The 57,671-nt window shown below is 72.7% G+C and carries 44 protein-coding genes and 4 pseudogenes (1 of these 48 running past the window's edge); 32 read left to right on the top strand and 16 right to left on the bottom strand.

Annotation, left to right across the window (positions count from 1 at the left end; genetic code table 11):
- A protein-coding gene (locus QNO07_RS23845; protein WP_283994387.1) for a DEAD/DEAH box helicase crosses the window boundary here: on the top strand, nucleotides 1-1,077 show its final stretch. 1,083 nt of this gene lie to the left of the window's left edge; the window shows 1,077 of its 2,160 coding nt (coding positions 1,084-2,160); its start codon lies beyond the left edge, outside the window; its stop codon occupies nucleotides 1,075-1,077.
- Nucleotides 1,078-1,208: 131 nt separating this feature from the next.
- On the opposite strand, the pseudogene QNO07_RS23840 reads toward QNO07_RS23845, so the two are convergent.
- The 4 genes and pseudogenes from QNO07_RS23840 to QNO07_RS23825 all read right to left on the bottom strand — a co-directional run.
- Nucleotides 1,209-1,473, bottom strand: a pseudogene (locus tag QNO07_RS23840) (rhodanese-like domain-containing protein); the annotation flags it as partial.
- Between the two features lie 144 nt (nucleotides 1,474-1,617).
- Nucleotides 1,618-2,361, bottom strand: coding sequence for a sulfite exporter TauE/SafE family protein (locus QNO07_RS23835; protein WP_283994386.1), 744 nt, complete (start codon nucleotides 2,359-2,361; stop codon nucleotides 1,618-1,620).
- Entirely contained in the window at nucleotides 2,358-2,723 is a 366-nt protein-coding gene (locus QNO07_RS23830; RefSeq protein WP_283994385.1) for a rhodanese-like domain-containing protein, read from the bottom strand. The genes QNO07_RS23835 and QNO07_RS23830 overlap by 4 nt, the downstream gene beginning before the upstream one ends.
- A 66-nt stretch (nucleotides 2,724-2,789) precedes the next feature.
- A complete protein-coding gene (locus QNO07_RS23825) occupies nucleotides 2,790-4,154 on the bottom strand; it encodes an MBL fold metallo-hydrolase (RefSeq protein ID WP_283994384.1) in 1,365 nt (454 codons plus the stop codon).
- Between the two features lie 341 nt (nucleotides 4,155-4,495).
- Between QNO07_RS23825 and QNO07_RS23820 the strand changes: the two genes are divergently transcribed.
- The 3 genes from QNO07_RS23820 to QNO07_RS23810 all read left to right on the top strand — a co-directional run bounded on the left by QNO07_RS23820 (nucleotide 4,496) and on the right by QNO07_RS23810 (nucleotide 7,192).
- Nucleotides 4,496-5,122 (top strand): DUF1349 domain-containing protein, encoded by a 627-nt coding sequence (locus tag QNO07_RS23820; protein ID WP_283994382.1) that lies wholly within the window; start codon nucleotides 4,496-4,498, stop codon nucleotides 5,120-5,122.
- Nucleotides 5,123-5,201: 79 nt separating this feature from the next.
- Nucleotides 5,202-5,660, top strand: coding sequence for a hypothetical protein (locus QNO07_RS23815; RefSeq protein WP_283994381.1), 459 nt, complete (start codon nucleotides 5,202-5,204; stop codon nucleotides 5,658-5,660).
- A 257-nt stretch (nucleotides 5,661-5,917) separates the two neighbouring features.
- Complete coding sequence (locus QNO07_RS23810; RefSeq protein WP_283994397.1) at nucleotides 5,918-7,192, top strand: PP2C family protein-serine/threonine phosphatase; 1,275 nt, start codon at nucleotides 5,918-5,920, stop codon at nucleotides 7,190-7,192.
- A 129-nt stretch (nucleotides 7,193-7,321) separates the two neighbouring features.
- Here the strand turns inward: QNO07_RS23810 and QNO07_RS23805 are convergent.
- Nucleotides 7,322-7,519 (bottom strand): annotated as a pseudogene (locus QNO07_RS23805) (Atu4866 domain-containing protein); the annotation flags it as partial.
- A 473-nt stretch (nucleotides 7,520-7,992) separates the two neighbouring features.
- Between QNO07_RS23805 and QNO07_RS23800 the strand changes: the two are divergent.
- Nucleotides 7,993-8,748, top strand: coding sequence for an Atu4866 domain-containing protein (locus QNO07_RS23800; protein ID WP_283994380.1), 756 nt, complete (start codon nucleotides 7,993-7,995; stop codon nucleotides 8,746-8,748).
- 372 nt (nucleotides 8,749-9,120) lie between these two features.
- On the opposite strand, the gene QNO07_RS23795 is transcribed toward QNO07_RS23800, so the two are convergent.
- A complete protein-coding gene (locus QNO07_RS23795; RefSeq protein ID WP_283994378.1) occupies nucleotides 9,121-9,978 on the bottom strand; it encodes a helix-turn-helix transcriptional regulator in 858 nt (285 codons plus the stop codon).
- Between the two features lie 1,184 nt (nucleotides 9,979-11,162).
- On the opposite strand from QNO07_RS23795, the gene QNO07_RS23790 reads away from it, so the two are divergent.
- From QNO07_RS23790 to QNO07_RS23690, 21 genes are all read left to right on the top strand, one after another.
- Entirely contained in the window at nucleotides 11,163-12,641 is a 1,479-nt protein-coding gene (locus QNO07_RS23790) for a sugar transferase (protein ID WP_283994377.1), read from the top strand.
- Nucleotides 12,642-12,714: 73 nt separating this feature from the next.
- Nucleotides 12,715-14,031: a nucleotide sugar dehydrogenase gene (locus QNO07_RS23785; protein WP_283994376.1), complete on the top strand. Its 1,317-nt coding sequence runs from the start codon at nucleotides 12,715-12,717 to the stop codon at nucleotides 14,029-14,031.
- Nucleotides 14,021-15,286, top strand: a complete 1,266-nt coding sequence (locus QNO07_RS23780) for a glycosyltransferase family 4 protein (RefSeq protein WP_283994375.1) — start codon at nucleotides 14,021-14,023, stop codon at nucleotides 15,284-15,286. Before QNO07_RS23785 ends, QNO07_RS23780 begins: the two co-directional genes overlap by 11 nt.
- The gene (locus QNO07_RS23775; protein ID WP_283994374.1) at nucleotides 15,276-16,691 is read left to right on the top strand and encodes a Wzz/FepE/Etk N-terminal domain-containing protein; all 1,416 of its coding nucleotides are present in this window, start codon (nucleotides 15,276-15,278) and stop codon (nucleotides 16,689-16,691) included. Before QNO07_RS23780 ends, QNO07_RS23775 begins: the two co-directional genes overlap by 11 nt.
- Nucleotides 16,688-18,217 (top strand): Wzz/FepE/Etk N-terminal domain-containing protein, encoded by a 1,530-nt coding sequence (locus QNO07_RS23770; RefSeq protein ID WP_283994373.1) that lies wholly within the window; start codon nucleotides 16,688-16,690, stop codon nucleotides 18,215-18,217. The genes QNO07_RS23775 and QNO07_RS23770 overlap by 4 nt, the downstream gene beginning before the upstream one ends.
- Nucleotides 18,218-18,219: 2 nt before the next feature.
- Complete coding sequence (gene asnB / locus QNO07_RS23765; protein WP_283994372.1) at nucleotides 18,220-20,145, top strand: asparagine synthase (glutamine-hydrolyzing); 1,926 nt, start codon at nucleotides 18,220-18,222, stop codon at nucleotides 20,143-20,145.
- 25 nt (nucleotides 20,146-20,170) lie between these two features.
- The gene (locus tag QNO07_RS23760) at nucleotides 20,171-22,387 is read left to right on the top strand and encodes a bi-domain-containing oxidoreductase (protein WP_283994371.1); all 2,217 of its coding nucleotides are present in this window, start codon (nucleotides 20,171-20,173) and stop codon (nucleotides 22,385-22,387) included.
- Entirely contained in the window at nucleotides 22,384-24,336 is a 1,953-nt protein-coding gene (locus QNO07_RS23755; protein ID WP_283994370.1) for an alginate lyase family protein, read from the top strand. Before QNO07_RS23760 ends, QNO07_RS23755 begins: the two co-directional genes overlap by 4 nt.
- A gap of 114 nt (nucleotides 24,337-24,450) precedes the next feature.
- Nucleotides 24,451-25,923: a right-handed parallel beta-helix repeat-containing protein gene (locus tag QNO07_RS23750; RefSeq protein ID WP_283994395.1), complete on the top strand. Its 1,473-nt coding sequence runs from the start codon at nucleotides 24,451-24,453 to the stop codon at nucleotides 25,921-25,923.
- A 1-nt stretch (nucleotide 25,924) separates the two neighbouring features.
- Nucleotides 25,925-27,157, top strand: a complete 1,233-nt coding sequence (locus QNO07_RS23745; RefSeq protein WP_283994369.1) for an O-antigen ligase domain-containing protein — start codon at nucleotides 25,925-25,927, stop codon at nucleotides 27,155-27,157.
- 2 nt (nucleotides 27,158-27,159) lie between these two features.
- Nucleotides 27,160-28,431 (top strand): glycosyltransferase, encoded by a 1,272-nt coding sequence (locus QNO07_RS23740; protein WP_283994394.1) that lies wholly within the window; start codon nucleotides 27,160-27,162, stop codon nucleotides 28,429-28,431.
- Complete coding sequence (locus QNO07_RS23735) at nucleotides 28,431-29,675, top strand: class I SAM-dependent methyltransferase (RefSeq protein ID WP_283994368.1); 1,245 nt, start codon at nucleotides 28,431-28,433, stop codon at nucleotides 29,673-29,675. The genes QNO07_RS23740 and QNO07_RS23735 overlap by 1 nt, the downstream gene beginning before the upstream one ends.
- Nucleotides 29,672-30,499, top strand: a complete 828-nt coding sequence (locus QNO07_RS23730; RefSeq protein WP_283994367.1) for a sugar phosphate nucleotidyltransferase — start codon at nucleotides 29,672-29,674, stop codon at nucleotides 30,497-30,499. Before QNO07_RS23735 ends, QNO07_RS23730 begins: the two co-directional genes overlap by 4 nt.
- Nucleotides 30,496-31,143, top strand: a complete 648-nt coding sequence (locus QNO07_RS23725; protein WP_283994366.1) for a PIG-L deacetylase family protein — start codon at nucleotides 30,496-30,498, stop codon at nucleotides 31,141-31,143. Before QNO07_RS23730 ends, QNO07_RS23725 begins: the two co-directional genes overlap by 4 nt.
- A gap of 3 nt (nucleotides 31,144-31,146) precedes the next feature.
- Entirely contained in the window at nucleotides 31,147-32,172 is a 1,026-nt protein-coding gene (locus tag QNO07_RS23720; protein ID WP_283994365.1) for an NAD-dependent epimerase/dehydratase family protein, read from the top strand.
- 35 nt (nucleotides 32,173-32,207) lie between these two features.
- Entirely contained in the window at nucleotides 32,208-33,461 is a 1,254-nt protein-coding gene (locus tag QNO07_RS23715) for a DUF4910 domain-containing protein (RefSeq protein ID WP_283994393.1), read from the top strand.
- Nucleotides 33,458-34,783 carry an MATE family efflux transporter gene (locus QNO07_RS23710; protein WP_283994364.1) on the top strand — a complete coding sequence of 442 codons (1,326 nt, stop codon included), beginning with the start codon at nucleotides 33,458-33,460 and terminating at the stop codon, nucleotides 34,781-34,783. The genes QNO07_RS23715 and QNO07_RS23710 overlap by 4 nt, the downstream gene beginning before the upstream one ends.
- Nucleotides 34,780-35,727, top strand: coding sequence for a glycosyltransferase family 2 protein (locus QNO07_RS23705; protein WP_283994363.1), 948 nt, complete (start codon nucleotides 34,780-34,782; stop codon nucleotides 35,725-35,727). Before QNO07_RS23710 ends, QNO07_RS23705 begins: the two co-directional genes overlap by 4 nt.
- Nucleotides 35,724-36,983 (top strand): polysaccharide pyruvyl transferase family protein, encoded by a 1,260-nt coding sequence (locus QNO07_RS23700; RefSeq protein WP_283994362.1) that lies wholly within the window; start codon nucleotides 35,724-35,726, stop codon nucleotides 36,981-36,983. The genes QNO07_RS23705 and QNO07_RS23700 overlap by 4 nt, the downstream gene beginning before the upstream one ends.
- 26 nt (nucleotides 36,984-37,009) lie before the next feature.
- Complete coding sequence (gene rfbC / locus QNO07_RS23695; protein ID WP_283994392.1) at nucleotides 37,010-37,561, top strand: dTDP-4-dehydrorhamnose 3,5-epimerase; 552 nt, start codon at nucleotides 37,010-37,012, stop codon at nucleotides 37,559-37,561.
- A gap of 45 nt (nucleotides 37,562-37,606) precedes the next feature.
- Complete coding sequence (locus QNO07_RS23690) at nucleotides 37,607-38,917, top strand: glutamate-1-semialdehyde 2,1-aminomutase (protein ID WP_283994361.1); 1,311 nt, start codon at nucleotides 37,607-37,609, stop codon at nucleotides 38,915-38,917.
- Between the two features lie 16 nt (nucleotides 38,918-38,933).
- Here the strand turns inward: QNO07_RS23690 and QNO07_RS23685 are convergent, their stop codons facing one another.
- From QNO07_RS23685 to QNO07_RS23660, 7 genes and pseudogenes are all read right to left on the bottom strand, one after another.
- Entirely contained in the window at nucleotides 38,934-39,608 is a 675-nt protein-coding gene (locus QNO07_RS23685) for a phosphatase PAP2 family protein (protein ID WP_283994360.1), read from the bottom strand.
- Between the two features lie 52 nt (nucleotides 39,609-39,660).
- Nucleotides 39,661-40,833: a TIGR02679 family protein gene (locus tag QNO07_RS23680; RefSeq protein ID WP_502961919.1), complete on the bottom strand. Its 1,173-nt coding sequence runs from the start codon at nucleotides 40,831-40,833 to the stop codon at nucleotides 39,661-39,663.
- A gap of 173 nt (nucleotides 40,834-41,006) precedes the next feature.
- Complete coding sequence (locus tag QNO07_RS23675) at nucleotides 41,007-45,104, bottom strand: TIGR02680 family protein (RefSeq protein WP_283994358.1); 4,098 nt, start codon at nucleotides 45,102-45,104, stop codon at nucleotides 41,007-41,009.
- Nucleotides 45,101-46,363 (bottom strand): TIGR02678 family protein, encoded by a 1,263-nt coding sequence (locus tag QNO07_RS23670; RefSeq protein WP_283994356.1) that lies wholly within the window; start codon nucleotides 46,361-46,363, stop codon nucleotides 45,101-45,103. Before QNO07_RS23670 ends, QNO07_RS23675 begins: the two co-directional genes overlap by 4 nt.
- Nucleotides 46,360-48,111: a TIGR02677 family protein gene (locus tag QNO07_RS23665; protein WP_283994355.1), complete on the bottom strand. Its 1,752-nt coding sequence runs from the start codon at nucleotides 48,109-48,111 to the stop codon at nucleotides 46,360-46,362. The genes QNO07_RS23670 and QNO07_RS23665 overlap by 4 nt, the downstream gene beginning before the upstream one ends.
- Before the next feature lie 439 nt (nucleotides 48,112-48,550).
- Nucleotides 48,551-48,832: pseudogene (locus QNO07_RS27760) on the bottom strand (BREX-2 system phosphatase PglZ); the annotation flags it as partial.
- A complete protein-coding gene (locus QNO07_RS23660; RefSeq protein WP_283994353.1) occupies nucleotides 48,829-49,389 on the bottom strand; it encodes a hypothetical protein in 561 nt (186 codons plus the stop codon). The gene QNO07_RS23660 and the pseudogene QNO07_RS27760, both read right to left, overlap by 4 nt.
- 143 nt (nucleotides 49,390-49,532) lie before the next feature.
- On the opposite strand from QNO07_RS23660, the gene QNO07_RS23655 reads away from it, so the two are divergent.
- Entirely contained in the window at nucleotides 49,533-50,102 is a 570-nt protein-coding gene (locus QNO07_RS23655) for a WD40 repeat domain-containing protein (RefSeq protein WP_283994351.1), read from the top strand.
- Nucleotides 50,030-50,716, top strand: a pseudogene (locus QNO07_RS23650) (WD40 repeat domain-containing protein); the annotation flags it as partial. The gene QNO07_RS23655 and the pseudogene QNO07_RS23650, both read left to right, overlap by 73 nt.
- A 138-nt stretch (nucleotides 50,717-50,854) precedes the next feature.
- Here QNO07_RS23650 and QNO07_RS23645 read toward each other — a convergent pair.
- Together QNO07_RS23645 and QNO07_RS23640 are read right to left on the bottom strand one after the other, a co-directional pair.
- Nucleotides 50,855-51,154, bottom strand: coding sequence for an NIPSNAP family protein (locus QNO07_RS23645; protein ID WP_283994350.1), 300 nt, complete (start codon nucleotides 51,152-51,154; stop codon nucleotides 50,855-50,857).
- Between the two features lie 271 nt (nucleotides 51,155-51,425).
- Nucleotides 51,426-51,896 (bottom strand): ATP-binding protein, encoded by a 471-nt coding sequence (locus QNO07_RS23640; RefSeq protein ID WP_283994349.1) that lies wholly within the window; start codon nucleotides 51,894-51,896, stop codon nucleotides 51,426-51,428.
- A 209-nt stretch (nucleotides 51,897-52,105) separates the two neighbouring features.
- On the opposite strand from QNO07_RS23640, the gene QNO07_RS23635 reads away from it, so the two are divergent.
- On the top strand, nucleotides 52,106-52,978 hold the full coding sequence (locus tag QNO07_RS23635; RefSeq protein ID WP_283994347.1) for a helix-turn-helix domain-containing protein: 873 nt from the start codon (nucleotides 52,106-52,108) through the stop codon (nucleotides 52,976-52,978).
- Nucleotides 52,975-53,166, top strand: coding sequence for a DUF397 domain-containing protein (locus tag QNO07_RS23630; RefSeq protein ID WP_283994346.1), 192 nt, complete (start codon nucleotides 52,975-52,977; stop codon nucleotides 53,164-53,166). Before QNO07_RS23635 ends, QNO07_RS23630 begins: the two co-directional genes overlap by 4 nt.
- Nucleotides 53,167-53,354: 188 nt before the next feature.
- Here QNO07_RS23630 and QNO07_RS23625 read toward each other — a convergent pair whose 3' ends face one another.
- Nucleotides 53,355-54,191, bottom strand: a complete 837-nt coding sequence (locus QNO07_RS23625) for a metallophosphoesterase family protein (RefSeq protein ID WP_283994344.1) — start codon at nucleotides 54,189-54,191, stop codon at nucleotides 53,355-53,357.
- 433 nt (nucleotides 54,192-54,624) lie between these two features.
- Here QNO07_RS23625 and QNO07_RS23620 point away from each other — a divergent pair, with 433 nt between their 5' ends.
- Complete coding sequence (locus QNO07_RS23620) at nucleotides 54,625-56,280, top strand: glycoside hydrolase family 13 protein (protein WP_283994343.1); 1,656 nt, start codon at nucleotides 54,625-54,627, stop codon at nucleotides 56,278-56,280.
- A gap of 398 nt (nucleotides 56,281-56,678) precedes the next feature.
- Complete coding sequence (locus QNO07_RS23615; RefSeq protein WP_283994342.1) at nucleotides 56,679-57,392, top strand: L,D-transpeptidase family protein; 714 nt, start codon at nucleotides 56,679-56,681, stop codon at nucleotides 57,390-57,392.
- Nucleotides 57,393-57,671: the final 279 nt, after the last annotated feature.

Below are 57,671 nucleotides of genomic sequence, written 5' to 3'. Positions count from 1 at the left end.
CCCGGCACCAACCGCAACTGCCTCTTTCTGACCACCGACAAGGGCACTCTGCTCCAGGCGTCGGCTCTGCTGCTGCTGTGGGAACGCGGCTGGGTGGAGCCCGTCGTCCCGCCGCCCGAGCCGCGCCACCTGGTGGCCCAGCAGCTCCTCTCCGTGACCCTCCAGGAACACCGCCTGGGCGACCGGCTGTGGGCCGACCAGTGGAACGGCCTCGCCCCCTTCGACCGCTCCGCCGCGCCGATTCTGCGCCATCTGACCGACGAGGGCTTTCTCGACACCGACGGCGGCATGCTGTTCATCGGCCAGGAGGCGGAACGCCGCTTCGGCCGTCGGCACTTCATCGAGCTGACCGCCTCGTTCACCGCGCCGCCGCAGTTCACCGTGCTCTCCGGGCGCGCCGAGATCGGCCGGATGGACCCGGCCGTGCTCACGGAGGAACGGCCCGGCCCTCGGCGGCTGCTGCTAGCCGGACGCAGTTGGCAGGTGAACCACATCGACTGGGGACGCAAGCGCGTCTTCGTCGAACCGGTCGACAGCGGCGTCGCCAAGTGGTCGGGCGGCACGCCCTCCGGCCTGTCCCACGCGCTGACGCGGGCGATGCGAGAGGTGCTGCTGCGCGCCGGCCCGGCCGTCGCCCTCACCCGCAGGGCCGAGAGTCACCTCCGGGAGTGGCGCGAGGAGCAGGGCCCGCAACTCGTCCACCCCGACGGCACTCTCGTGACGCGGCAGGGGAACGACGTGCGATGGTGGACGTGGGCGGGGTACCGCGCCAACGCGACGCTCGGCGCGACCCTGCCATCCGTCACCGATCCGGTGCAGCGCCCGACGGACTGCTGGGTGCGTCTCCGGGAGGACCTCACTCCGGAGATGTGGCGTGCGGCGCTGGCGACGGCGGAAGCCGGTCCGGCCCTCGTCCTACCCGACGTCGACGAACGCGCGGTACGCGGCCTGAAGTTCTCCGCCGCGCTGCCCCTGCGCCTGGCCGTCGCCACGGTGGCGGCACGACTCGCCGACTTCGACGGCGCACGCGCCGCCCTCACGGAACCGACACGGCTCCACACCGCCGAAAGCCGCTGATCACGACGAGCCACGCGCGGCGATCCGACGGGCTGCGGCCGCCGGGCGTTTCGCGCGCCAATGTCGGCATCGGTTTCGGATACCGAGGCATGCCCGACCCCGGCGGGAAACAGCCTGTCAGGCCGTGTGACCAGCGTGGCGGTGGTGATGCCCTGCTCGGCGAGGATCCGGCAGGCGTTCTCCGACCGGGCGCCGGAGGCGCAGGCGACCAGGACGTCACTGCGGTCTGCGGCGTGGCGGATGTCCGGCAGGGCTCGCCGGACCTGGTCCAGGGGGACGTTGAGCGCACCGGGCAGGTGGCCGCCGGCGTACTCGCCGGGGGTGCGGACGTCGACGACCGTCAGTTCGTGCAGCCGGGTGCGCCTCGTCGGTGGCGAGAGTGGTGGGGATGGTCATGCTGGGTTCATCCTTGTCTGTTGGCTGGTGGGCCGGAGCACCGCGCCGGGAGTGGAGGGGCGGGTTCGCGACGATCGCGACCGGTTTCGTCGCCCCGGCCTGATTGCGCTTGGTGGAACCTGATGTGCCCGACGGCATACGCGCTCAGAAGAAGACGTCGGCGAGCATCAGGATCGCCACCGCGAGCAGGACACTGGCGAAGATCCTCTGCAACGTGACGCCGGTGATCCTCGTGGCCAGCCGCTTGCCGTCCCACGCGCCGAGGATCGCGGCTGCGGTGAAGGGGGCGATCACCTCCCAGCGCAGATCGCCGCCGGTTCCCATCCGCGCTACGAGCGCGGCGAGGGAGTTGATCGTGATGACCAGCAAGCTGGTGCCGACCGCCTGCCTCATGCGCAGGCTGAGCACGCCCACCAGGGCGGGGACGGCGAGAAACCCGCCGCCCACGCCCAGGAAGCCGGTCACCGCTCCCAGCCCGGCCCCGGCCCCGGCCGCCTTGACGGGCCGGACGCGCTTCGCCGACCCGGCGCGGGAAGGCCTCAGCATCCGCAGCGCCGCGAGGGCCGCCACTGCCGCGAACGCCCCGGTGAGCACGGCTGCCGGTACTCGTCCGGCAGCGGCACCCGCGAGGAAGGCGGGGCCGATGCCCGCCGCGGCGAACAGGGCACCTGTCCGCCACGCCACGTTGCCGTCACGGCCGTGGGGATAGAGGGCGGTTGCCGAGGTCGCCGCGACGATGAGGAGGCTCGCCGTGGTGGCTGCCACAGGAGAGAAGCCGAGCAGGTAGATCAGTGCGGGGACGGCCAGGACGCTGCCGCCGCCGCCGAGAGCGCCCAGCGCAAGACCGACGACGGCCCCGGCGGCGAGGGCGAGAACAAGCTCACTCACGTGATCGAGCCGCTGTTCCCACACTCGTCGACCACCGGGTGCCCGGCGGCGATCCACGCGCGCATGCCTCCCTCGACGTCCACGGCGTCCGCGCCGCGCTCGACGAGAAGCTGTGCCGCGCGCTGTGACCGGTGCCCGCTGCGGCAGACCACCACCAGCGGACGTCCCTGCGCCTGGCGCGGGAGCGACGCGCCCGCGGCCAGCCCGGTCAGCGGGGCGTGCACCGCGCCGGGCGCGTGGCCGGCCCGCCATTCGGAATTCTCCCGGACGTCCAGCAGGACGGCGTCGGCCTGGCCGCCACCGGTGCGCCGACGGGCCTCCTCAACCGGGAGTCGCTCGGTGTTCCTTCGGGACAGGAACATGGGGTTGTCGCCTCCTTGTCCACAGGGGTACGGGGTCTACAGGTGCGGGGCCCACGGGTGTGCGGGTCAGGAGTCGACGACGGTGAGGCCGGCGTCCGCCGCGGGGTCGAAGCCGTCGTCGACGGCGACCACCTCCCGTCCCGCCGCGTCCAGGAGCGACGCGGCGATCCCGGCACGCATGCCTCCGGCGCAGTGCACCCACACCGTGCCCGGTGGGACCTCGCCGACGCGTCGGTGCAGCTCGTGGATGGGGATGTGCGTCGATCCCTCGATCCAGCCCTCTGACCGCTCGGAGTGGCGGCGCACGTCCAGCACGACGACGGCACCCGCTTCGGGGTCCTGCTCCGCCAGCCCTGCGAACGTCGAGCGCGGGAACGAGGCCGGCTGCTCCCCGCCGCGCAGCCAGTCGCCGGGTCCGCCGGTGGCGGCGGAGGCCGGGCGGTCGATGCCGACCCGGACCAACTCGCGCTGGGCGGCGGCCAACTGGTCGGCGGACTCGGCGAGCAGGGTGACCGGCTTGCCCCACGGGATCAACCACGCCAGGTAGGTGGCGAGCTGACCGTCCGCCTCGAAGTTGAACGAGCCCGCCACATGCCCTTCGGCGAAGGAGACCCGGTTGCGCAGGTCCACCACCCACTCCCCCGCCGCGAGCCGTGCCGCGATCTGCGCCGGGTCCGCGACGGCGGGAGGCGTCAGGTCGACGGGCGCGGGGCCGGCCGCGTTGGACGGGCCCACGTGGGCGTAGTAGGCGGGCACGTCGTCCAGTCCGGCCAGCAGATCGGCGACGAAGGTCTCCACGTCCGCGGTGAGGGCCGTGTTCGCGGCCTTCTCCTTGCCGATGGTGGTGGAGTCGCCGTCCGCCTGCACGGACGAGCAGAAGCTGCCGAAGCCGTGCGTGGGCAGCACCGCCGTCCCGTCCGGCAGGCCGGACGCCAGGCGATGCGCCGAGGCGTGCTGGGCTCGGGCCAGCTGTTCGGTGAGCCGCGGTTCGACCAGGTCGGGCCGGCCCACGGTGCCGATCAGCAGCGAGCCGCCGGTGAACGCGGCCACGGGGTGGCCGCCGTCCCGCAGGACGTACGAGGTGTGGTGCGGGGTGTGGCCGGGGGTCGCCATGGCGGCCAGCGTGAGACCGGCGTCGACGTCGACGGTGTCACCGTCGGCGACCGGAACCCGGGCGAAGGAGACCCGGGCAGCGGCCGGGACCAGGTAGGCGGCTCCGGTGATGCGCGCCAGTTCCAGACCGCCGGTCACGTAGTCGTTGTGGAGGTGCGTCTCCACCACGTGGGTCACTCGCACTCCCCGGCGGGCGGCGGCACTCAGGACGGTGTCGATGTCGCGGGGCGGGTCGACGGCGACCGCCGTCCGCTCACCCCCGGCCAGGTAACTGCGGTTGCCCAGCCCTTCCAGCTCGATCGTGTCGACGAAGAACACGCGGATACTCCTCTCATTCGAGAATCTCATCCGATCAATTACCCCTGGGGGTATACGTCGACACTAGCACTTTTACCCCCGGGGGTATACCGGATCGATGCGTCCGCCGCGGTCACCACGGACGGGACGGAGCCGGGCGGGATCGGACTCCGGGGCGACCTCCGCTCTGCACGAGGGAGTTTCGGCGCCTCGACCGGCAGGATGGGGCCCGGTCGTCCTCGCCCCGGCCGTCCTCGCCCCGGCCGCCGAACCGCTCGGCCCGGACTGGGGTGTACCTCCGCCCGACACGGGGACGCCAGTCCCGTGTTCAGATATCCCATGCCCAGAACGGAAGGAACCCAATGACCGACTCCTGCCGCGTGCCAGGGCTGCCCTTCGTGCTCTCGCCGTCGACCAAAGAGGCGTGGACCGTGGACGAGGCGTCCGGCACGGTGACGGTCACGGCTGCCGCCCGCAGCGACATCTTCATCGACCCGGGAGCGGACCCCCGGAGCGACGCCGAGCCCGTGCTGAACGCGGCGACCCTGCTCGGTGTCCCCCCGGAGGGGGACTTCCGGTTCAGCGCACGCGTCGCCGTCGACTTCGCCTCCGCGTTCGACGCGGGCGTGCTGCTGCTGTGGTTCGACGACCACCACTGGGGCAAGCTCTGCTTCGAGTACTCGCCCGACGGCGAGCCCATGGTCGTCTCCGTGGTCGCCCGCGGCGTCGCGGACGACGCCAACGCCTTCGTCGTCGACGGCCGGGAGGTGTGGCTGCGTGTGTCCCGCATCGGCCACGCCTTCGCCTTCCATGCCTCTCTCGACGGAACGACGTGGCGGATGATCCGCTACTTCGCCCTCGGCGACAGTTCCACGCCCGTCTCCCTCGGCTTCGAGGCCCAGTCGCCGACCGGCGACGGCTGCGGCGTCGCCTTCGACGACATCCACTTCACCGGCGAGCGTCTGAGCGACCTGCGGGACGGCTCGTGACGGGACCGTAGGAGAGAGCGAACAGCGCACTTCCGCCCGACGTCCGGAACCGGCCCCCGAAGGTAGAGAGAATCCGACCATGGCCCACCCCCACCTGCCGACCACCGAGGCGGCAGTGACCGCGATACGCGAGATCGCGGTCGACTTCGGCCTCTCGGTGAGCGTCACCGACGACATCGGAGCCGACCAGACTTCGCGTCGCACGTCCGCTGCCCTCTTCACCACCCTCGATCCAGACGGCTCGCTGCCGCACGAGGCCTTCGTCGAACTGTCCGGCGTCCCCGCCGTGAGCGTCCGCCTCTTCCCCGAGGACGACGCGAAGATCACCGTGGACGACGTCGAGTTCCACGACGTGCCCCGCGACTCCGTCCCCGCCTTCCTTCGATCCGTCCACGGCGGGCAGGCCTACACGAAGGGGCGGTTCTTCCCGCCGGGCCAGTGGCTCGTCGTGCCGCTGCCCGGCGGCGAGACCTACAAGGAGCTGATCCTCAGCCTCACACTGACGCCCTGGCTCACACGCAGCGCCCGCCGCGCCTGAAGCCCCGCCGCGGCCGGTGCCGGCCCCCCGGCGGGCCGTCGGCAGGCGCAGCGGCTGGTCGGCCGGCAGGCGCATCCGATCAGGGGCCCTGTGGTGGAATGGCAGCTACCGGGCACACGGCACGGCCCGACCCCTCGCGCACCGGGAGGGGGCCTGAGCACCAGCGAGGAGAAGGAGTCACCGTGTCCGTAGGCGAGCCTGACGAGGGCGGCGGGCCGACCACTGGGGCTCAGAACGGCGGCAGCGGGGCCAGGGAAATGACCTTGGCGAAGACGCTGGCAGCGGCGGAGTCCGCGGCGCCGGTGGAGTCGCTCGACGTGGTGGCGCGCATGCTCAGGGAGCACCTCGGGGCCGCGTCGGTGTCCTTCCTGATCACCGACTTCACCGGCGGCTCGGTCGTACGCCTCGGGATGTCCGGCAGCCTCGACACCAACGGCCCCGCCCGGCACATCGCGCTGCGGGGCACCCTGTACGACGACGTGATCCGCACCCAGCGGCCGAGTGTGGAGGACAAGGCCGGGGGCGAGGGTGCGCTGGTGCGGATCGTCGCCCCGGTGACCAACCGGGGTGACGCCATCGGACTCCTCGAACTCTTCCTGCCCGAGGTGCCGGACACGAAGGTGATGCGGGAGATCGGGGAGACCGCGCACGCCCTGGCGTACATCGTCATCGCGAACCGGTCCTTCACCGACGTGTACCAGTGGGGCCGCCGCACCACCCCGCTGAGCCTGGCCGCGGAGATCCAGCACCGGCTGCTCCCGGCGTCGCTGGCGTGCGAGGCCGCCCAGTTCGCTGTGGCCGGGGCGCTGGAGCCCGCCGACCACGTCGGGGGCGACACCTTCGACTACGTGATCGACCGGGACACCGTCCAGCTCTCCGTCACCGACGCCATGGGTCACGATGTCGACGCCGCGCTGCTGGCCACCCTCGCGGTGGGCGCGCTGCGCCGGGCCCGCCGCGCCGGCGCCGACCTCGCCGAGCAGGCCCGCCAGGCCGACCGGGCCATGCGGGACAACGGTCGTCAGGGCTACGTCACCGGCCAGCTGCTGCGCATCAGCCTGCTCGACGGCCGAACCGAGTTCCTCAACGCCGGCCACCCCTGGCCCATGCGCATGCGGGACGGGCAGGTGCAGGAGATCGTTCCGGAGGTGGATCTGCCGTTCGGCTTCCAGGTCCCCCACACCTACCGGGTCCAGACACTGGACCTGCGGCCGGGCGACCGGCTGGTGATGCTCACCGACGGCATGCTGGAGCGCCACGCCGTCAACCTCGACCTGTCCGACCTGATCGTCAGCACCCGCGAGTTGCATCCGCGTGAGGCCGCCCGCACCCTCATCGCGGCGATCGTGGACGCCAACGAAGGCCGGCTGCAGGACGACGCGACCGTCATGTGCCTGGACTGGCACGGCCTCGGCCAGTCGCAGCGGGACGCCGACACCGGCGCCGACCTCACCGGCGCCTCCGCGCCCGCCGCGGACAGTTCGGACAGCTCGGACAGCTCGGACAGTTCAGGCAGCGCACCCCAGCTCTGAGCGATTGCCCGGGGGCTGCTCCGGCACCCCGCCTCGGCTGCCCCCGGCCGAGCCGTCCTCGACGCCGTGCCCCGACGGTTCCCTGCCGGGCGCGCGGGTCGCCCTCGCGGTTGAGCACCAAGTGCTCGTCACCAGGTGCTCGTGGAGGAGAACGCCGTCGCGGACGTCGGCGGTGGCGTTGAAGCCGGTGTCGTCGACGTAGTCAAGGTAGCTGCCGGTGACGGTGAGGCGGCCGGTGCAGGCGCTCCGGCGGTTGCCCCGGGCCTCGTCGTAGCGGCCGTCAGACAGCAGTTCCTGGCGGATGAAGCCGTCCGCGGTCACCCACATCCCGACGTACGGGTGGGCATCGCGAGGCGTGTCGTTGCTGGTCGTGGCCCTAGCCTCCCCCCTGCGGCGGGCCCCGGCCAGGCCGCCGCCCTCCCGGGTGAGAACGTCCTGGGTGCCGCACACCCATCATGGCGTGCGGCAGGGCCGCACAGCCGCGGCACGGGCGGACGGACGCGGCAGGCGGCCGTAGCGGCGCGCCGGGGGCATCGCCTGGTCCGGACGGCGCATCCGCCGCCCGCGCATGGGCCGTTCGGGACCGCTCCTCGCTCACCGCTCCCAACTCGGCGCTGCGAGCGGCACTCACCGTGGGTGCGGTGAGCCTGGGCACAGGGCGGCCTGGTTCCGATGGCGCTACGCGCCGAGGCTGAGGGAGCAGAAGCCGCCGGGCGCCGTCCAGCGTCCGCTCGGCTTGTGGCAGCGCACTTCGCGCATCGCACACACCGATGACCCCGACCTCCCCCGAGGAGCAAGCAATGAGCGCCACTGGCACGGACATCGCGGGCTGGAACTCCAAGGCCCTCGACGAGATCCTCTCGAACGACGCGGGACGTCCCGTCCTGTTCACCAACGCCCGCATCCTGACGATGGACCCGCTGATAGGGACCATGACCGGTGCCGACATCCTGTTCGTCGGCTCCCTGATCGTGGCGGTCGGCCCGTCCCTGTTCACCGCGGCGGAGGACGACAACGCCATCGTCGTCGACTCCACGGGCATGACCATCGTCCCCGCCGTCGTGGACGCCGTCGCGCTGGCCGGCGGTCGCGGCGAGCGCTCAGAGCACCTTGCGACGCTGACCCCGGGCAACACCAGCGACCTGCTGGTGGTGCCCGACGCGCTCGCCGCCGACGTGCAGAGCGGCCTGGCCGCGCTCATGTCACGGCCGGAGGAGGTCCGTGCGCTGGTCGCGGCCGGCCGGCCGGTGCTGTGGGCCGGCAGCGACGCGCCCGGCCGGCCCACCGCACCCGAAGCGGGCGTCCCGGCCTCTCCGGACCTGACCGGCAGCCCGCGGGTCGGCGTCTGGATCGACCAGGAGGACTTCCTCCACCAGGAACTCACCGCTGACGGCCGCTACGACGAGACGCGGGGCGGCCGGCCGCACGCCTACCAGGGCCGGTACTGGATCGACGGCGACCGGATCGACTACCTGGACGATCTCGGTTTCTGGGCTGTGGGGTACTTCCGCGGGGACGAACTGCACCACGTCGGCTACGTCATGCGCCTGGGCTGACCGCTCGCGACGCGGCCCCGGAGCCGTGCGCCGGGATGCGTTCCGCACCTGGGCGCGCGGCACCGGGCGCAGTTGCGGGCGCGGCCGGTCGCAGCGGGCAGGAAAGGACCTGCGGCGTAGGGGTGCGGCGCGGCGTCCGTGGTCTCCGCCGGGTGCGTCCGCGATGTCGGCGGCGGTGTCAGCGGCGGTGTCAGCGGCGGTGTCAGCGGCGGTGTCGCGGTCGACGGGGACTGCGGCCGGCTGCTCTGTGCGGCTTCCTCGGGACCCGGGGGTCTCCCGCCGTCCGGCACCGCGGCGCACGCGGTGGGACCTCCCGCGAGGAGGACGGCGACGCAGGTGACGCCCACCGCGGGGTGGTGGCGGGCCCTCACATCACGTGGCCCGCCCCGGCGAGTCGTCCTGGTGTCCGGGACGGGTGGTCGCTGCCAGCGATCCGAGCAGACGGAGCGCGTCCGCGGTCCCGGTGCCCTCCTCGGCGTGGTAGACGATCAGCTGCTGCCCCGGGGCGGAGCGTACGTCGAAGGTCTGCATGCGCAGGGTGAGCTCGCCGACGTCCGGGTGCAGCAGGACCTTCGCGGCGTCGCTCTTGCCCCGTGCGTCTCGCCTCTGCCAGAGGTCGGCGAACTCACGGCTGTTCTCCGAGACCGTGTGCAGGACCTCGTGGATGCGCGGGTCGTTGGGCCGGGCGCCCTCCAGGAAGCGGAATCCCGCGACCGCGTTGGCCGCGGCCTTCTCCCAGTCCGCGTGGAAGGAGCGGACCGACGGGTCGAGGAACATCGTGAGCAGCACGTTCGCACCCGGCTGCAGGTGGGGGAAGACGGCCCGCCCCAACGTGTTGACGGCCAGGACGTCGTAGGCCCGGCCCAGCAGCAGGGCCGGAGTGCGGTCCCACAGTTCGGCCAGTGCCAGCAACTGGGGGTCCGCCCGTTCGGTGCTGCCCTCGTGGCGCGGGAGCGGGGTCATCCCCGCGACCCGGTACAGGTGCAGCCGGCCGTCGTCGTCCATCAGCAGCGCGTCGCTCAGGGCGTCGAGGACCTGTGTCGACGGGCGCCGCTCGCGGCCCTGCTCCAGACGCAGGTAGTAGTCGACGCTGATACGGGCCAGCAGCGCGACTTCTTCGCGGCGCAGGCCGGGGACGCGTCGCCGCCCGTCCTGAGGCAGACCCACGTCGGGCGGCGTCACCTGCGCGCGCCGACTCCGCAGGTAGTCGCCGAGCTTCGAGGTTGTCATACCGGCCAGGCTAGGCTCCCGGGCCGCTGGGAGCCTGGCCCCCGTGCCCCCAGGACGGACGCGGTGCTCCGCCGCCCCCACCCCGTCGAGGATGGGGCACGCGCACCTCACCGATGCGCCCGAAGCGGCAACCCAGGTGCCCACGCCGACGGCTCCGCCATCACGACCGGCCGGAACGGCTCCGGCATCACGACCGTCCGGAAGTGGTGCGTCACCGGAAACGGCGTGCGGCTGGTCTCGGCAGGTGAATCCCTGGCAGCCCTGCTTTCGGAGCTTCCACCCGGGTTGCACGAGTCGATTATCGCCCGTTGCGCGTCACGAGTTTCAGCCAGACTCCCCCTCCTCCGACGCTTCGAACACCGGCTGTTCTTGTCCGCAACCATTTCCCGTGCCACCCGGCCCGGGAGCCCGGATCACTCGGCCTTGAGGCGGTCGCGCTCCTCCTCGGACATGTCGCCGAATTGCAGAACGATCAAGTAATGCGTCTCGCTTTCCGGAGTCGGCCTGTCCGCCTCGTGCACCGGCTGCGGCCCGCCGCAGGGCCCGAGCAACGGACGGCAGCACTGAACCAGCCTCAGCAGAGGGCCCGTTGCGGCTCACCCGTCACTTCCGCGCAGGCACCCCCCGAGGCCCGGGGTGAGCTGGCGATGTGCGGCGGTGGCGTCGGGGCACCGGCAGGCGATCACCGGGCGGTAGATCAGATCCGGCCTGAAAGCTTGGGCGCGAAATTACATACGTCCCCTCTACATAACGGCTCCCATGGTCTAGATTGACCGTGCTTCGGCTGTTCGAACACGAGGCGGCCTCTGATGATCCACGAGTAATGATCTACAGCTCAGGCGCTACGGAAAGCCAGCAGTCGCGTCCCCGGCACACGATGTGGGGATGATCAGTTCTCGGGTCCCGAAAGGGGCCTCGGGTGCGGGGAGCACCCGAGGTTCTGCCGGGTTCCCACGCACCTCCAGAGCCCGGCGGATCATGCGAGTCTGCCTGCCGCCAGGGTGAGTTGTTCAAGCAGCGGTGAGTTGTTCAAGCAGCGGTGAGTTGTTCAAGCAGCGCGGAAACAGCCGGAATGCCGTCCGGGGGCGGGACCTACCGAGGGGGAGCAGTGAGGGGGGCGGGGGACCTCCCGGGAGGAACAGTGAGAGGCGGGCACGTCGTACCACTGGGGACCGGGGGGTTCTGTGCGGCAAGGGGGATTAGTACGCCCGTTACCGTCAGCACGCGGGCGGCTGGCGAACGGGGCGATGAGCCGGCCCGCGGCCGACTGGGAGCAGCGGTACCGCCGTACCGTGATCACCAGCGACACCGTGGCCACCGCCTTGGTGGTGGCGTCGATCGGCGGTTTCTTCGGGGCTCGGGACGCGGCCGACTGGCATGAGAAGTGGGGAATCCTCGCGTTCGGCACCGAGCTGCTGGTGCTGGGGGCGCTTGCGGTGAGCAGGGCGTGGGCTCCGGCGGTGCTCGGCCAGGGGGCCGAGGAGTTCCGCCGGCTCGGACGCTCGCTGTTCACGGCCACCGTCGTACTGGCGCTCAGCGGGATCGCCCTCTCCTCGCGCAACATCAAGTTATGGATCTTCGTCGCGATCCCCGCGATCGCGCTGGTCACCATGACCGCCCGGTATCTGCTGCGCCTCCGGCTGCACAGGCAGCGGAAGGAAGGGCAGTGCCTGCGGCCGGTGCTCGCTGCCGGGAGTCCGGCCACCGTGCGCGACCTGATCACCCGGACCCGCAAGTTCCCGCACCTCGGCTGGCGGGTGGACGCGGTGTGCACGACGGACGGCCGCGGGCTGGACGGTGACCAGCTGGACGGAGTGCCGGTCGTCGGCCGGCTGGCGGACGTGGCCAACCACGTGCACCGCGACGGCTACCGGGTCGTCGCGGTCACCCCTGACCCGCACTGGTCACCGGACCGGCTGCAGCGGCTGGCCTGGAACCTGGAGGGCAGCGACGCCGAGATGGTCGTGGCCCCCGTGCTGATGGAGGTGGCCGGCCCGCGGCTGCACATCGACGCGGTGCTGGGGATTCCGCTGCTGCGGGTCAGCATGCCGACGTTCACCGGGGGCCGCCGGGCGGTGAAGGGAGTCGTCGACCGGTTGGGTGCGGCGCTCCTGCTGATGCTGTTCGCGCCGCTGATGGTGGGCGTCGGGCTGCTCGTGCTGGCGGACAGCCGGGGCGGGGTGCTGTACCGCCAGCGCAGGGTCGGCAAGGGCGGCCGCGAGTTCACCATTCTCAAGTTCCGCACCATGGTCCCCGGGGCCGACCGGGCGCGCGCCGAGCTGGCCGACCGCAACGAGGGCGCCGGCCTGCTGTTCAAGCTCCGCCGGGATCCGCGGGTGACCCGGGTGGGAGCGGTGCTGCGCCGGTACTCGATCGACGAACTCCCGCAGCTCTTCAACGTGCTCACCGGGTCGATGTCGCTCGTCGGTCCGCGGCCCCCGCTGCCGGAGGAGTCCGCTGCGTACGGCCCGGACATCCGGCGGCGGCTGCTGGTCAAGCCCGGGCTCACCGGCCTGTGGCAGATCAGCGGACGCAGCGACCTGTCGTGGGAGGAGGCGGTGCGGCTGGACCTGCGGTACGTGGAGGACTGGTCGCTCGCCCTGGACGCGGTGATCTTGTGGAAGACGCTGCGCGCGGTCCTCCACGGGCAGGGGGCCTACTGATGCGCGGGGGCCGTCTTCCGGCCGGCGTGCGGACCGCAGACCGCGAGGTCTGCCCAAGGGGGAGGAACGGGTCATGAAGGTCAGCGTTTTCGGACTCGGCTACGTGGGCTGCGTGTCGGCCGCGTGCCTGGCCAGCATGGGGCACGAGGTCATCGGGGTGGACGTGAACCAGGTGAAGGTCGACCTGGTCAACAAGGGCAGGGCCCCGGTGGTCGAGGAGCGGATCGGCGAACTCATCGCCGATGGTCTGCGGACCGGGGCGTTACGCGCCACCGGCGACGTCACCGAGGCGATCACGGGCAGCGAGGTCTCGCTGGTCTGCGTGGGCACGCCGTCGGAGCCCAACGGCAGCCTGTGCACCACGTACCTGGAGCGGGTCACCGAGCAGATCGGTGCCGCGCTTGCCGAGCGGGGCGGGCGGCACACCGTCGTGTTCCGCAGCACCATGCTCCCGGGCACCTGCCTGAACCTGCTGCTGCCGATCCTGGAGAAGTACGTCGGCGGCACCGCCGGAGTGGACGTCGGGGTCGCGGTCAACCCGGAGTTCCTGCGCGAGGGCTCCAGCGTGCGGGACTTCTTCGACCCACCCAAGACCGTCATCGGCGAACTCGACCCGGCGAGCGGCGACGCGGTGGCCGCGCTGTACGAGGGCCTGCCCGGCGAGGTGTTCCGGGTCCCGGTCCCGACGGCCGAGGCGATCAAGTACGCGGACAACGCGTTCCACGGCCTCAAGATCGGCTTCGCCAACGAGCTGGGCGCGGTGTGCCGGGCGCTCGGGGTGGACTCGCACCAGGTGGTGGACGTGTTCCTGGCCGACCGCAAGCTGAACATCAGCCCCGCCTACCTGCGGCCCGGCTTCGCCTTCGGTGGCTCCTGCCTGCCGAAGGACCTGCGCAGCCTGGTCCACGCCGCGCAGCGGGCAGACGTCTCGGTGCCCATCCTCGCCCACGTGCTGCCCTCCAACTCCGACCATCTGCAGCGCGCGGTGGATCTGGTCGAGCGCACCGGCAAGCGCCGGGTGGGCCTGTTCGGGCTGTCCTTCAAGCCCGGCACCGACGACCTCCGCGAGAGCCCGCTCGTCGAACTGGCGGAGCGGCTCTTCGGCAAGGGGTACGACCTGCGAATCCACGACGCCAACGTGAGCCTGTCCCGGCTGCTCGGCGCGAACCGCGAGTACATCGAGAACCGGCTGCCGCACCTCGCGGAGTTACTCGCCGACTCCGTCGAGGAGGTGCTCGACCACGCGGAGGTGTGCCTGGTCGGGACCAGGGATCCGGCCGTGCTGTCGGCGCTGCCCCACGGCGGCGGAACAGTGATCGTCGACCTCGTCCACCTGCCCGACGCCGAGGCGCGCCAGGCCGACCCGGGGTACGTGGGCCTTGCCTGGTGACGCGACCAGCCGCGACCGGCCGGACCGGTCCGCGCTGGTTCTGGTGGAGAACCTGTCGGTGCCGTTCGACCGGCGGGTGTGGCAGGAGTGCACGACCCTGCGCGACGCGGGCTGGAACGTGCACGTCATCTGTCCCCGGGGAGGCAAGCGGGACACGGAAGCGGAGGTGGAGATCGACGGGGTGCGGATCCACCGCTACCCGCTGCGCGCGGCCACCGGAGGCCCGGCCGGCTACCTGCGGGAGTACGGATCGGCGCTGTGGCACACGTTCCGGCTGGCCCGGAGGATCGGCCCGGTCGACGTGGTCCACGCCTGCAACCCGCCCGACCTGCTGTTCCTGCCGGCGCTGTGGCTCAAACGGCGCGGCGCGCGGTTCGTCTTCGACCAGCACGACCTGGTGCCCGAGCTGTACCTCTCCCGGTTCGACCGCGGCGAGGACCTGCTCTACCGCGCGGTGTGCGCGCTGGAGCGGCTGACCTACCGGGCTGCGGACGTCGTGCTCGCCACCAACGAGAGCTACCGGGACGTCGCGGTGCGGCGCGGCGGGCGGCGGCCGGCGGACGTGTTCGTGGTGCGCAGCGCGCCCGACACCGACCGGTTCCACCCCGTGCCGTCCGAGCCCGAGTTGAAGCGGGGCAAGCCCCATCTGCTGTGCTACCTGGGCGTCATGGGCCCGCAGGACGGCGTCGACTACGCCTTGCGGGCTCTCGCGAAGCTGCGCGACGAGCTGGGGCGGACCGACTGGCACGCGGTGTTCGTCGGTGGCGGCGACACCTTCGACGCGATGGTGGAGCTGTCCCGGCAGCTGGGGCTCTCGGAGCAGGTGCAGTTCACCGGGCGCGTTCCGGACGCCGAGCTGGTGCGCTACCTGTCCACCGCGGACGTGTGCCTCTCCCCCGACCCCCGCAACCCGCTCAACGACGTGTCGACCATGAACAAGGTCCTGGAGTACATGGTGATGGGCCGGCCCATCGTCTCGTTCGAACTCCGGGAGGCGCGCGTCTCCGCCGGTGACGCCGCGCTCTACGCGCCCGCCAACGACGAGTCCGAGTTCGCCGAGCTGATCGCGCTGCTGCTGGACGATCCGGACGCGCGGGCCCGGATGGGCAGGATCGGCCGGGAGCGGATCAGCGGACCCCTCTCCTGGCGGAACTCCCAGCAGGCGCTGCTCGCCGCCTACGCCGCTGCCTGCCGCGCGCCGCGCCGCCGGGCGACCCGTACCGGGAAGCGAGGGGGCCGCGGCGTTGAGCGATGACACGATACGCCTGGCCACGATCGGGCGGATCATCCGGCGGCGCCGGCGGCTGCTCACCGTCCTCGCCGTGGTGGGCGCGCTCGTCGGCTACGGCACCTCCCTGCTGGTTCCGCCGCGCTACACGACGTCGGCCTCGGTGCTGCTGCCGGGCGCGTGGGAGGAACGCGAGCTGCTGACGCAGACGGAGATCGCGACCAGTTCGGTGGTGGTCGACCGCGCGGCCGCCGCCCTCAACTGGACCGGGGTCAGCGGCAGCGAACTGCGGGACCGGGTGAGCGCCAGGGCCGCCGACGGGAACATCGTCCAGGTCTCGGGGACGGCCGAGACCCCGGAGCGCGCACAGCAGCTCTCCGACGAGGTCGTCCGGCAGTTCGTCGCGTTCGCCGCGCGGATCGCCGGTGACAACACCGACCCCGAGACGGCGGAGCGGCCCGAGGCGCTGCGGGAGATGGTGGTGCAGACCAGCCGCCGCATCACCGAGCTGGCCGAAGCGGCCGATCCGGGCCGGACCGTGGAGAGCGTGCAGACCCGCACCGAGCTTGCGAAGCTGCGCACCGCGCTGCAGGAGGCCGTCAGCAAGCTGGACCAGGTCGACCCGGCCTCCCGGCAGACCAACATGGTCGTCATGGGGCCGGCGGCCCGTCCGGCCGGGGAGGCGCCGCCGACGAGGACGCAGCTTGTCGCCGCCGGGGCGCTGCTGTTCCTCCTGTTCGCGGTCCTCGGTCATCTCGCCGCCGCACGGATGAGCCGACGGCTGCGCACCGAGCCGGAGATCGCCGCTGCGCTGGGCTCGGCGCTGCTGGGTACCGTCGACGCACCCGTCGAACGGCCCGCGCTCCGGCTGGAGGCCCGTGGTTCGCGGGCCCGGGTCCGCCGGCTGCTGGGCGTCGACGCCCCGTGGGACGCGCCCGCGCCGCGGGCGTCCGGCGACGAGGCCGGCCGGCAGGTCCGCTGCCGGCGGGTGTGCGCCCGCCTCCGGGACCTGCTGCCCGCTCCCGGGCGGCTGCTGCTTGTCGTCCCGGACGGCGACGGGACCGCCCGCCGGGCCGCCGGGCAGCTCGTGGCCGAGGCCGAGCGCGTTCCGTCCCCGAGTTGTTCGAGCAGGGCGAACCCCGACCTGCGGGTGGTGCAGGTCTCGGTGTCCCGGCCGATGGTTCCGGACCGCGACGGCGAGTCCGGTGCCGTGGTGGTGCTCAGCCCGGGCGTGTGGACCGCGGAGGAGCTGGCCGGCCTCGCCGGGGCGTGTGCGGACGCCGGGCACGAGGTCGTCGGCATCGTCCTCGCCGGAGCGGTCCTGGACCGTCCGGAGCGCTCGACCGACGTTCCCCGGGATGCCGACCGTCCCCGGGACGCCGCCACGCCGGCACTCGCGGTCGGCGACGGCGCGGCGGGAGGTCCCGGGTGACGACGAGTACGACGCCGGAGTCCTCGGCTTCGGCTCCGCTGCTGGACCTGCAGGTGCTGGTGGTCGCGGTGCGGCGGCGCCGCCTGTGGTGCGCCATGGCGCTGCTGGGGCTGGTCCTCGGCGCGGCGGTGGCGGTCCTGCTGCCGCCGCCACCGACCGCGGTGACCAAGGTGCTGGTCGCACACCAGGCGGACCAGCCGAACGACCCCGGAACGCTCATCCGCACGGACGTCGCACTGCTGCAGACCACGCGGATCGCCGGTATGGCCCTGCGGTCCCTGGAGTCCCCCGACAAGCCGGAGGACTTCATGCAGGACTACGAAGGCGTCGGCCTCACCAACAACCTGCTGCAGATCAACGTGACGGGCGACAGCGACGCGGAAGCGGTGGCCCGCGCCCAGGCGCTGGCCGACGCGTTCGTCGCGGACCACGTGCGGCGGATAAGGCAGGCCGCGAACGCGGAGGCGAAGACCCTGCTCGAGCAGCGCGACCGGATGCGGGACGAACTCGCCCAGGTCAACCGGGCGATCGGGGACGGAACGCCGGAGAGCGGGCCGCAGGACTCGGCGAACACGGAGTCGCTCTTCGCCCGCCGCGCCGAACTCACCTCCCGGATCACCGACTTCGGCCAGCGCGCCGCGGAGGCGCACAGCGGCACCCCCCGGCTCGTCGCCGGAACGCAGATCGTGGACGCCCCGCACGCGGTGCGGCACTCCCTGCCCGGGGCCGCCGCGACCAACGCCGCGATCGGGCTCGTGCTCGGACTTGTCCTCGGGCTGTCGATCGCCACGGTGGGCTCGGTGGTGGCGGACCGCCCGGTGCTGCGCCGGGAGATCGCGGCGCACCTCGGTGCCTCGGTCGTCGCGGAACTGCCCCGCCTGACGGCCGGGCGGTGGCAGCGCCGCCGGGTCCGCACGGCACGGGCAAGGCTCTCGGCGTCGCTGGCCCGCACCGTGCGCGGCTCCTCCGAACCGGTGTCGCTGCTGGAACTGGGCTGTGCGCGCAGCACGGGCGTGATCGCCCTCGATCTCGCCGGGGAACTGGCGGCGGAGGGGCCGGTGGCCGTCATCGACGGGCTGCCCGGCCGGCAGCTCGCCGACCGCCGCTCGAAGCCGGGAGACCCCACCGTGGTCAGCGGGGAGAGCGCCTCGGCCGTGCCGCATGAGGGGCTCCGGCTCGGCGTCGGCTCGGTGGCGCCCGGCACGGCGTGGACCGACCTCCGGTACCTCGGCACGCGGACCGTGCTTGTCGTGCGGGCCGGGCACGGCAGCGCCGCTTGGCTGCACACCGTGGCCCGGCAACTCGCCGACCAGCACGTTCCGGTGATCGGCGTGGTGCTGGTCGACCCCGATCCGCGTGACCGCACCGACGGCACGCTGTGGGACGGGCCGAACACCGCGCTGCGCGGCCGGAGCGAACGGACGGCCCGGCAGAACGGGACGGGCCGGCTGCGGACGGAGCGGCTGCCCTCGTGGGCGGCCGCTCCGTCCGCGGCGGGCCCTGACAGCAACCAGGAGGCGCGGTAGACATGTGCGGCATCGCAGGCACGTACCGGTGGCCGGACGGGAAGGCCGTGACCGACCGGCTCACCGACGTCCTCGCCCACCGCGGCCCGGACGGGGCGGGGCGGTACGACCACCGCGCCGGTGACGGCGAAGTGCACCTGGGGCACCGCCGGCTGGCCGTCATCGACCTGTCCGAGGCGGGCGCCCAGCCGATGGTCTCGGACGGCCTCGTCCTGACGTACAACGGCGAGCTGTACAACGCGCCCGAGCTGCGTGCCGAGCTGGCGTCCGGCGGGGTTCGCTTCCGCGGCACCTCCGACACCGAGGTGCTGCTGGAGGCCTGGCGGCGCTGGGGCACGGACTGCCTGCCCCGGCTGCGCGGCATGTTCGCCTTCGCGGTCTTCGACGAGCGGACCGGTGACCTGGTACTGGCCCGCGACCAGCTCGGCATCAAACCGCTGTTCCTGCTCCGGCGCGGCGGGGGGCTGGTGTTCGCATCCGAGCTGAAGGCGCTCGCCGACGTGGCCGGCGGCTCGCTGGAGGTGGACCACGCGGCGCTGGTGGCCTCGCTGCTGTACTACTGGGTGCCGGACTCGCGGTGCGCGTTCCGCGAAGCGGAGAAGCTGCCGCCGGGGAGCTGGCTGCGGTGCCGGCCCGACGGCCGGGTGGAGCGCGGCCGGTTCTGGCACCTCAGGGACGTCGCCGCCGAGGGCCAGGAGCGGGCCCGCAGCGGCGAGTTGCCCGACATCGCCGCCGTCGTCGAGGAGTCGACGCGGCGCCACCTGCGCTCCGACGTGCCCGTGGCGACGTTTCTCTCCGGGGGGCTGGACTCCAGCTACCTGACCGCGCTGGCGGCCCGCGACCGGCCCGGGATCTCCGCCTACACGATCGGGTTCCGCGCCGAGGACGCCAGGTTCGAGGCGATGCCGGACGACCTGCGCTACGCCCGGCAGGTGGCCGAGCGGTTCGGCGTGGACCTGCACGAGATCGAGATCGCGCCGAACGTGCTCGACCTGCTGCCGCGGATGACCTACCACCTGGACGAGCCGATCGGCGATCCCGCCGCGATCAACACCTTCCTGATCTGCTCGGCCGCCCGTGAGGCAGGCGTCAAGGTGATGCTGTCGGGGATGGGTGCCGACGAGCTGTTCGCCGGCTACCGCAAGCACCTGGCCAACCTGCTCGCGCTGCGCTACCAGCGCGTCCCACGGCCCCTGCGGCGCGGACTGTCCGCGGCCGTCGACCGGCTGCCGGTCGCCACGGCACGCCGGGGGTACCGGTCGGTGCGCTTCGCGAAACGGTTCCTCTCCTTCGCCGACCTGCCGGAGGAGACCGCGTTCCGGCGCAGCTACACCATGTACGACCGGCAGGAGCTGCTCGCCCTGGTCGATCCGGACCTGGCCGGGACGGTCGACGACGTACTGACCGAGCACGCGGACGTCTACCGGGACAACGACCTCGACGACTTCGTCAACCGCATGTGCCTGGGCGACACCCGGATGTTCCTGCCGGGCCTCAACCTCGCCTACACGGACCGGTCGAGCATGGCCGCCTCGACCGAGGTGCGGGTGCCGTACGTCGACGTCGACGTGGTCCGGGCGGCGTTCGCCGTGCCCGGTGCTCGCAAGATCGTCGGACGGAAGGGCAAGGCCGTCCTGAAGGAGGCGGCCGGCTCCGTCCTGCCCCGGGAGATCGTCCACCGGCCCAAGGGCCTGTTCAGCGCCCCGCTGCGGGCCTGGATGAGCCGGGACCTGGCACCGCTGGTGCGCGAGGTGGTGCACGACGGTGTGCTCGTCAACTCCGGGCTGCTTCGCCGCGACGCACTGGCGCGGCTGGTGGCCGAGGACGCCGCCGGGCACCGGGACTTCTCCAAGCATCTGTGGCACGTGCTGACTCTCGAGTACTGGTATCGCGGCGCGACCTCCGGGTCCGGCCGGAACTTGCTATGACGGCGTAGAGACAAGAGGACTTCGGGTGAAACAGGTTGTGCAGAACTACCGCAGCGGCGAGCTGGCGCTGCTTGACGTGCCGGTGCCGGGGTGCAAGCCGGACGGGGTGCTGGTCCGCAGCGCCTTCTCGCTGATATCCACCGGGACCGAGCTGATGAAGGTGTCAGAGGCGGGCATGTCGATGCTGGGCAAGGCCCGTTCGCGGCCGGACCAGGTGGCGAAGGTCATGCAGAGCGTGGCCGCCAACGGAGTGGCCGCCACCTACCGCAAGGTGAGCAACCGCCTGGACTCCTACACGCCGCTGGGCTACTCGCTGTGCGGGGTGGTCGAGCAGGTCGGCAGCGGCATCGAGGACGTGGCGGTCGGTGACCTGGTGGCCTGCGCCGGCAACGAGCACGCACTGCACGCCGAGTTGAACTGGGTGCCGAAGAACCTCTACGCCCGGGTGCCGGACGGCCTCGCGCCGCGGCACGCGGCCTTCGGCACCGTCGGGTCGATCGCGATGCAGGGCGTCCGGCGCGGCGAGCCGCAGCTCGGCGACGTGGCGCTGGTCATCGGCCTCGGACTGATCGGGCAGCTCGTGGTGCAGTTGCTGGCCGCGTCGGGGGTCCGCGTCGTCGGCGTCGACCCCGACCCGGTGCGCTGCGAGCTGGCCGAGCGGCTGGGCGCGGCGGCCTGCGGCGATCCGGCCTCCGCAGGTGTGGAGAACGCCGTCGCCGAACTCACCGCCGGTCACGGAGTGGACCAGGTGTACCTGGCCGCCGGCGGCGGCAGCAACCAGCCCGTGGAGCTGGCCGCCCGGCTGAGCCGGGACCGCGGCCGGGTCGTCGACATCGGCAAGTGCCGCCTGGACCTGCCGTGGAACGCGTACTACGAGAAAGAGCTGGACGTGCGGTTCTCCCGCAGTTACGGCCCCGGGCGCTACGACCCGGAGTACGAACTCGAGGGGCGGGACTACCCGATCGGCTACGTGCGCTGGACCGAGCGCCGCAACCTGGCGTGCTTCCTCGACCTCCTCGCCCGGGGCCGCGTCGACGTGGAGCCCCTGGTCTCCCACACGGCCGACTTCGACGACGCCGTCGAGACGTACCGGCGCCTGAAGGACGGCGACCTGAAGGCCGTGGCCGTGCTGTTCCGCTACCCCGACGCCCCGGGCGGAGGGGCGGAAGCAGCGGCCCCGGGCGGAGGGGCGGAAGCAGCGGCCCCGGCGGTGGCCGTGCCCGCGGTGCGGCGCAGCGGCAAGGCGCCCGCCCCGGCCCGGTCCGCCGAGGCGCCGGTGCGGCTGGCGTTCGCGGGCGCGGGGAACTACGCGACGTCGATGCTGCTGCCGCACCTGGCGCAGCACGACGGTGTCGAGTTGTCCACGGTCGTCACCACGACGGCGCTGTCCGCGGCCAACGCGAAACGGAAGTTCGGCTTCGCCGGGGCGACCACCGACCTCGACGCCGTGCTCGGCGACCCGGCCGTTGACGCGGTGTTCGTGGTCACCCGCCACAGCTCGCACGCCGAACTGACCAGCAGGGCCCTGCTGGCCGGCAAGGCGGTGTTCGTGGAGAAGCCGCTGGCGCTCAGCGGAGACGAGCTGGCCGCTGTGCTCGCGGCGGTGGAGGAGTCCGGCAACGACCGGCTGCAGGTGGGTTTCAACCGCCGCTTCGCGCCGCTGCTGCGGGATGCCAGGAAGCGGTTCGGTGCCCGGACCGGGCCGGCGAGCGTCCGCTACCTGATAAACGCCGGCCGGCTGGACCACGGCAGCTGGTACCTCCAGCAGGGCACCCAGGGCTCGCGGTTCACCGGCGAGGGCGGGCACTTCGTCGACACGGCGAGCTGGCTGCTCGGGGCCGACCCGGTCTCGGTGTACGCGGTCGCCACGTCCGGCAACGAGGACCTGCAGGTCGTGCTGCGCTACCCGGGCGGGTCCACCGCCACCCTCAGCTACGTCACGACCGGCCCGTCCGGCTTCCCCAAGGAGACGCTGGACCTGGTCGCGGACGGCCGCGCGCTGCGGCTCGACGACTTCGTCCGTGCCTCGGTGTACGGCCGCAGGCGGTGGGTCAGCTCCCGGCTGCCCAAGGCCCGGGACAAGGGCCAGCGCGCCGAACTGGACGCGTTCGTCCAGGCCGTGCGGACCGGCGGGCCGATGCCGGTGCCGCTCCAGTCGCTGGTCGCCACCACGGCGGCCACTCTCGCCGTGCAGACCAGCCTGGCCACCGGCGCGCCGGTGACGTTGGCGGAGGCGCGATGACGGTGAGCGCGGGAAGCGCGGGCTGGTACCTGCGGCGGCTGTCCCGGATGGGCCCGCGGGAGGTCGGCGGCCGGGTGGGCGACGCGGTGCGCAGGCGGCGGTGGCGGTCGAAGCGGCCGGACTCCCCCGGCGTGACCGGCGCCCGGTTCACCGCGGTACTGCCCGCAGGGGCGATCGCCGCGGTGCCGCCGGACGCCACGAAGCGCCTCGTCGCCGAGGCGGACCGGCTGATGGCCGGGCACGCCGAGTACTTCGGCGTGGCCCGCGACGACCTGGCCGACCCGGACTGGTGGTACGACCCGAAGACCGGCCGCCGAGCCCCGTGGGGCTACGCCTTCGACATGCCGTACCGGAACGAGGACGCGGTCGGGGACATCAAGCAGATCTGGGAGCTGTCCCGGCACCAGTACCTCACCGTGCTCGCCGCCGCCTACGCGCTCACCGGCGACGAGCGGTACGCCGAGCGCGTGGCCGAGCACCTGCGGTCGTGGTGGACGGCCAACGCGCCGCTGCGCGGCGTGCACTGGACCAGCGGCATCGAACTGGGCATCCGGCTGCTGTCATGGGTGTGGGTCCGCAGGCTGCTCGACGGCTGGCCGGGCGCGCCCGTGCTGTTCGAGGACAACCCGGTGGCGCTCCGGCAGATCTGGCACCACCAGCGCTGGCTGGCCGCCTTCCCCAGCCGGGGGTCCTCGGCGAACAACCACGTCATCGCCGAGGCCGCCGGGCAGTTCGCCGCCGCCTGCGCGTTCGGGTGGTTCCCCTCCTCGACGCGCTGGCGGGCCGACGCGCTGCGGTCGCTGGAGCGGCATCTGCGGAACAACACCTTCGGCTCCGGCCTCAACCGCGAGCTGGCCACCGAGTACCACGGGCTGGTGCTGGAACTCGGCCTGGCCGCACTGGCCGAGGCGGATGCCGCCGACGTGCCGGTCCCGGACTCGGTCCGGCTGGTGCTGCTGCGGATGACCGACGCGCTCGCGGCCGTCGTGGACGGCCGGCTCCGGCCGCCGCGCCAGGGCGACGCGGACGACGGGCACGGTCTGGTCGTGGACGGCGCGGGCACCGACCGCTGGGCGTCGCTGCTGGCCACCGGGGACGCCGTGTTCGGGCGACTCGACTGGTGGCCGGCGGTGACCGGCACCGATGTGCGCACCCCGCTGCTGGCCGCGCTCATCCGGCCCACCGCGGCGGCCGTGCCCCGCCCGGCGAGCAGGCCGGCCCACTTCGCCGACGCCGGCCTGACCATCCTGCGCGGTCCGGAGGGGATCTGGTGCCGCTGCGACGGCGGCCCGCACGGGTTCCTGTCCATCGCCGCGCACGCCCACGCCGACGCGCTGTCCGTGGAGGTCCGGCACGACGGGGTCGACGTGCTCGCCGACCCGGGCACGTACTGCTACCACGGGCAGCCCCTGTGGCGGCGGTACTTCCGGTCGACCCTCGGCCACAACACCCTGCGTCTGGACGGCCGTGACCAGTCCGTCTCCGGCGGCCCGTTCCTGTGGACCCGGCAGGCCCGCAGCCGCGTCCTGGTCGCGGACACCTCCGGCGAGGGGGTGGCCCGCTGGTGCGCCGAGCACGACGGCTACCGGCCCTCCGTGCACCGCCGCCGAGTGGAACTGATCGCCTCACAAAAGGAGTTGAGAGTTGTCGACGAGGTGCGCGGTCCGCGCCGGACCGTGCATCTGGCGTTCCACCTCGGCCCGGCGATCACCGCGGACCTGGTGGGGAACCGGGCGGTGCTGACCTGGACCCGGGACGGTGAGGACCGCTCCGCGGCGCTCGACCTGCCCGCGCAGCTGTCCTGGCGCGCGCACCGCGGTGAGAGCGACCCGCCGCTGGGCTGGTACTCCGCCGGCTTCGGGCGCAGGGAGCCCGCCACCACCCTGGTCGGCACCGGTTCCACCGACGGCGCGGAGGGCTTCACCACCGTGCTCGGGTTCCGCGGTTAGGGGCGCCTGATGGATCTTCGCGGAGGAGGGAGCAGCGTCCGGTGGCATCTCCCCGGGAGCGGACGCGCGGGCGTCGGGCGGCGGCACCGGGCGTGGGCGGCGGCACCGCTGGCGATGGCCCTGCTGGCGGTGGCCGGCTGCCAGAGCACCACGGACGCGCGGCCGGAGCCCTCGCCTGCTCCCTCCACGTCCGTGGCCCGGGTGTGCACCGAGCCCGCTGCCGGACCGGCGAAGGCGCCGGCGGGAGCGGTGACTGTCGACCCGGCGGTGACCGGTGACCTGGCGGAGAAGACGAAGAGCAGTCCCCCGAACACCACGTTCTGGCTCCGGCCGGGCAGGCACAGGCTCAAGCCGGACCGCTACGCCCAGGTCGTCCCCAAGAAGGGCAACAGCTACCTCGGCGCGCCGGGCGCGGTGCTCGACGGCCGCAGGACCAACCAGTACGCGTTCGGCGGCACGGCCCCCGACGTCACCATCCGCCATCTGACCGTGCAGCGTTTCGTCGCGCCGCACGACGAGGGCGTGGTCAACCACGACTCGGCCGACGGGTGGGTGATCGAGCACGCGGTGGTCCAGAACAACTCCGGCGCCGGGCTGATGGCCGGTGCCCGGCAGCAGGTCCGCGCCAACTGCCTGCGTGACAACGGCCAGTACGGCATGAACGCGTACAAGGGCGACGGGACCATCACCGGCCTGGTGGTCGAGGGCAACGAGATCACCGGCAACAACACGGGCGACTGGGAGCGGCGGCGGCCGGGCTGCGGCTGCACCGGAGGCGTCAAGTTCTGGGCCGTCGACGGCGCCGACGTGCGCGGCAACTGGGTGCACGACAACCGCGGCGCCGGGCTGTGGGCGGACACCAACAACAACGACTTCCGCATCGAGGCCAACGTGATCGAGGCCAACGACGGTGCCGCGCTGATCTACGAGACCAGCTACAACGCGGTCGTCCGGAAGAACACCATCCGGCGCAACAACTGGGTCGAGGGGCGCAGGTACGCCGACCGCGGCGACAACTTCCCGTTCGCGACCGTCTACGTGTCCGAGTCCGGTGGCGAACCCCGGATACGGGCCCGCACGGACAGAATCGAGATCCACCGGAACGTGCTGGAGGACAACTGGTCCGGGATCACCCTGTGGGAGAACGCCGACCGGTTCTGCAACAGCCCGGCCAACACCTCCTCCGGTGACTGCACGTTGCTGGTCGAGGACACCGACCGCTGCGCGCAGCCGGGAATCTCCACCGCGCCGCTGTACGACGACTGCCGGTGGCGCACCCAGCGGGTGGACATCCACAGCAACCGCTTCGTACTGGACAAGTCCGTCGTCGGCTGCACGGTGAAGTGCGACCGGATGGCGGTGCTGGCCAACTACGGCACCTACCCGGAGTGGTCGCCGTACCAGGGCGAGCGGGTGGCTGAGGCGATCACCGGCGAGCAGCACAACCGCTGGTACGACAACGTCTACCTCGGGCCGTGGAAGTTCGTCGCCCACGACCCGAGCCGGGTGCTCGACTCCGGGCAGTGGCAGGACCCGCCGTACCGGCAGGACGCCGGCAGCACCTTCCGCGCGCGGGACGGTGGTTGAGATGGGCGCGCACCACACGCCGAGGATCGTCGCCGCGGTCTGGGGGCTGCTGGTCCTCAACACACTCGGCTCCGCCGGGGCGGTGACCGTCATCCCGCTGCCCCGCTCCCTCATCCAGATGGTCACCATGGGCGCGCTGGTGGCCGCGTTCGCCCTGGCACTCGCCGTCAACCCCCGGGTGCGCGTCCGCGCCAGCGCCTACGTGTTCCTGCTCACCCTGCTGCTGGTGCCGAGCGTCATCTCCAGCGCGGACCTGGAGTCCGGGCTCGGCGCGCTGTTCCGCTGCGCCCGGCTGGCCCTCTTCGTCGGCACGCTGTGGCTGCTCAGCCGCTGGTGGGACGGCGGCCTGACGTTCGTCCGGCACCACATCCGGATGTACTTCGCCGTTCTGGGGACGGTGGTCGCCGGCGCGCTCATCTCACCGGGCGCCGCGATGCCCGACCTCTACGGCGGGCGGCTGGTCGGCGCGTTGTGGCCGCTCACCCCGCCGCAGATCGGGCAGTACGCCGCGGTGGTCATCGGGCTGACCGTGCTGCTCGTCCTGGGCCGCCAGGCCGACAGGGGCAGCGCGGCGGTGGTCGTCGTGCCGGCCCTCCTCCTGCTCGCGCTGACCCACACCCGCACGGCCACGCTCGGCCTGCTCGTGGGGCTGGTGCTGGCGATCGGCTCGCTCCTGATGACCAGCTCCGCCGCCCGCCGCCTGTTCGCCTGGACGGCGCTGTGCGCCGCGGTGGCCGCGGTGGGGCTGGGCTCCGCGCTGCAGGCGTGGTTCCTGCGCGGGCAGAGCCAGGAGCACTTCACCAGCCTCACCGGCCGGGCCAAGGTCTGGGACGCCCTGCTGGCAGCGCCCCGGACCACCACGGAGTACCTGTTCGGCGCGGGCCTGGGCGACAAGTCGTTCGGCGGACTGCCGATCGACAACAGCTGGCTGGCCGTCTACCACGAGCAGGGCGTGACCGGCGTCGCCCTGGTGGCGGCGGTCTTCGTCGTGCTGGGCGGCGTCGCGCTGCTGCGGCCCCCGTCGCTGTCGCGGGCCTGCGCGATCTTCCTGATCAGCTACTGCGGGATCGCGTCGTACACCGAGGCCGGGCTGGGCGACGCCTCGCCGTACCTGCTGCACCTGGCCGTCGCCGCCTCACTGCTGGCGGCGCCCGCCGCGGCAGCTCCCCTCCCGGCGCCCGAAGTCCGGGGACGGCACGTCCCGCTGCGGGCCCGGAAACCGGAGGTGGCATGAGCATGCGAGTCCTGGTGGTGCACAACCGCTACGCCTCGGCGCAGCCGAGCGGGGAGAACCGGGTCGTCGACCAGGAGGTGGCGCTGCTGCGCGGGGCCGGCCACCGGGTCGAGGTGTTCGAGCGGCGCAGCGACGACATCGCCGCCCGGTCGCTGCCGGGCAAGGCCGCGGTGGCGCTGGCGGTGCCGTGGAACCCGGCGGTCCGCTCGGAGTTGGCCGCCCGGCTGCGCGCCGAGCGGCCGGACGTGGTGCACGTCCACAACGTCTTCCCGCTCCTGTCGCCTGCGGTGCTGGCCGCCTGCGCCGACACCGGTGTGCCCGCCGTCGCCACGCTGCACAACTACACCCAGGTCTGCCCGCCCGGCACGCTGCAGCGGGACGGCCGGCCGTGCACCGAGTGCGTCGGGGCCGCGCCGCTACCCGCCGTCCGGCACGGCTGCTACCGGGGCTCCCGGCTGGCGACCGTGCCGCTCGCGGTCAGCCTGTCGGTCAACCGGCGGCGCTGGTGGTCCGGCGTGGAGCGGTTCTTCTGCATCTCCGCGGCGCAGCGCGACGTCCTGGTACGGGCCGGCATGCCGGCCGAACGGCTGGCGGTGAAGCACAACTTCGTGCCCGACCCTGGCAGTCGCCGGGCGGGCACCGGCGAGCACCTGCTCCACCTCGGCCGGCTCGCGGAGGCCAAGGGCGTGCGGGTGCTCATGGCCGCGTGGGACGAGATCGCCACCGGCGGAGGGGTGGGCGTACCGCTGGTGATCGCCGGCGCGGGGCCGCTGGAGCAGGAGGTGGCCGCCTGGGCCGCGGGCCGGGACGACGTGCGGTACGTCGGCCTGTACGACCCGGCGCAGTGCCGGCAGGCCATCGAGCGGTCGGTCGCCGTGGTGGCTCCCTCCACGTGGCTGGAGACGTTCGGCCTGGTGGTCGTGGAGGCGATGGCGGCCGGGGTCCCGGCCGTCGCCGCCGGTCACGGCGCCTTCGTCGAACTCGTCGAGGACGGGACGACCGGGCTGCTGCACCGGCCGGGTGAGGCCGCCTCGCTGGCGTCCTGCCTGCGCCGGATCACGGCCGATCCGGCCCGCAACGAGGAGATGGGCCGGGCGGCCCGGCGCCGCTACGAGCGGGACTTCAGCCCGGCCGTCGGGCTGGAGCGCCTGGTGGAGGGGTACCGCACCGCGCTCGCGGGTCGGTACGGCGGCGGGGACGGCCCGCCGCCGACAGGGCACAACAACACTGGCTCGCGGCGGGGGCACCCGCACGGGCGGGATGGGGGAAGTTGATGAACCGATGCCGACTCTGCGGCTCGGCGGCGCTGGCGAGCGTCGTCGACCTCGGGGCGACTCCGCCGTGTGAGAGCTTTCTCGCCGCGGACCAACTGGACCAGCCGGAGCCGGCGTACCCGCTGCACCTGCGGGTCTGCACCGACTGCTGGCTCGCGCAGATCCCTCCGCTGATCACGCCGGAGGAGACGTTCACGCAGTACGCGTACTTCTCCTCCTACTCGACCTCCTGGGTGGAGCACGCGCGCACGTTCGTCACCGACACCGTGCGGCGGCTGGGCCTGGGGCCCGAGGAGAAGGACGCCTTCGTGGTGGAGGTCGCGAGCAACGACGGGTACCTGCTGCGGCACATGGTGGACCGCGGCATCCGCTGCCTCGGCGTCGAGCCCTCGGTGAACGTCGGCGCCGCGGCGCGGGAGGCGGGTGTGCCCACGCTCACCGCGTTCCTGGACCCGGCCACCGGTTCGGCCGTCCGCGCCGAGCACGGCCCGGCGGACCTGGTCGTGGCCAACAACGTGTACGCGCACATCCCCGACGTGGTCGGGTTCACCCGGGGCCTGCGCGCCCTGGTCGCCGACGACGGCTGGGTCTCGGTCGAGGTGCAGCACCTGCTGACCCTGATCGAGGAGAACCAGTACGACACGATCTACCACGAGCACTTCCAGTACTACACGGTCGCATCCGCCACCCGGGCGCTGGCGAGCGGCGGACTCACCCTCGTGGACGTCGAGTTGCTGCCGACGCACGGCGGCTCCATCCGGCTGTGGGCCCGGCCGGCCGAGATCGCGGGCGAGCCGACGCGGCGGGTGGCCGACGTGCTGGACCGGGAGAAGGCCGCCGGACTGCAGGAGCTCACCGGGTACACCGAGTTCTCCACCCGGGTGGCCAGGGTCCGCCGGGACCTGCTGCGGTTCCTCATCGACGCGGCGGAGCGCGGCGAGACGGTCGTCGGCTACGGCGCCCCGGGCAAGGGCAACACCCTGCTCAACCACTGCGGCATCCGGCCCGACCTGCTCCCGTACACGGTCGACCGCAACCCCTACAAGCACGGCAGGTTCACCCCGGGCACCCGCATCCCGATCCTGCCCCCCGAGCGGATAGCGGCCGACCGACCGGACTACGTCCTCGTCCTGCCGTGGAACCTGCGGGCCGAACTGGTCGAGCAGCTCTCCTTCGTACACGCCTGGGGCGGGCGCCTGGTCTTTCCCATTCCGGAACTGAGCATTGTCGAGGTCAAGCGATGAAGGTCGTACTGTTCTGCGGCGGCTACGGGCTGCGCATGCGCAGCGGAGCCTCCGACGACGTGCCCAAGCCGATGGCGATGGTCGGCCCACGGCCGCTGATCTGGCACGTCATGCGCTACTACGCGTACCACGGGCACACCGAGTTCATCCTGTGCCTCGGGTACGGGGCCCGGCACATCAAGGACTTCTTCCTCAACTACGAGGAGACGACGTCCAACGACTTCGTACTGCGCGACGGGCAGGCCGAGTTGCTGTCCACCGACATCGCCTCCTGGACGATCACGTTCGTGCAGACCGGCGTCGAGTCGCCCATCGGTGAGCGGCTGCGCAGGGTGCGGCACCACCTGGACGGCGACGAGATGTTCCTCGCCAACTACGCCGACGTGCTCACCGACGCACCGCTGCCGGAGATGATCGACCGGTTCGCGCGCCGCGACGCCGGTGCGTCGATGCTGGTGGTGCCGCCGCAGTCCTCGTTCCACTGCGTGGACCTGGGCGACGACGGCCTGGTGGGGGGCATCACCGCGGTGAGCGAACTGCCGCTGTGGGAGAACGGCGGCTACTTCGTGCTCCGCCAGGAGGTCTTCGACCACATCCCGGAGAACGGGGACCTGGTCGCTGACGGATGCGCCCAACTGGCCAAGCACGGACGGCTGGTGGCGTACCAGCACAACGGCTTCTGGAAGCCGACCGACACCGTGAAGGAGCGGGCGGCGCTCGACGACGCCTACGCCAGGGGCGACCGGCCGTGGGCCGTGTGGGAGCGGGACGGCGCGGCCGCGGGCGCGACCGGCGGCAGGTACGGCTCCGGAGCGAGGACGTGATCCGGCTCGGGTCCGGGCGACTGGACCGGCTCGTCGCGGTGGGGGCGCACTGCGACGACATCGCCATCGGTGCCGGCGGCACGCTGCTGGCACTGTGCCGCGCGCAGCCGGGTGTCCGCGTCGACGCGCTGGTGCTCTCCGGCGGTGGCGGCGAACGGGAGCAGGAGGAGCAGGCCGCGCTCGCCGCGTTCTGCCCGGGTGCCGATCTGCGGCTGACCGTGCTCAAGCTGCCGGACGGGCGGCTGCCGGCGCACTGGGACGAGGCCAAGGCCGCGGTCGAGGAGCTGCGCGGGCGGACCGAGCCGGATCTTGTGCTGGCGCCGCGCACCGAGGACGCGCACCAGGACCACCGCGGGCTGGCGAAGCTGGTGTCCACCGCGTTCCGCGACCACCTCGTGCTGGGCTACGAGATCGTCAAGTGGGACGGCGATCTCGGCCGTCCCACCGCGTACCAGCCGCTGCCGCCGGAGACCGCCGAGCAGAAGGTACGGCTGCTGCTGGAGCACTACCCCTCGCAGCGGCACCGGCCCTGGTACGACCGGGAGGCCTTCCTCGGGCTGGCCCGGATACGCGGCATCGAATGCCACGCGCGCTACGCCGAAGCGTTCGCCGTCACCAAACTCACTCTCGACCTGGGGGAATGAACCTTGCGCGTACTGCTGACCGGACACCAGGGATACCTGGGCACGGTGATGGCCCCCGTGCTCGCGGCTGCCGGGCACGAGGTCGTGGGGCTGGACTCCGGCCTGTTCGCCGACTGCGTGCTGGGCCCACCGCCCGCGGACCCGCCGGGGCCGCGGGTGGACCTGCGGGACGTCACGGCCGAACACGTCGCCGGAGTGGACGCCGTGATCCACCTGGCCGCCCTGTCCAACGACCCGCTGGGAGCGCTGGCGCCCGAACTGACCTACGCCATCAACCACCACGCGTCCGTACGGCTGGCCCGGCTGGCCCGCGACGCGGGAGTGCGGCGCTTCCTGTACGCGTCGACCTGCTCGGTCTACGGCGCCTCCGGCGGAAGCGGCCTGGTGGCCGAGGACGCCCCGCTGCGCCCGGTGACGCCGTACGCGGAGTCCAAGGTGCGGGTGGAGGACGACCTGCACGCGCTCGCCGACGACGACTTCACTCCGGTGTACATGCGTAACGCCACCGCGTTCGGCTTCTCGCCCCGGCTGCGCGCCGACATCGTGCTGAACAACCTGGTGGGCCACGCTCTCCTGTCCGGCGAGGTGCTGGTGCTCTCCGACGGCACCCCCTGGCGCCCGCTGGTGCACGCCGCCGACATCGCGCGGGCCTTCACGGCCGCGCTGACCGCGCCGCGCGAGGCGGTGCACGACCGGGCGTTCAACATCGGCAGCGAGACCAACAACGTCACGGTCGCCGAGATCGCCGAGCAGGTCGCCGAGGCGGTGACCGGCTCGCGGGTGGTGATCACCGGGGAGACCGGTGCCGATCCGCGGTCGTACCAGGTGGACTTCTCCCGGTTCCGCGCCGCCGTCCCCGGGTTCGACTGCGAGTGGACGGTGAAGCAGGGCGCGCTCGAACTCGCCGACGCCTACCGGGAGCACGGGCTGACCCGGGAGGCCTTCGAACAGCGCTTCACCCGGCTGGCCGTGCTGCGCGCGGCGTCCGACACCGGCGCCGTCGACGACACCCTGCGGTGGCGCCGGTGACCGAGACCGGGGAGGAGACGGCGGCCGGCGAGGAGATGTACGCCCTGGTGGAGCGGCTGTACCCGCTGTGCCGGAGCATCACCGGCGACGGGGTGCGCGCCACCTTGGACGTCGTCGGCGAGTACGTGCCGCTTCAGGTGCACGAGGTGCCGACCGGAACCGAGGTGCTCGACTGGACGGTGCCGCAGGAGTGGAACATCCGGGACGCGTACATCGCCGACCCCGCGGGCCGCCGGGTCGTCGACTTCGCCGCTTCCAGCCTGCACGTGCTCGGCTACAGCGTGCCGGTGTCGGCGACCATGCCGCTGTCCGAGCTGCGCGAACACCTGCACACCCTGCCGGACCACCCGTCCTGGGTGCCGTACCGCACCAGCTACTACCAGAGGCAATGGGGGTTCTGCCTGGCCCAGGACACCCTGGACGCGATGGAGGACGGCGACTACGAGGTGCGCGTCGACTCCACCCTCGCCGACGGCCACCTCACCTACGCCGAGCACGTGGTCCCCGGGCAGGTAGCCGACGAGGTGATCGTCTCCTGCCACGTCTGCCACCCGTCGCTGGCCAACGACAACCTGGCCGGCGTCGCGGTGGCGACGTTCCTCGCCAGGGCGCTGGCGGAGCGGACCCCGTACCACACGTACCGGTTCCTGTTCGCGCCCGGCACCATCGGGGCGATCACCTGGCTGGCCCGCAACGCGGAGCGGGTGCAGCAGGTCAAGCACGGGCTGGTGCTGGCCTGCGCCGGCGACCCGGGCCGGCTGACGTACAAGCAGAGCAGGCGCGGCGACGCGGAGATCGACCGGGTGATGCGGCACGTGCTGCTCGCCTCCGACCGCCCGCACCAGGTCACCGAGTTCACCCCCTACGGCTACGACGAGCGGCAGTTCTGCTCACCGGGGTTCGATCTCGGCGTGGGCTCGCTCAGCCGGACCCCGTACGCCGGCTATCCCGAGTACCACACCTCGGCGGACAACCTGGACTTCGTCACGCCGCAGGCGATGGCCGACACGCTCGCCCTCTGCCGTGAGGCGTTCACCGTGCTGGACCGCAACCGGCGGTACGTCAACCTCAGCCCCTACGGCGAGCCGCAGTTGGGCCGCCGCGGGCTGTACGACTCGCTCGGCGGCCGCAGCGACGCGAAGCAGGCCCAGCTGGCCATGCTCTGGGTGCTCAGCCTCTCCGACGGCGAGCACAGCCTGCTGGACGTAGCCGAGCGGTCCAAGCTGCCGTTCGACGCCGTCGCCGCCGCGGCCGGCGCCCTGCACGGCGCCGGGCTGCTCAAGACATGACGCCGACGGCGTCGGAGGAGGGGAAGGCATCGGCATCGGCATCGGCATCGGCGGCCGAACGCTCCCGGCGGACGGCCAAGCGGGCCATCGTCGGCCGGCTGTCCTGGGGGCTGGCCGACCAGGCGGCCTCCAGCATGACCAACTTCGCGGTGGGCATCTACGTGGCACGCTCGCTCGGGCTCGCCGCGTTCGGCGTGTTCAGCCTGGCCTGGGTGACCTACGGCGTGGCGCTCAGCGTCTCCCGCGGGCTGGCCACCGACCCGCTCGTGGTGCGCTTCAGCGGCGTGCCGGAGGCGTCCTGGCGCCAGGCGGTGGCCCGGTCGTCGGGCACCGCACTCGGCGTCGGTGGCGCCGTCGGCGGGGCGTGCCTGGCGGCCGGGCTCGCACTCGGCGGAAGCATGGGGACCGCGTTCGCCTGCCTCGGCGCCATGCTGCCGGGGCTGCTGCTGCAGGACTCCTGGCGGTACTCGTTCTTCGCCGCAGGGACCGGGCGGAAGGCGTTCGTCAACGACCTCGTGTGGGGCGTCGCCCTCGTCCCGGCCATGGTGGTGGCGGCCAACGTGGGCAGCGTGGCCGCCTTCGTGCTCGCCTGGGGCGGGTCGGCCGCGGTGGCCGCGGGGTACGGCTGCCTCCAGTCCGGTATCCGGCCCCGGCTGACCGGAGCGCGCGAGTGGGTTCGCGAGCACCGCGACCTGGGCTACCGGTACCTGGTCGAGAACACCTGCGTCAGCGGCGCGAGCCAGCTGCGGGCGTACGGGCTCGGCGCGATCGTCGGAGTCGGCGCGGTGGGCGTGATCCGAGGCGCCGAACTGCTGCTCGGCCCCTTCCTCGCGGTGCTGATGGGGCTGTCCCTGGTCACCGTCGCGGAGTCGGCCCGGGTGCTGCGGCGGGCCCCGCACCGGCTGGGCAGGTTCTGCCTCCTGCTGGGCGGCGCGCAGGCCGCCGCCGCGCTGCTCTGGGGCGCGGCACTGCTGCTGGTGCCGGACCGAGCCGGCGCGCTCGTGCTCGGCGACGTCTGGCACGCCGCCTCCCAGCTCATCGTGCCGGCCACGCTCGGCGTCGCCGGCGCGGGCCTCGGCGCCGGCGCGGCGGCCGGGCTGCGCGCGCTCGGCGCGGCCCGGCGCAGCCTGCGCTGCCAGCTGTTCGCCTCCGCCTGCTACGTCGGCGGCGGTCTCGGCGGGGCGGTCGCGGCCGGCACGGTCGGCTCGGCCTGGGGCGTCGCCGCCGCGACGCTCTGCGGCTCGGCCGTGTGGTGGCTGCACCTGCGGGCCGCCCTGCGCGAGCGCCGCCACGACCCCATCCACGAAGAGAGGACGCCATGACCGCCGCTCCCCGGCTGAGCATCGGCCTGCCCGTGTACAACGGCGAGGAGTACCTCGCCGAGGCGTTCGACGCCCTGCTCGGCCAGACCTACGAGGACTTCGAACTGGTCGTCTCCGACAACGCCTCGACCGACGGGACCCAGGACATCTGCCGCCGGTACGCCGCGCGGGACTCCCGCATCCGGTACCTCCGGCTGCCCCGGAACATCGGCGCCGCACCCAACCACAACCACGTGTTCACCGAGTGCCGCGGCGAGTTGTTCAAGTGGGCCTCGCACGACGACCTGTACGCCCGCGACCTGCTGCGGCGCTGCGTCCAGGCCCTGGACGAGCGGCCGGAGGTGATCCTCGCGCACAGCGGCCAGGCGGTCATCGACGGCGGCGGCCGGGTGAAGGTCCCCTACGAGTACGGGCTCGCCACCGACTCGCCGCTCGCACCGGAGCGCTTCCGCAGCCTGCTGTTCGAGCCCGGCGGCGACGACTTCTACGGCGTGATGCGGGCCGACGTGCTGCGCCGGGTGAAACCGCACGACAGCTACCACCACGCGGACCGCACGTTCGTCGCCGAGATCACCCTGCACGGCCCCTTCCACCAGGTGCCGGACCTGCTGTACTTCCGCCGCGACCACCCCACCCGCGCCGAGCGGGCGAACCCGGGCAAGCGCTCCCGCTGCGTCAACCTGGACCCGCGCCGGGCAGGCATGCTGCACCCGGTGCCCCGGCTGCTGGCCGAGTACGTCTGGGGGTTCGTCTCAGCGATCCGCCGGGCGCCGCTGTCCCCGGCCGACCGACGCGCCTGCTACCGCCACCTGGCCGCGTGGATGACCAGCCGCGCCCGGCCGGGCGCCGGCGAACGGGTCGAGGACCGCGCCCCGGTCGACCAGGCCCGGCTCACCGTCTCCGTCGACGCCCTCGTAGCCGGCCGGGAGAGGCGGCAGTCATGACGCCGACGAACGGGACTCCGGTGCGCGTCGGCGTGTTCGGCCTGCTCGGCTCCGGCAACCTCGGTAACGACGGCTCACTCGAAGCCGTGCTCGGCTACCTCCGGCGCGAGCACCCGGAAGCGGCCGTGGACGCGCTGTGCGGCGGCCCCGAAGTCGTCACGGCCCGGTACGGGATTCCCGCGACGCGGCTGCACTGGTACCGCGGGGAGTACCGGACCGCGTCACGTGCGGGCGCGATCGCGGGGAAGGGGCTGGGCAAGCTCGTCGACGCCTTCCGCACCGCTGCCTGGGTACGCCGCCACGAGGTGGTGATCGTTCCGGGCATGGGCGTCCTGGAGGCCACGCTGCCACTGCGGCCGTGGGGCTTCCCGTACTCGCTGTTCCTGCTCTGCGCGACCGGCCGGCTGTTCGGCACCCGGGTCGCGCTGGTCAGCGTCGGCGCCGCCCCGATCGGCAACCGGCCGACCCGGACCCTGGTGCGCTGGTCGGCGCGGCTGGCCGCCTACCGGTCCTACCGGGACGCCCCGTCCCGCGACGCGATGCGGGCGATGGGCGTGGACACCACACGCGACGAGGTCTACCCGGACCTCGCCTTCGCCCTGCCCGCGCCGCGGGTGAGCGCTCCTGCCCGCCCGGAAGGGCTGCTGGGCCAAGTCTGCGTCGGCGTCATGGACTTCCACGGCGGCAACGACGACCGCGCCCGGGCCGAGGAGATCCACCGGCGCTACCTCGACGGGATCACCCGCTTCGTCCGAGCGCTGGCCGAGCACGGCAGACCGGTCCGGCTGGTCACCGGCGACACGGCCGACGAGGCGGTGGCCGCCACGATCCTCGACGCGGTGGACTCGCCACTGGTCACCGCCGCCGAAGCGGCCTCGCTGGCCGACCTGATGCAGGAGATGACGGCTGTCGGCACTGTCGTGGCGACCCGGCATCACAACCTCATCTGCGCGCTGAAGGTCGGCACGCCGACACTCGCGCTCAGCTACGCGGCGAAGAGCGACACGCTCATGGCGCGGATGGGCCTGGACGCCTACTGCCACCCGGCCCGCGCGGTCGACGCCGACCGGATGCTCGAACAGTTCCAGGAACTGGAGCGCAGATCGGCGGAAGTGCGACGGACCCTCGGCGAGCGGAACCAGGACGCCGCCCGTCGCCTGGAGCACCAGTTCACCGCCCTGACAGCGGCCCTGTTCCCGGCGGCCGACCGCGCCCAAGCCCACGACCACACCCACACTCTGCGGGAGGCTCCATGAACGCGCCCGGAACGAAAGCGACCGCGATGAAGGCCACCGAAGTCCCGGCGATCGCCGGTGCGTACCTGTTCGAGCCGACTCCGCACACCGACGAACGCGGCTTCTTCTGCCGCACCTTCGACGCCGAGGTGGTCCGCTCGGTGGGCATCGACCCGGACGCCTTCGTCCAGGACAGCCTCTCCCGCTCGGTCCGGGGCGTGCTGCGCGGCCTGCACCTGCGCTCCGGCGAGGGCGAGGCCAAGCTCGTGCGCTGCTCGTACGGGAAGGTCTTCGACGTTGTCGTCGACCTGCGGACTGACTCTCCGACCTACCGCAACCGGGCCTTCTTCGAGCTGTCCGACGACACACAGGTGACCCTGTACATCCCGGCGGGGTGCGCGCACGGCTTCCAGGCCCTCACCGAAACCGCCGACGTCTCGTACCGGATCAACCGCCCGCACGATCCGGCCGAGGACGTGACGATCGCCTTCGACGACCCGGACCTCGCCATCCCCTGGCCGCTGCCGGCCACTTCGATGTCCGAGCGTGACCGGAAGGCGCCAAGCCTCGCTGAGGCCCTGCGCCAGAAGGCGAGTTGAGGACGCGTGGACACCTTTCGGAACGCCGAAGAGGACAGTTCGGACTTGCAACTCCCCCACTCACGGGCGGCGAACGAGCGGCTGCACGCCATGATCCCCGGAGGCGCGCACACCTACGCCAAGGGCGACGACCAGTACCCCGAGAACCTGGCCCCCGTCATCAGCCACGGCCGCGGAGCCCACGTGTGGGACGTCGACGGCAACCGCTACGTCGAGTACGGCTCCGGCCTGCGCTCGGTCAGCCTCGGCCACGCCCACCCCCGCGTACTGGAGGCGGTGCGGCGGCAACTCGACCGCGGCAGCAACTTCGTCCGGCCGTCCGTCGTCGAGGTCGAGGCAGCGGAACGCTTCCTGGCCACGGTGCCGACCGCCGAGATGGTGAAGTTCGCCAAGAACGGCTCCGACGCCACCACCGCCGCCGTGCGCCTCGCCCGCGCCGCGACCGGGCGCCCACGGGTGGCCCTCTGCGCCGACCACCCGTTCTTCTCCACCGACGACTGGTTCATCGGCACCACGCCCATGTCCGCTGGGGTGCCGGAGTCGACCAGCGACCTCACCGTGACGTTCCCCTACGGCGACCTGGCCGCCACGGAGGCACTGCTCACCCGGTACCGGGACGAGATCGCCTGCCTGATCCTCGAACCCGCCACCCACACCGAGCCCCCGCCCGGGTACCTCGCCGGCCTGCGCGAACTGGCCGACCGGCACGGCTGCGTGCTGGTCTTCGACGAGATGATCACCGGCTTCCGCTGGTCCGAGGCGGGCGCCCAGGGCCTCTACGGCGTCGTCCCCGACCTCTCCACGTTCGGCAAGGCGCTGGGCAACGGATTCGCCGTCTCCGCACTGGCCGGACGCCGCGGGCTGATGGAGATGGGCGGGCTGCGCCACTCCGGCGACCGGGTCTTCCTGCTGTCCACCACACACGGCGCCGAGACGCACTCCCTGGCAGCCGCGATGGCCGTGCTGACCACCTACGTCGAGGAGGGCGTCACCGCGCGACTGCACACCCTGGGCGAGCGGTTGGCCGCCGGTGTTCGCGACGCTGCCGCCGCCATGGGCGTGGGCGACCACGTCGTCGTCCGGGGCCGGGCCAGCAACCTGGTCTTCGCCACCCTCGACGAGAACCGGCAGCCCTCGCAGCAGTACCGCACCCTGTTCCTGCGCCGGCTCCTCGCGGGCGGGGTGCTGGCCCCGTCGTTCGTGGTGAGCAGCGCGCTGGACGACGCCGACATCGATCACACCGTCGACGTGGTGGCCGACGCCTGCGCGGTGTACCGGAAGGCACTGGACGCCACCGACCCCACCCCCTGGATGGGCGGACGACCGGTGAAGCCCGCATTCCGCCGCCTGGCGTGACTTGACGGTCAGTCAACTACGATGCTGCGGACCGGCGTCGGTCGTCCCACCGACCGCCCGGTCCCGCCGCCCGGTCCACCAGCCAGGCGGTCGCCGGTACCACCGCCAGCGCCGTGCACCAGCCGCCCAGCGTGTCGGTCGGGTAGTGCGCGCCCAGCGCGACCTGCGCCCACCCCATGGCGCCGCCGACAACCAGCCCGGCAGCGAGCACGAGTGACGTGCTGGCCGTCCTGCCCAGGCCGAGCCGGCCGGTCACGAGCAGCGCCACCACGAGGGCGAGCGCGGTGAGGAAGGCGGTGTGCCCGCTCGGGTAGGACAGATGCCCGTCGTGGATGGTGCGCCCCACCAGCGGCTTGAGCAGCTTCGTAGCCCCCACGGCCAAGCCGGTGCCGGCGACGACCAGCACCGCCGCCCGACGACGCCGAAACAGCAGGCATCCCGCCACGACAGTTGCGACCACTGCCGCCGCCCCCACCGGCTCCCCCAGGAAGTCCACGGCCAACGCGACCTCCCGCCACGGCGACCCCACCCCGTGCATCGCCGCCCATACCCGCGCGTCCACCCCGCCGGGCCCGCTCTCCCCCGCGTACAACACCCCGAGCCCGCCGACCACCAGCGCGGCGAGCGCCGACGTCAGCCCGAGCCACGCACGCAGCAGCGGGGGCAGCAGCACCGCCGTCCTGCCGGTCACACGCCCACCGAGGGCGGACGGCTGCGGTGCCCTGCCGAGAGCGGGACGCCGCTCAACGGACCCACTGTCCGAGATCCGCGAGCAGGTCGTCGAGTACGGCCTCCTCCTCGACCCGCACGCCGCACTCCGCGAGAGCTTCGGCCAGAGCCGGGTCCCAGGGAGTAGCGGCGGGCGGGCCCGACAGGCACGGGGTTTCAGCCAGCGCGCCCACCGCTTCCCGGTAGTGATCGGCCGTGAAGCGCCACGGCCGCCAGGGGACGCTACGCGCCAGCGTTGCGGCGATGCGTACACCGCCCCAGTCGAAGTCGCCGTGGTAGAGAATGCCGACCCCCCGCGCGGACAGATCGCGCAGGAGGGTGAGCGCGGCGTCCGACGGTTGCCCCTGGAGGCACACCATGGCCGGGCAGGCCGCGCCGAAGGTGTCAGCGGCGGTGGACAGGACGGCCGGGTTCTCGCAGACATGCACGGATCGTGCCGCCGTCAGTGCGGCGATCGGTGGGCTACGGGTGAGGGTGCGGAGTGTCAGCACCGCGGGATCACCGGCGTCGGCCATCGCGTCGAGGAAGGGAGTGCCGCGCAGGTTGAGGGTGAGGGCAGTTGATGACACGTCGTCCTTGAGGAGACCCGCCGAGGCCCACGCCTCCCGCCGCCACTGCGCACCGGAACCCTCGGGAAAGCCGGTGAGCCAGCGGATGCCGGACAGCACGAGGGTGGCGAGCGGCGTCCCTTCGTCCAGGGCATGGGCGCCGGAGAGATTCCGGGCCGCGAACGTCGCCCGCGAAACCGGAGGTGACACGGGCAGTGCACGCAGCGCCCGCACGGCGGCTTCCAGCAGAGGGCCGGCGTTCTCCGGGGTACGGGCGAGGCGCCGGACGAGGCCGTCGTCACGGATCCGCTCAGCCCAGCGGGACAGCTCCGCGTCGAGGGTGCCGAGAGGGGCGTACGCCTCCTCCCAGGCCCGTTCCTCCCTGCTCCGCGTCTCGGCACGGAGTTCGACCGGGCCGGTAAGTGCCACCACGGCGGCGGCCAGACCGTCGGGGCTGGCACCGGATCGGCGCAGGACAGCGTCCACGGTGTCGAGGCGAACGCTCAGGGAGCCCCCCGACCGTGGCGCCCGCCCCAGCAGACGTTCGGTGGCGCGCCGCTGGGCTTCGTCCGGATCGGACAGCGTGACGGTGCCGGTAAGTGGCCGGCCGAGTTCCAGTCGCTGCCGAACACGGTGCACGAGCCAGGCAAGGCCGGAAGCACCGAGCAGGCGAACCAGACGCTCAACGTCGCAGGCACGGGCTTCCACCGGTGCCCGGCCGGCCGGCACCACATGCGCGGTGGCGTTCGCCGGTACCGCACCTCCAGCCGCAGTCCGGCTCCCGTCGCGAGCGCACGGAGCATCCGCACCGTTCACGTCCACTGGGCATCCTGCCCGCCGTCGCCGCGCCGCCGTTCGGTACCGTCCCATTCCCACCGCGTCACCAGGACGGCGTCGATGTCGTCGACGCGCGAGAGCTGGGCGATGGCGATGCCCGGTACCTGGGGGTAGCAGGCCCATTCCCGTTCGCTGGTCATGACCACGTCGAGGTCGAAGGCACGCAGCAGGCCCAGGCACTTGGCGCGCGAGTCGTCGTCGACACCGGCGAACGCCTCGTCCAGAGTGACCAGGCGCGGGGCGTGGGCGCCTCCCGCGCTCGCGTAGTGCGAGGACGCGGCGGCGAACAGCGGCACGGACGCGGCCAGCACCCGTTCGCCGCCCGAGGCGGGCCCGGTGGCCGGCACCCACTTGCCGTGCTGGTGGCGTTCGACGCCGAACTCGTGCCAGGTCCGGTAGTCGAGGGCGGCGGTGAGGTCCTCCAGCCAGCTGCCGGCGCTGTCGTCGGCCTGCCGGAGGGCGATCTGCTCCTGGAGGAACGCGCCGACCGCGGACCGGTCCTCGGACGACCATGCGTCGGCTGACTGGCGCAGCCGTTCACGGGCCTGGGCCAGTCCCTGCGGGGCGCGGCGGGACGCCCGCCACACCAGGCGCAGTTTCATGCCCGTGGATGTGGGGCGCTCCTCCAGCTCCCTGTTCATGGCGGCCACCTGCCGCTCGGCCGCCCCGATCAGTTCCTGGAGTGTTCCGGCGACCTCGGTGATCAGGTGGGTCTGAAGGATCTCGCGCTCGCGTGCGGACAGGATGCGGGTCAGTTCCGCCACCTCGACGGCCAGCGCCTCGGCAAGCTCGGGCACGGCCCGTTCCCGGCCCTGGTAGACGATGTCGACCCGCATGCCGTCCTCACCCGGACGTGCGGTGGCGGTGTGGCCGTGCCGGGAGAGCGCGTCCTGGAGCCTGCCGAACTCCTCGCTCAGCCGGTTCTGCACACGTTCCCAGGCGGCGTCGGAGTCGTCGACCGAGGAGAGGCGGGACTCGACGGAGCGGGCAAGGACGACGGCTGGGGTCGCCGCCCATGTCCCTCCGTCGTCGTCCGGCACGGCGATGTCGGGCAGGGCGACGGTGAGCAGCCCCGTCGAGGCGAACCGCTGGAACGCGGCTACGGCTTCCTCACGAGCGGCGGTCGCCTCGGTGACGTCCTCGTTGAGCCGCTCGATGCGCCCCTCGGCGCGGCTGGCGCGCCGGTCGGCGTCACCGTGGTCGGCCTGCGCCTGCCGCTGTTCGCTCCCGCAGGCACGGGCTGCCTCCGCCGTCTCCTCCAGCCGCCGCTGAAGTTCGGCGACGGCCGCTCCGACGGTGGAGCGGAGTGTCGTGAGGTGTTCGTCCGCCGCCGCGGCGGCCCGGGCCGCCTGCGCCGCGCGCTCCGCGAGTTCGGCGACGAGGAGTTCGGCCCGGCGGGCCTCCGCCTGCTCCACGGTCACCGCGCGCCCGGCCTCGGCTCGTTCACGCAGCGCGGGCCACAACGCCGCCAGGAGGGCGGTGTGGTCGGCGAGCGCCTGGCGTACGGCGCCCAGTGCCGTCGGGTCGGCGGGGAGGTTCAGGGCGGCGGCGGTGTCGGCGAGTTCGGCCGCGGCGCGGCCGGCCCGCTCCGCCGCAAGGGCCAGTTCCGCGGACCGCTCGTCCTGCCGGGCACGGGCCCGGTGGGTCGCGTCGGTTGCGGCGGTGACCTGCGCGTGTGCGTGGCGCAGGTGGTCGTCACCCGGCACCGCGGCGAACTCGGCGTCGAGCACGGCGCGGCGCTCGGCCACGGCGCTTGACTCCTCGGCCAGTTGTTTCCGCTGAGCCGTCAACGCCGCGATTTCGGTGCGCAGTTCGCCGATCCGGGTGCGTCGCGCCTGTTCCCGCGCTCCTTCTCCCACGTACTGGGCGCTGTCCTTGGCCCAGCTTCCGGTGAGTGCGCCGACCCGGAAGCGCCCGTCCGCGCCCACCCAGGTGTCAAGGCCGCCGGCCTCCCACGTGGTCTCCCCGGGCCGGTCGCCGTTGCTTCCGGCCAGCCCGATCGAGGCGAGCAGCCGCGCGACCGCCTCCTCGCCCACGGCGGCGGCCCCCACGTCGGCGGGGTTGACCGCCGGGCACAGCACCCGGTCGAGGCCGGAGCCGCCGAGCAGTCCGACCGGGTCGAGCAGCACGTCGTGGCCGTCCGCCGCGATCGTGGAGCCGTCGGGCCGCACCCAGGCGTCGAGGAGTCCCGAGGCCTCCAGCGCGGCCTCCAGTCCCGCGCGGTCGGTCTCGGTGACGTGCGGGCGGAAGTCGACAAGCCGCCACAGCGGCGCGCCGAAGCCCCGGTCCCGCACGTCGGACGTGCGTGTGTACGGGGCCGCCGGGCCGCGCTCCCCGCCGGTCTGGAGGGCGGTCAGCTCCTCGGCCGCCAACCGCTGCCGTTCCGCCGTCGCCGTCTCGCGGTGGGCCAGGCGGGCCGTCTCGTCGGCCAGCCGGGAGGCGGCGGCGCGCTGCGCCTCGGCCGCCGCCGTACGGGCCGGCAGGGGGCCGTCCAGCCCGCTCACCCAGTCCTGCACCGCGTCCAGTACCCCCGGCAGCCCTGGCACTCGCAGCTCCGCACAGCCGGAGAGGTGCTCCCGCACGGCCGTGACCAGTGCCCGCCCGGCCGTGGCGACGTTCTCCTCCGCCTCGGCCAGTCGCTCGGCACCGTGTACGGCCTCCTCGTCGGCCTCGTCGGCACGCAACCGGGCGGTCCTGCGCTGCTCCTCGGCCCGCCCGGCACGCGTGGCGAGCTCCACCACGTGCTCAACGGCGCGCCGTCTGCCCTCCGTTGCCTCCTCCGCCTCCTCGCGCAGAACCGTGTCGGGAGCTCCCTGTGTCCGAGGGGCGTCGAGGCGGGCCGCGGCGGCGCTCTCCGTCACGCGGTCCTGGATGCCGTCCAGGGCTTCCTGGGCCGCTGTGAGCCGGTTAGCGGCGGTGGCGTGCCGGCCCAGGGCGCGGGTGTGCGCCTCAGCCGCCGTCCGCCGGTCCGCTTCGGCCCGTGTCACCTCTGCGGCCGTGCGGGAGGCGTCGGCCGCCGCCTGGTCGAGTGCACGGGCGTCGCGCATCTCAGGTCCGGACCGCAGCGCGGCGTCCTGGGCGGCGAGCCGCGCGGCCCGCTCGTCGAGTGCGGCACCCCTCGCACGTGCCTCCTCCCGGTCCGTCTCGGCCTGGTCCCGCTCCCCCTGCGCCTTGAGGAGTTCCCGCTGGAGGTGCTCGTAGCGGGCGTGCTCGCGGCGGGGCAGGCGGGCGCGGCGCCGGGAGGCGAGGCGGGCGTAGCGGCGGTAGTGGTCGAGGAACGCCGAGGAGGCCTGGTCGGCCTCGCGGGCCGCCCGCAGTTCCTCCTTCTCCTCGTCCAGTGACCGGAACGCCTCCGCCGCGTCGGCGACCACCGCCTGATCCATCGGCGGCAGCGCCTCGGTCAGCGCCCGGGACAGGGCGGCTTCGCTCGGGCGCTTGGACAGCTGGGGCTGGCGGAGCTGGATCAGCAGGTCGACGAGGGCGCCGTAGCGCTGTTCACCGAGACCGAACAGGGCTTCGTCGACCGCTCTGCGGTACACCTTCGCCGTGTCGTACACCATGCCGTGCTTGCCGACGGCCTCCACGAGCCGGTCCCGGGACAGCGCCGTGCCGGTCGCGTCCAGCAGGTGGAGTCCGGCACCGATGCGCTGGTGTGTCACCGCGAACCAGTGCCGGGCGATGCCGCGCCCGGCGACCGCCTTCAGCCCGCACAGCAGCGTGCGGAAGTGCGCCTCTCCTGTGGCTCCGTCGAGCCGTCCGAACTCGATCCAGGTGTAGCCCAGGCGTTCCGGGTGCGGGTGCTCGCCGCCCAGGAGCAGGTTCCACTCCATGCGCTTGCCCGGGTCGCTGTCGGGCTCCACTCGGCGGGCGGAGAGATCGCCGTCCAGGAGGAACGGCAGGGTGAGGGCGAGCACCTTCGACTTGCCGGTGCCGTTGTTGCCGCGCAGCAGCAGCCGTCCGTCGCGGAACCAGAACTCCTCGACGTCGTAGTGGAACAGGTCGACGAGCCCGATGCGGAGGGGCCGCCACCGGCCGGGCGCTGGGCTGGGAAGCGCGGTCACGGCGCCGTTCACCTCTTGTCCTTCGGGTTCTCCCGCACGGCCGGGTCCGGGCGCGCGGCGGGGTGGTGGGGTGCGGGTCCCGTCTCCTTGATGACGGGCTCGCCGACCGCGTACCGGGCGAGGGCCGGTCGCGGAACGACGCCCTGTTGCGTGCGCTCGGCCAGCCCAAGCGCCACCAGCTTGGTCAGCGCCTGCTCGACGAGTTCGGGCTCTGCTCCGGGTTCCCGCGCCGACTTGGACCAGAAGCCGGCGTGCTGCACGGCCAGTTCCCTTACGAGGGCCTCCAGTTCGGCCGGTTCGACGGGCCCGGCGGCCCGCGCCAGATGCCCTGCCAGCAGCAGGGTGAGGTGACCGTGTGTGCCCTGTTCCGGCATGCGTACGTCGGTGAGGTCGTCGAGTGGGTCGACCATGGCGATGCCCTCGGCACGGACCTCCGGTACCAGACCGGTCAGTTCGTTGATGCGTGCGGTGATGAAACCGCGCTGCCGGGTGAGGTAGGCGAGTTCGTCGTCGGTGAGGTCGTCGTAGTAGAGCACCGGGTCGTCGAGAAGGCAGCGGGTCAGCTTCCACCGGATCGCACGGAAGCGGTGTTCCTCGCTGTCGAGCGCGGTCTGCGAGGCCATCTCCACCAGCCGTTCGTCGAAGCCCTCGGCCTCGACCATGGACGGCCCGCGCAGGGTGGCCGGCATCCCGGCCAGCACCCGCCGCCGCACGTCGTACAGCACGTCGCCCGATCCGCTGACGTACGCCTCCTCGTCGCCGGCCACGCGCCGCAGCACCCCGAGCCGCAGCAGCAGGCGGACGACAGCCGCGAGATCGAGACGCTCGTCGCGCCGCTCCAGGGTGAACGTGATTCCGGCAGCCACGAGTTCGGGGTCGGCGGCGGCCAGGACGACCTGTTCGGCGAGGCGGCCGAGTGCCACCTGTGACTCTCCCCGCTCCAGCGCGGCCAGCGTCAGACAGAGCAGTACGTAGCGGCGGCGGGTGAAGGGCAGGGCGGTCCGGGCGGCCTCGCGCGCCGGATGTGTGGCGTCGGTGAAAGTACCCGGTGTCTTGCGCAGCCGGGCGGCGTCGGCGTCCGTACGCAGCGCCCATCCGACGTTGCGCTCGAACCACTCGCGCAGCTCGGTGGTGTGCCTGCGCACCAGGCGGAAATCGTCGGAGTGCGGCCCGTCGGCGGTGAGCAGCGGCACCTTCAGCAGCGCCCGCACGGCCCGTTGCAGGTCGGCCTGGCGCTGGCCGTCCAGGACCTCCGCGAGCGGCCCGCTCATCGGTCCTCCGCGCGGTGCCGGGCAACCCGGGAGGGGTGGAGGGCGCCACCCTGCCGGGGTGCCGGAACAGCCATGGGCGCGGCACCGGACACGGTCGTCTGCGCATTCGGCGCGGGCGGGTCGTTCGGCTCGGCCGGGTCGGGAAGGTGCCCTGCGGGCGTGTCGGCCCGGCCGGAGCCGTTGCCACCCGTCGTGAGGTCGACGATGTCGATCAGGTGGTCGGGGCCACTGAACACGCCTTCAGGCGTGTGCAGTTCGGCCGACGATCCGTCGTCGAGAGCCGTCAGCCGGATCTCCATCGACCCGTCCCCGCTGGTGGCCATGGTGGAGGTCGTGCCCGGCCGCCAGGTGGCGAGCGCATCACCGAGCAGGCGCAGGAACAGTTGGAAGGCGGACGGATCAAGTTCGCCCAGCCGGGACAGCCGCACCGGTCCGCCCGTCACCAGACGGTCCCGCGCCTGCCTGGCCTCTCCCGCCTCCCGGGCGGCGATCTCGGCGAGTTCACGCTTCGCCGCACCCCGGTCGACCACCTTGCGTGGCTTGCCGCGTCGTTCGTAGCTGCCGGTCCGGCGCAGCTGAGGACTGATCCGCAGCGGTCGCGCCTTGCCCCATGGCGTCGAGGCCGGCTCCGGTGAGGCCGCCCGCTCGACGAGGGTGTCGGCGTCGACGGTCAGGTGCCGGGAGGAGTGCAGCCCGAACGCCACCCGCCACAGCCGGTGCCGTGCCGCGTCGTCCGGCGCCTGGGCGAACCAGCGCGCCAGCGTGCGGAAGTCCGCCGAGCGGTCGGACCGCCCGGCACGCCGCTCGTTCAACTGCCGCACCACCGCGAGGAGCTGCGGGACCGAGCCGAGCGCCCGTCCGCGCAGCAGCCTGGCCTGGGACTCCCGTCCCTCCCCCGAGACGAACCACTGCGCGAGCCCCGACCACCGGGCGGCCCACTTCCTGTACGCCGCCTCCTCTGCGTGCGCGGCCTCCTCTGGAGCGGCGTCGGCAGCCTCGCGGGCGGCGGCGAGCCGTAGCACCGGCCCGACCCGGTCCTGCTCCTCCAGTTCCCCGATCAGCAGGGCGATGCGGCCGCCGAGGGTGATGAGGTCCTGGATGAACCGCTCCAGGTACTGGATCAGCCGGTCTTTGTAGGCCAGGAACGCCTCGACCTCGATGTCGTGCAGGTCGATGGTGCGCTGAAGCGAACCCATGAAGGCGCGGGCGTTGTCCGCGAGGTCGGTGAACCGTGTCGTCAGCACGGACAGGGCGACGTACACCTTGGCCGGGTCGGGATCGTCCTCGACGGCGATCACCAGCAGCGCCCGCAGCTGCGTCACGATGTCGTGCAGTGCGACCGCCTGGAGCTCACCACGCCGCCCCAGCATCTCGTCGTACGTCCCCAGCGCCGCCTCGGCCGCTTCGCCGGCCCGGGTGAGCTGGTAGATGAAGCGCCTGCGGTAGAAGTCCTCGACCGCCGTCACCCTCGCATGGTCCGGATCCGCGCGCAGGTTGCCCCAGTCCACGAGCTTGTCCAGTGCCTGCGTCACCGCTTCGAGGCCGGCGGGCCGGCTTTCCGCATCCAGGGCGGAGTACACGTCCTCGGGCCGCAGATGCACCGCGAACTGCTCCTTGGCGACGAGGAAGGCGCACATCACCTGCCGGTAGAGGGCGGCGTTGGGGGCACTCAGGTGTGCGAACGGCGCGTAGTCGACGGGGGGAACAGGGTTGGCAGGTGGGGATGTCGGGGACGTCTGAGAGCTCATCGCCGGCGATTCTCCCAAACCCGGGCGCCTGTCTGTGCGGGTTGTCCACTTTCTGCCCGCCCGGCGCACCCGCCTTCGTTGCCGTCCGGACGCCCCGGGACGCCCCAGCCACCGTCGGACGCGGAGAAAGCGCACCCGTTCGGCGAGAACGGCAGCAGCGGAATCGGTGTCGGCCAGCCTGGCTGCCAGGGTGGCCTCCGCAAGACGTGGTGGCAGAGCCTCTGCGAACTTCAGTCCACGCAGAGCGCGTTCGTCGACGTCCGGCAGACACGGCCGGTCCGTCGCCTCGCGCGTCACCGCGCTCCGAGACGCGCGCGGTGACGTCCTCCCGCAGCCGGATCCAGCGGTCGTTGACGTACTGCCCCGGGACGGCGACCGTGCTGAGGGTCGCGGCGAGGGTGGCGTCCCGGGCCAGTTCGTCGGCGCGCTGGAGTACGGCGAACACCTTCTGTCGGGCGTCGACCGATCCCGCGGCCTCTCCGATCCAGCGCAGCAGAGTGCCCTCCACCGCGTCGGTGAAGGCCCTGATCTCGCCCCGGCGGGGGCCGGCCTTGCCGAAGAGCCCTCCGACGGCGAGAGCCACATCGGGGTCGACCTGGGGATCGCGCATTGCGGATCCGAGCAGGCCCAGCGCCATCGCGTCGTGTCCCCGCCCCGTCTCGGCGAGGGTGAGCAGGACGGGCACGGCGGGCCCGGCGACCTCTCCCAGCCACTTCTTCAGTTCACCGCGTTCGGTGTCGGGGAGTTCCGCGAAACGGCGGGCCCGGCGGGGGTGCGTGACCAGGCCAGCAGCACGTCCGCGTCGACGGCGGCCTCCGCCGCCGCGTGCGCCGAAACGTCCGGGTGGTCCAGGCCGAGGCGTTCGACGGCCAGGGCGCGCAGCGCGGCGTCCCGGGTGAGGAAGCCCGCGGTACGCGGCCACCCCCGACCGGCGGGTTCGGCGTCGACCAGGGCCTGGAGCAGCCAGTCCTCCCGGTACATGCGCACGTCAAGCCCGGTGGCCCCGAACCGCTGCGTCACGATCTCGGCCTTCTCGACGGTCAGCGTGCGCCGCTGCACGGCGTGCCCGCGCAGGTCACAGCCCAGCTCGCCGTCGTCGACACCGGTGGTGACGACCAGCAGGTCGCCGGGTGCGGCCTCCTCGCGATGGCTGTGCCAGGCGGCGAGGATGCCGAGCACGGAGGACTCGTCGCGGACGGTGACGCGTCGGGTCTGCTCACCGACCTCGGTGGTGAAGGTGGTGGCCGATCCGGCTGCGTACTGTCCGTGGATCAGCATGAGGCTCTGCTCGGCCAGTCTCCTGGCGTGCCGGACTCGTCCCGGCTCGCCACTGCGGGAAGGGACTGCGTGGTCCGCATCTGGAACGCCACCTCGGGCGCCCCCCGGGGCTGCTCAGCGGGCCCACCGGAGCGGGCCGGCAGGTGGCGTGGTCACCCGACGGCAGACACGTCGCCGCCACCTGGAAGGACCGCGTGGTACGCGTCTGGGAGGCGGCGACGACCGCACCCGTCCACGAACTGCGAGGCCACCGCGACGACGTCTGGGGCGTGGCGTGGTCCCCGGACGCCCGGATGCTGGCCTCCGCCTCGTCCGACCGGACCGTGCGCGTGGTCAGCGCCGCGGACGCGGAGGTCCTGGCCGTACTGCACGGCCACACCAACACGGTGTGGGGAATGGCCTGGTCGCCCACGGGCACGCAGCTCGCCACGAGTTCCACCGACGGCACGGCGATCGTGTGGGACCTGCGTCCGCGAGGAGCCGAGCTCGTGCTGGCCGACGGACACACCGGGCCGGTCAACCAGGCGGCCCGGTCCCCTGAGGAGTCCCGTTTCGCCACCGCTTCCGACGACCGCACGGTACGGGTGTGGGATGCGGCCACCGGGGCTGCCACCGGACGGGTGGCGCAGCTCGGGACCGGGTGTGGAGCGTGGCCTGGTCGCCGCAGGGCGATCAGCTCGCCCTCAGTGCCAATGACGGCGTCTTCCGGGTGACGGACCTGGCGGGCGACGTCCGGTTCGAGCACCGCGGCGAGGTGGTCGAAGCCTGCGCCTGGTCACCGGACGGCCGCTGCGTCGCCACGGGCGGGCATGACGGCACCGTCCGCATCCGTACCGCCGGGGAAGGCACGGAACTGCACGTCCTGACCGGGCATCAGGACTGGGTCGGCCGCATCGCCTGGTCGCCCAGCAGCCGGATGCTGGCCAGTTCCTCCGACGACCGCACCTGCCGGCTGTGGGACGTCGGCGAGAGCCGGCAACTCACCGTCCTGCGCGGCCACGACAACTACGTGGACGACGTGGTGTGGGCTCCCGATGAGCGCCGCGTCGCGACGGCCTCCGGTGACTGGAACGCCGCAGTCTGGGACGTGGCCACAGGACGCCCTACAGGCACCCTGAAGGGCCATGAAGGTCGGGTGCGATCCGTCGCCTGGTCCCACGACGGCAGGTTCCTCGCCACCGGCTCCGACGATCGCACCGTACAGGTCTGGTCCTGCGCCACCCTGGAGGAGGTCGCGATCGTCGGCGTCCACCAGGACAAGGTGACGTCCGTCGTCTGGTCGCGGGACAGCAGGAGGCTGCTCACGGCTTCCTTCGACGAAACAGCCCGCGTCTGGTCCCCCGAACCCGACTTCGACCGGCTCGAAGCACACGCGCGGGGACGGGTCCTCCGAACGCTCAGCGAGGAGGAGCAGCGTCAGCACCTGCTGCCACTCCCCCTCCGTAGGTCATGCGGCGGGCAGGGCTCAGTAGCGTTCCTCGACCGTGCGGTCGTCGGTGTGCAGCAGGTAGTCGTCCGGATCGAGGCCCATGGCCTTACGAGCGGGCGACTCCCAGTACATGGCGTTGCGCTCGGCGAACGTGTCGGGACCGTCGTAGGAGATCAGCCAGACGAAGTGGTTCCGCTCACGGTCGACCCACGCTCCCCTGATGGTGAACCCCAACTCCAGGCGCAACGGGACGATTTCCCGGCGCCACCGCTCGACCCACTCGTCCAGCATTCCTTCGCGGACGGTGTACGTGCGGAGCTGCGTGGTCCTGGGCATGAGGACGTCCTTCCGAGGGGGAAGCCCTGAGTCGGCACCCAGGCTACGTGCGGGAGCGCGCCGGATCGGCCGCCGCCGTCGAACTCAGTAGCCGCCGAACCGACCCCGGCGGCAGCGGCAGCGGCACACCCACCCACGCTCGGAAGCGAGCACACGTCCGTCCCTGCATTCACCGTCTGAGGGGGCGGTACGACAACTCCGGCGCCCGGCACCTCACCGCAGGTGCCCGGCGCGCTGCCGGCTCCCCGGCCCGTGGGCCGGAGGACGGCGCTCATTCCGTCAGTGAGCGCGGACCGGGCGCCGCCAACTCCGGACGAAGAACGCACTCGGCCCACACCGTCTTGCCGGGGCCGAAGCGGTCGCGTACACCCCAGTCGGATGCGAGCGCGTCGACGAGCAGCAGGCCGCGGCCCCCGTCCTCGTCCGGGCCTGGAGCCAGCCGTGCCGGCCGGGCTGGGTGGGTGTCCGTCACCTTGATCCTGACGACACCCCGGCTCTCGTCGCGGGACAGGGACAGGGCGAAGTCCCGTCCCGGGACACGGCCGTGGAGGACTGCGTTCGCCGCGAGTTCGGCCACCAGCAGGACGACGGTGTCGTGCGCCTCGGTGGCGTGCGGATGGCCCCACGCGGTGAGTTGGTGCGCGGCGAGCAGGCGGGCGAGGCGCGCACCGCGCCGGGTGGCGGAGAAGCGCTGCGCGAACGTGTCGACGGGAGTGGGGGTTTGCACGCGTGGGGCTGACATGACGGTCACCCTGCCGGGAGAGGTGTGACCGTCGGCAGGTCCAGCGCTGATACAGATCACGCTGTACTGGTTGACTCGCTGGACCGGGTCGGTCGCTGTACGTGACGATGGGGCTCGTCGTGCGTGGCGCAGCGCGCGCGGCGCACGGTACGGCACACGTCCGGGCCTGGCACGGGTACGGTCCGGCGGCACAGGGGAAGGTGGCTGCGATGGCGACGGGGAACGGCGGGGCGGGCGGGAGCGCCGGGCAGGGCGGAGGCGGAAACTGTGAACCCGAGCTGTCGGACAGTCTGAAGACCTTCGGCGCGGTCCTGAAGGCACTGAGAGAGGAAGCCGGCCTGACGCAGGAGCAGTTCGCGCCGCTGGTGCGGTACTCGGTTGCCTACATCGCCAAGATCGAACAGGGCAAGCGGTTCCCGCCACGGGACCTGCTGGACCGGTCGGAGGAGGCACTGGGTGCGGTCGCGGGGCGGGTACTCGGTGCGGCGGCGAGAAGCCTGACGCGGAAGGCGGGACTGGCGTCGTGGTTCCGGCAGTGGGCGGGGATCGAGGAGGACGCGATCTCGCTGTATGCGTACGAGTGCGCGGTGATTCCGGGGCTGCTTCAACCTGAGCCGTACATTCGCGCCCTCTTCGACCGGCGTCTTCCTCCTCTGTCGGAGGAGCAGTTCGAGCAGCAGGCCACGGCTCGTCTCGAACGGCAACGCCTCCTGACCGAGCGGCCGAACAGCACGTTCAGCTTCGTCGTCGAACAAGCACTGTTGGACCGCCGTCTGGCAGGTGCCGAGGTCACGGACGCACTCCTCAGCCACCTCCTAGCTGCGGGCCGTCTACGAAACGTAGAGATCCAGGTCATGCCACGAGTTCAGGAGGATCACTCCGGCTTCGAAGGTCCTCTCTACCTCGCCGAGACAGCAGAGAACCGTTGGGTCGGCTACGTGGAAGCGCACGACTGCAGCATGCTCGTCACTGACTCGAAAGCCGCAAGCGCCATGCTTCAACGCTATGGCAAGATGCGCTCGCAGGCTCTGAGCCATCAAGCCACGGTAAGCCTGCTGGAGCAGATGCGAGGAGCGCTATGAGCACCACCGAACTTGCTTGGTTCAAGAGCAGCTACAGCGGCGGTGGCGGCGGCAACTGCGTAGAGGTCGCTGTGCGCACCGAGACCGTTCTCATCCGCGACTCGAAGGACGTCGAGCGGCCGTCCCTGGCCGTCTCCCGCGATGCCTGGTCGGCGTTCACGACGCTGGCGGCCGACTCGCGCGTGTGACCTTGGCGCGGCGGCCCTTGTCGCTGTCACGCCGAACGCGTCACGCCTGCTCCCCGTCCGACGTGGGCTACTTCCAGCCCGATCCGGCACTCGCAGGACGACCGGCGCGTCGCTCTCAGCGGTTTCACCGGCCACCACGTCGTCGAGGAGTGACCGGGTGAGCAGCCCGGCCCCGCTGCTTCCGTCGGTCACCGCTGCTTGTCCGGCTCGGGGAGGATGCGGCAGAGCCCGGCGGGGGCGAACGGCCGGCTGCGCCACTCGCGCGGGTATCCGAGCGACACCTCGCGGTGGGGCACCCCGTCGCACTCGATCGTGCGCGGAATGTGCAGGTGCCCGTAGACGACGGCGGTCGCGCGGTACCGCACGTGCCAGTCGGCCGTGGCCTCCGTGCCGCACCACAGCGCGAACTCCGGGTAGTGCAGTACGCGGGTGGGCTCGCGCACCAGCGGGAAGTGGTTGACGAGCACGGTGGGCAGAGCCGGGTCCAGCCGATCCAGCCGCGAGCGGGTGTAGGCCAGTCGCTCCCGGCACCACGCGTCACGACTGGGGTACGGGTCGGGGTGCAGGAAGTACTCGTCGGTGGCGACCACACCCGCCTCGTGGGCGACGGCGAGCGCCCCTTCCTTCGAGTAGGTGCCTCCGGGCCGGAACGTGTAGTCGTACAGCACGAACAGCGGCGCGATCACGGCCGGCCCGCCAGGGCCCTGCCACACCGGATAGGGGTCCTCGGGTGTGACCACTCCGAGCTGGCGCAGGGTCTTGGCCAGGTGCAGGTAGCGCTCCTCGCCGCGGAGTTGGACCGGGTCGTTCGGCGGGGTCCACAGTTCGTGGTTGCCGGGGGTCCAGATGACCTTGGCGAAGCGGTCGTTCAGTGTGCCGAGCGCCCACACGACGTCGTCGAAGTTCTCCGCGACGTCTCCGGCGACCACCAGCCAGTCGTCGTCCGACTCCGGTCGCAGGCCCTCGACGATGTCGCGGTTCTCGGCGTAGCGGACGTGGAGGTCGCTGATGGCGACCAGGCTCATCCCAGCGCCACCGTCGCACCGTGCCGGCCGCGCTTCCCCGTCGTCGCTCACACCGCTTCCCCGTCCGTTCCCCCTGTGTGCGCCGCTACCCGTGCCGGGTGCGCACTGCCTCCGCGCATGCCGCGTTCCACGCGCCGCCTCGGGCCGTGGAGCGACACCCAGACCCTCACCACCCTACGTGCCCCGGACTGGGAGGCCCGGGGCACGTGGCACCGCCAGCGACGAGGGCCGCCGAAGCCCGTCCGCCCGAAGCCCGCCCGGCAAGCTCCGTGCACCGTCCCGCCGGAGGCTGTCCGCCGCAGCGGCACTCGTGCCGGAACACACGGCCGTGGTGCAGGGTTGTACTTCCTGGGTGCCGACGGGCGGCCCACCGCGCCGGCCCGGCCACCCGACGAGGCCGACCGACCCCGTGAGGAGAGCCGTGAGGAGAGCCGTGACCCCCGTGCGAGCCGCCTGGTGGCGCGACGCAGTCATCCACCAGATCTACCTCCGCAGCTTCGCCGACAGCGACGGCGACGGCATCGGCGACCTGGGCGGCGTTCGGCAGCGCCTTCCCTACCTCGCCGACCTCGGGATCGACGCGCTGTGGATCACTCCCTGGTACCCGTCCCCCATGGCTGACGGGGGCTACGACGTGGCTGACTACCGCGACATCGATCCGGCGTTCGGCACTCTCGACGACGCGCAGGCGCTGATCGACGAAGCCCACGGGCACGGGCTGCGCCTGATCATCGACATCGTGCCCAACCACACCTCCTCGGAGCACGCCTGGTTCCGTGAGGCGCTGGCGGCGGGACCGGGGTCAGCGGCCAGGGACCGCTACATCTTCCGTCCCGGTCGCGGCCCGGCGGGCGACGAGCCGCCCAACGACTGGCGCAGCGTCTTCGGCGGGCCCGCGTGGAGCCGCGTCACCGAAGCCAAAGGCTCTCCCGGGCCCTGGTACCTGCACCTGTTCGCGCCCGAGCAACCGGATCTGAACTGGGACAACGAGGAGGTGCACGCCGAGTTCGAGTCGATCCTGCGCTTCTGGTTCGACCGCGGCGTGGACGGGGTCCGCATCGATGTCGCCCACGGTCTTGTCAAAGCCCCCGGGCTGCCTGACGTGGGGTCCCTCGACGGCAAGATCCTTGAGGCCTCCTCACTGGACGACCACCCGCACTGGGACCGCGAGGAGGTCCACGCGATCTTCCAGCGGTGGCGGGCCCTGGCCGACACCTACGAGGAGCCACGGGTGTTCGTCGCCGAAGCGTGGGCCGACGCCCCGGACCGGCTGGCCCGGTACGTGCGCAGCGACGAACTGCACACCGCCTTCAACTTCGACTACCTCACGGCCCCCTGGCGTGCCCCCTCCCTACGGCGGGTCATCGACACGTCACTCGGCGCGCTGGCCACGGTCGGCGCCCCGGCCACCTGGGTGCTGTCCAACCACGACGTCGCCCGGCACGTCTCCCGCTACGCCAGGCCGCAACCCGACCGGCCGCAACGCTCACTCGCCGACCTCGACGCGCCGGCCGACCTGGAACTCGGTACCCGCAGGGCCAGGGCCGCGGCCCTGCTCACCCTCGCACTGCCAGGCGGCGCCTACCTCTACCAGGGTGAGGAACTCGGCCTGTGGGAGGTCGAGGACCTGCCGGAGGAAGTTCTGCAGGACCCCACCTGGGAGCGTTCGGGCCGCACCGACCGCGGGCGGGACGGCTGCCGCGTCCCCCTGCCCTGGAACGGGGGCTCTCCGCCCTTCGGTTACAGCCCCGACGGCGCCGCAGCTCCCCCCTGGCTGCCGCAGCCCGGAGCGTGGAAGACACTGACGGCCGCGAGCCAGCGCCAGGACCGGCGGTCGATGCTCAACCTCTACCGCACGGCGCTGCGCCTGCGCCGCGACCACCCGGCGCTGGGCGACGGCACGCTCAGCTGGCTCAGCTCGCCGCAGGAACCGGTGCTGTCCTTCACGCGGGAGCCCGGCTTCCAGTGTGTGGTCAACCTGCACCACGAGCCGGTGGCGCTGCCCCCGCACAGCCGCCTGCTGCTGGCCAGCGGTGAGCTGGACGGCGGCCGGTTGCCGAGCGACACCGCGGTGTGGCTGGCCCCCTGAGCGGATGTGACCGACCCGTTGAGCGGGAGTGGTTGACCCGTTGAGCGGGGGTCGTTGCCCCGCTGGACGCCGGACAGCCGAACCCCCTCCCGGCCGGACTCCTCCCGGCCGGACCCCCTCCCGGCCGGACCCGCCGCCTTCCCGCACGAAGGTAGCGGCGGGTTCGGCACCGCCGGCGGATCACTTTCGGCCGTCGCCCCCTACTGCCCACCGAACGGGATTCGGCCATGGGCAACCGCCCCCGGCGGCCGTACAACCCCGAGGGCCCCGCGGTGGTCTGACAACGCGAGGAGACGGCGCTCCGGCGCGGAGTCCGCACTCGCCCGTCTCCTGCGCACGGACACGTGGTCGCCGTCGGCCGCCGCGAGGCGAGTGCACGGGGAGGGAGTCACACGATCATGCGATCAACGGCGTCCAGAAACCGCAGACTCAGACTCGGTGCGCTGCTGTCCGCTGCCGCGGTGGCCACGCCGCTGGCCGTGGCCGCCGGCGCCACACCGGCCCACGCGGCCCCGGCGTGCACCACCAGCACCGGCCCCCACCAGAAGCAGGTCGAGGGTTTCCTCGGCCTCAAGGTGGACGGCAGGCAGTCGGCTGCGGACTGCAAGGCCATCCAGGCCTTCCAGACAAAACACGGCATCAAGCCGAACATCGGCTACGCCGGTCCTGTCACCTGGGGCGTGATGGCGTTGATGAACGCCCAGAAGGCCGCAGGCAAGAACCCCAACAAGGCGGGCAAGTGCCCGACCGACAAGGGGCGCGTCGCCTGCATCGACCTGACCCGCCAACTGTCCTGGATCCAGGACGGGAAGCGCCTGGTCAAGGGCCCGCTTCCGGTGCGGACCGGACGTGACGGGTACGAGACGCGCACCGGGGCGAAGAAGATCTACTGGCGCAACAAGGACCACTGGTCGACGATCTACGACGTGGCCATGCCCTACAGCCAGTTCTTCGACGGAGGTCAGGCGTTCCACTCCATCAAGGGCAGCGTGTGGTCGCCCCCGGGTTCCCGCGGGTGCGTGAACATGCGGCCCAAGGACGCCGAGGCGTACTGGGGGCTGCTGAAGAACGGCGACAACGTGCACGTCTACGGTCGCAAGCCGGGGACCTGACCCTCACGTCGGCGGGCTCGCATGCCGCCTCCCCGCACCGCACTGCGGGCGCCCCCGCGGACGGACGGCGGTGCGGGGAGGTCCGGCCGCGGCCGCGTGCTCGCCGAGCCCGCCCGACCAGACCGGGCCTCTCTCCTCGAGGCGGTACTCCCGCGCCCCAGGGTGCTGAGCCCGCCTGGATGACGGCGGGGCCGAACGGCTCTCTCCGCGGCCCCTTAGTAGTGCTTCGTTACCTTGAGTGATCTTTCCTGGTGTTGGGCATCCTTTGGTGTGTGAAGC

Origin of the sequence: Streptomyces sp. 549 (genome assembly GCF_030124175.1) — a bacterium.
Classification (GTDB): Bacteria; Actinomycetota; Actinomycetes; order Streptomycetales; family Streptomycetaceae; genus Streptomyces.
Note: the sequence above shows the minus strand (reverse complement) of the source record. Positions and strands in the feature narration are given on the sequence as shown.

What these genes read in the sequence shown, in the direction of transcription:
- QNO07_RS23800 (WP_283994380.1), top strand. Translation starts at nt 7,993, where the DNA reads ATGAGCGCCACTGGCACGGACATCGCGGGCTGGAACTCCAAGGCCCTC.
- QNO07_RS23815 (WP_283994381.1), top strand. Translation starts at nt 5,202, where the DNA reads ATGGCCCACCCCCACCTGCCGACCACCGAGGCGGCAGTGACCGCGATA.
- QNO07_RS23705 (WP_283994363.1), top strand. Translation starts at nt 34,780, where the DNA reads ATGACCGCCGCTCCCCGGCTGAGCATCGGCCTGCCCGTGTACAACGGC.
- QNO07_RS23645 (WP_283994350.1), bottom strand. Translation starts at nt 51,154, where the DNA reads ATGCCCAGGACCACGCAGCTCCGCACGTACACCGTCCGCGAAGGAATG.
- QNO07_RS23670 (WP_283994356.1), bottom strand. Translation starts at nt 46,363, where the DNA reads ATGAGCGGGCCGCTCGCGGAGGTCCTGGACGGCCAGCGCCAGGCCGAC.
- QNO07_RS23745 (WP_283994369.1), top strand. Translation starts at nt 25,925, where the DNA reads ATGGGCGCGCACCACACGCCGAGGATCGTCGCCGCGGTCTGGGGGCTG.
- QNO07_RS23615 (WP_283994342.1), top strand. Translation starts at nt 56,679, where the DNA reads ATGCGATCAACGGCGTCCAGAAACCGCAGACTCAGACTCGGTGCGCTG.
- QNO07_RS23665 (WP_283994355.1), bottom strand. Translation starts at nt 48,111, where the DNA reads ATGAGCTCTCAGACGTCCCCGACATCCCCACCTGCCAACCCTGTTCCC.
- QNO07_RS23755 (WP_283994370.1), top strand. Translation starts at nt 22,384, where the DNA reads ATGACGGTGAGCGCGGGAAGCGCGGGCTGGTACCTGCGGCGGCTGTCC.
- QNO07_RS23625 (WP_283994344.1), bottom strand. Translation starts at nt 54,191, where the DNA reads ATGAGCCTGGTCGCCATCAGCGACCTCCACGTCCGCTACGCCGAGAAC.
- QNO07_RS23635 (WP_283994347.1), top strand. Translation starts at nt 52,106, where the DNA reads ATGGCGACGGGGAACGGCGGGGCGGGCGGGAGCGCCGGGCAGGGCGGA.
- QNO07_RS23715 (WP_283994393.1), top strand. Translation starts at nt 32,208, where the DNA reads ATGTACGCCCTGGTGGAGCGGCTGTACCCGCTGTGCCGGAGCATCACC.
- QNO07_RS23820 (WP_283994382.1), top strand. Translation starts at nt 4,496, where the DNA reads ATGACCGACTCCTGCCGCGTGCCAGGGCTGCCCTTCGTGCTCTCGCCG.
- QNO07_RS23740 (WP_283994394.1), top strand. Translation starts at nt 27,160, where the DNA reads ATGCGAGTCCTGGTGGTGCACAACCGCTACGCCTCGGCGCAGCCGAGC.
- QNO07_RS23710 (WP_283994364.1), top strand. Translation starts at nt 33,458, where the DNA reads ATGACGCCGACGGCGTCGGAGGAGGGGAAGGCATCGGCATCGGCATCG.
- rfbC (WP_283994392.1), top strand. Translation starts at nt 37,010, where the DNA reads ATGAAGGCCACCGAAGTCCCGGCGATCGCCGGTGCGTACCTGTTCGAG.
- QNO07_RS23735 (WP_283994368.1), top strand. Translation starts at nt 28,431, where the DNA reads ATGAACCGATGCCGACTCTGCGGCTCGGCGGCGCTGGCGAGCGTCGTC.
- QNO07_RS23830 (WP_283994385.1), bottom strand. Translation starts at nt 2,723, where the DNA reads ATGTTCCTGTCCCGAAGGAACACCGAGCGACTCCCGGTTGAGGAGGCC.
- QNO07_RS23630 (WP_283994346.1), top strand. Translation starts at nt 52,975, where the DNA reads ATGAGCACCACCGAACTTGCTTGGTTCAAGAGCAGCTACAGCGGCGGT.
- QNO07_RS23730 (WP_283994367.1), top strand. Translation starts at nt 29,672, where the DNA reads ATGAAGGTCGTACTGTTCTGCGGCGGCTACGGGCTGCGCATGCGCAGC.
- QNO07_RS23785 (WP_283994376.1), top strand. Translation starts at nt 12,715, where the DNA reads ATGAAGGTCAGCGTTTTCGGACTCGGCTACGTGGGCTGCGTGTCGGCC.
- QNO07_RS23810 (WP_283994397.1), top strand. Translation starts at nt 5,918, where the DNA reads ATGACCTTGGCGAAGACGCTGGCAGCGGCGGAGTCCGCGGCGCCGGTG.
- QNO07_RS23640 (WP_283994349.1), bottom strand. Translation starts at nt 51,896, where the DNA reads ATGTCAGCCCCACGCGTGCAAACCCCCACTCCCGTCGACACGTTCGCG.
- QNO07_RS23660 (WP_283994353.1), bottom strand. Translation starts at nt 49,389, where the DNA reads ATGCTGATCCACGGACAGTACGCAGCCGGATCGGCCACCACCTTCACC.
- QNO07_RS23700 (WP_283994362.1), top strand. Translation starts at nt 35,724, where the DNA reads ATGACGCCGACGAACGGGACTCCGGTGCGCGTCGGCGTGTTCGGCCTG.
- QNO07_RS23795 (WP_283994378.1), bottom strand. Translation starts at nt 9,978, where the DNA reads ATGACAACCTCGAAGCTCGGCGACTACCTGCGGAGTCGGCGCGCGCAG.
- asnB (WP_283994372.1), top strand. Translation starts at nt 18,220, where the DNA reads ATGTGCGGCATCGCAGGCACGTACCGGTGGCCGGACGGGAAGGCCGTG.
- QNO07_RS23750 (WP_283994395.1), top strand. Translation starts at nt 24,451, where the DNA reads ATGGCCCTGCTGGCGGTGGCCGGCTGCCAGAGCACCACGGACGCGCGG.